The 56606-nt window shown below is 63.5% G+C and carries 58 protein-coding genes, 1 tRNA gene and 1 riboswitch (2 of these 60 cut by a window edge); of the genes, 29 read left to right on the forward strand and 30 right to left on the reverse strand.

What is annotated here, in order from left to right; translation table 11 throughout:
- Both GE253_RS15320 and GE253_RS15325 read right to left on the reverse strand, forming a co-directional pair.
- Positions 1–768, reverse strand: partial view of a PBP1A family penicillin-binding protein gene (locus GE253_RS15320; protein ID WP_247878684.1) — the start only. It extends 1350 nt beyond the left edge of the window; 768 of the gene's 2118 nt are visible here — the first part of the coding sequence; it begins with the start codon at positions 766–768; the stop codon falls past the left edge of the window.
- Positions 769–909: 141 nt separating this feature from the next.
- The gene (locus tag GE253_RS15325) at positions 910–1983 is read right to left on the reverse strand and encodes a hypothetical protein (protein WP_247878685.1); all 1074 of its coding nucleotides are present in this window, start codon (positions 1981–1983) and stop codon (positions 910–912) included.
- A 209-nt stretch (positions 1984–2192) separates the two neighbouring features.
- Between GE253_RS15325 and hemJ the strand changes: the two genes are divergently transcribed.
- Complete coding sequence (gene hemJ, locus GE253_RS15330) at positions 2193–2630, forward strand: protoporphyrinogen oxidase HemJ (RefSeq protein WP_153205037.1); 438 nt, start codon at positions 2193–2195, stop codon at positions 2628–2630.
- Between the two features lie 165 nt (positions 2631–2795).
- Here hemJ and GE253_RS15335 read toward each other — a convergent pair whose 3' ends face one another.
- Positions 2796–3890 carry a potassium channel family protein gene (locus GE253_RS15335; protein WP_153205038.1) on the reverse strand — a complete coding sequence of 365 codons (1095 nt, stop codon included), beginning with the start codon at positions 3888–3890 and terminating at the stop codon, positions 2796–2798.
- A gap of 254 nt (positions 3891–4144) precedes the next feature.
- Positions 4145–4450, reverse strand: coding sequence for an usg protein (locus GE253_RS15340; protein ID WP_153205039.1), 306 nt, complete (start codon positions 4448–4450; stop codon positions 4145–4147).
- Between the two features lie 270 nt (positions 4451–4720).
- On the opposite strand from GE253_RS15340, the gene groES reads away from it, so the two are divergent.
- The 3 genes from groES to GE253_RS15355 all read left to right on the forward strand — a co-directional run bounded on the left by groES (position 4721) and on the right by GE253_RS15355 (position 9073).
- Positions 4721–5011, forward strand: coding sequence for a co-chaperone GroES (groES, locus tag GE253_RS15345; RefSeq protein WP_153205040.1), 291 nt, complete (start codon positions 4721–4723; stop codon positions 5009–5011).
- A 51-nt stretch (positions 5012–5062) separates the two neighbouring features.
- Entirely contained in the window at positions 5063–6715 is a 1653-nt protein-coding gene (gene groL, locus GE253_RS15350) for a chaperonin GroEL (protein ID WP_153205041.1), read from the forward strand.
- A 345-nt stretch (positions 6716–7060) separates the two neighbouring features.
- The gene (locus tag GE253_RS15355) at positions 7061–9073 is read left to right on the forward strand and encodes a methyl-accepting chemotaxis protein (RefSeq protein ID WP_153205042.1); all 2013 of its coding nucleotides are present in this window, start codon (positions 7061–7063) and stop codon (positions 9071–9073) included.
- 175 nt (positions 9074–9248) lie between these two features.
- Here GE253_RS15355 and GE253_RS15360 read toward each other — a convergent pair whose 3' ends face one another.
- Complete coding sequence (locus GE253_RS15360) at positions 9249–9797, reverse strand: hypothetical protein (protein WP_153205043.1); 549 nt, start codon at positions 9795–9797, stop codon at positions 9249–9251.
- Between the two features lie 163 nt (positions 9798–9960).
- Between GE253_RS15360 and murI the strand changes: the two genes are divergently transcribed.
- Positions 9961–10797 (forward strand): glutamate racemase, encoded by an 837-nt coding sequence (gene murI / locus GE253_RS15365; RefSeq protein ID WP_153205044.1) that lies wholly within the window; start codon positions 9961–9963, stop codon positions 10795–10797.
- Between the two features lie 119 nt (positions 10798–10916).
- On the opposite strand, the gene GE253_RS15370 is transcribed toward murI, so the two are convergent.
- The 14 genes from GE253_RS15370 to GE253_RS15435 form a co-directional block, all read right to left on the reverse strand.
- A complete protein-coding gene (locus tag GE253_RS15370) occupies positions 10917–11975 on the reverse strand; it encodes a COX15/CtaA family protein (protein ID WP_153205045.1) in 1059 nt (352 codons plus the stop codon).
- A gap of 72 nt (positions 11976–12047) precedes the next feature.
- Positions 12048–12674 carry a thiamine phosphate synthase gene (locus GE253_RS15375; RefSeq protein ID WP_348770867.1) on the reverse strand — a complete coding sequence of 209 codons (627 nt, stop codon included), beginning with the start codon at positions 12672–12674 and terminating at the stop codon, positions 12048–12050.
- Entirely contained in the window at positions 12671–13462 is a 792-nt protein-coding gene (locus GE253_RS15380) for a thiazole synthase (RefSeq protein WP_153205046.1), read from the reverse strand. Before GE253_RS15380 ends, GE253_RS15375 begins: the two co-directional genes overlap by 4 nt.
- 1 nt (position 13463) lies before the next feature.
- A complete protein-coding gene (gene thiS / locus GE253_RS15385; RefSeq protein ID WP_153205047.1) occupies positions 13464–13664 on the reverse strand; it encodes a sulfur carrier protein ThiS in 201 nt (66 codons plus the stop codon).
- A gap of 15 nt (positions 13665–13679) precedes the next feature.
- Entirely contained in the window at positions 13680–14837 is a 1158-nt protein-coding gene (gene thiO / locus GE253_RS15390) for a glycine oxidase ThiO (protein ID WP_153205048.1), read from the reverse strand.
- A riboswitch (TPP riboswitch) is annotated at positions 14834–14942 on the reverse strand. Its footprint overlaps the gene before it by 4 nt.
- 158 nt (positions 14943–15100) lie before the next feature.
- Positions 15101–16657: a methyl-accepting chemotaxis protein gene (locus GE253_RS15395; RefSeq protein ID WP_173012664.1), complete on the reverse strand. Its 1557-nt coding sequence runs from the start codon at positions 16655–16657 to the stop codon at positions 15101–15103.
- Between the two features lie 323 nt (positions 16658–16980).
- Positions 16981–17694 (reverse strand): tRNA (guanine(46)-N(7))-methyltransferase TrmB, encoded by a 714-nt coding sequence (locus GE253_RS15400; RefSeq protein ID WP_153205050.1) that lies wholly within the window; start codon positions 17692–17694, stop codon positions 16981–16983.
- A gap of 96 nt (positions 17695–17790) precedes the next feature.
- Positions 17791–18960, reverse strand: a complete 1170-nt coding sequence (gene metK, locus GE253_RS15405; RefSeq protein WP_348770868.1) for a methionine adenosyltransferase — start codon at positions 18958–18960, stop codon at positions 17791–17793.
- 150 nt (positions 18961–19110) lie between these two features.
- Positions 19111–19563, reverse strand: coding sequence for a helix-turn-helix transcriptional regulator (locus tag GE253_RS15410; RefSeq protein WP_153205052.1), 453 nt, complete (start codon positions 19561–19563; stop codon positions 19111–19113).
- A gap of 574 nt (positions 19564–20137) precedes the next feature.
- Positions 20138–20833, reverse strand: a complete 696-nt coding sequence (locus GE253_RS15415; RefSeq protein ID WP_153205053.1) for a DJ-1/PfpI family protein — start codon at positions 20831–20833, stop codon at positions 20138–20140.
- A 27-nt stretch (positions 20834–20860) separates the two neighbouring features.
- Positions 20861–21892, reverse strand: a complete 1032-nt coding sequence (holA, locus tag GE253_RS15420) for a DNA polymerase III subunit delta (protein ID WP_348770869.1) — start codon at positions 21890–21892, stop codon at positions 20861–20863.
- A 12-nt stretch (positions 21893–21904) separates the two neighbouring features.
- A complete protein-coding gene (lptE, locus tag GE253_RS15425; RefSeq protein WP_153205054.1) occupies positions 21905–22411 on the reverse strand; it encodes an LPS assembly lipoprotein LptE in 507 nt (168 codons plus the stop codon).
- A 319-nt stretch (positions 22412–22730) separates the two neighbouring features.
- Positions 22731–25316 carry a leucine--tRNA ligase gene (leuS, locus tag GE253_RS15430; protein ID WP_153205055.1) on the reverse strand — a complete coding sequence of 862 codons (2586 nt, stop codon included), beginning with the start codon at positions 25314–25316 and terminating at the stop codon, positions 22731–22733.
- A gap of 234 nt (positions 25317–25550) precedes the next feature.
- Positions 25551–26078, reverse strand: a complete 528-nt coding sequence (locus tag GE253_RS15435; RefSeq protein ID WP_153205056.1) for a DUF3576 domain-containing protein — start codon at positions 26076–26078, stop codon at positions 25551–25553.
- A 303-nt stretch (positions 26079–26381) separates the two neighbouring features.
- Here GE253_RS15435 and GE253_RS15440 point away from each other — a divergent pair, with 303 nt between their 5' ends.
- Positions 26382–27299: a rhodanese-related sulfurtransferase gene (locus GE253_RS15440; RefSeq protein WP_153205057.1), complete on the forward strand. Its 918-nt coding sequence runs from the start codon at positions 26382–26384 to the stop codon at positions 27297–27299.
- Positions 27300–27357: 58 nt separating this feature from the next.
- Positions 27358–27981, forward strand: a complete 624-nt coding sequence (locus tag GE253_RS15445; RefSeq protein ID WP_153205058.1) for a carboxymuconolactone decarboxylase family protein — start codon at positions 27358–27360, stop codon at positions 27979–27981.
- A 129-nt stretch (positions 27982–28110) separates the two neighbouring features.
- Here GE253_RS15445 and GE253_RS15450 read toward each other — a convergent pair.
- Positions 28111–28184: transfer RNA gene (locus GE253_RS15450), tRNA-Gly, on the reverse strand.
- Positions 28185–28257: 73 nt separating this feature from the next.
- Entirely contained in the window at positions 28258–28905 is a 648-nt protein-coding gene (locus GE253_RS15455) for an N-acetyltransferase (protein WP_153205059.1), read from the reverse strand.
- A 437-nt stretch (positions 28906–29342) separates the two neighbouring features.
- Between GE253_RS15455 and apaG the strand changes: the two genes are divergently transcribed.
- From apaG to GE253_RS15470, 3 genes are all read left to right on the forward strand, one after another.
- Positions 29343–29735: a Co2+/Mg2+ efflux protein ApaG gene (gene apaG / locus GE253_RS15460; RefSeq protein ID WP_153205060.1), complete on the forward strand. Its 393-nt coding sequence runs from the start codon at positions 29343–29345 to the stop codon at positions 29733–29735.
- Positions 29736–29920: 185 nt separating this feature from the next.
- Positions 29921–30538: a GTP cyclohydrolase I FolE gene (gene folE / locus GE253_RS15465; protein WP_153205217.1), complete on the forward strand. Its 618-nt coding sequence runs from the start codon at positions 29921–29923 to the stop codon at positions 30536–30538.
- Positions 30539–30681: 143 nt separating this feature from the next.
- On the forward strand, positions 30682–30882 hold the full coding sequence (locus tag GE253_RS15470; RefSeq protein ID WP_153205061.1) for a hypothetical protein: 201 nt from the start codon (positions 30682–30684) through the stop codon (positions 30880–30882).
- Positions 30883–30953: 71 nt separating this feature from the next.
- On the opposite strand, the gene GE253_RS15475 is transcribed toward GE253_RS15470, so the two are convergent.
- The 4 genes from GE253_RS15475 to petA all read right to left on the reverse strand — a co-directional run bounded on the left by GE253_RS15475 (position 30954) and on the right by petA (position 34146).
- Positions 30954–31250, reverse strand: coding sequence for a DUF2798 domain-containing protein (locus GE253_RS15475; protein WP_153205062.1), 297 nt, complete (start codon positions 31248–31250; stop codon positions 30954–30956).
- A gap of 229 nt (positions 31251–31479) precedes the next feature.
- On the reverse strand, positions 31480–32265 hold the full coding sequence (locus tag GE253_RS15480) for a cytochrome c1 (RefSeq protein ID WP_153205063.1): 786 nt from the start codon (positions 32263–32265) through the stop codon (positions 31480–31482).
- Positions 32265–33572, reverse strand: coding sequence for a cytochrome b/b6 (locus GE253_RS15485; RefSeq protein WP_153205064.1), 1308 nt, complete (start codon positions 33570–33572; stop codon positions 32265–32267). Before GE253_RS15485 ends, GE253_RS15480 begins: the two co-directional genes overlap by 1 nt.
- A 28-nt stretch (positions 33573–33600) precedes the next feature.
- Positions 33601–34146: a ubiquinol-cytochrome c reductase iron-sulfur subunit gene (gene petA, locus GE253_RS15490; RefSeq protein ID WP_153205065.1), complete on the reverse strand. Its 546-nt coding sequence runs from the start codon at positions 34144–34146 to the stop codon at positions 33601–33603.
- A 534-nt stretch (positions 34147–34680) separates the two neighbouring features.
- Here petA and coaBC point away from each other — a divergent pair.
- The 17 genes from coaBC (at position 34681) to GE253_RS15575 (ending at position 49432) form a co-directional block, all read left to right on the forward strand.
- A complete protein-coding gene (gene coaBC, locus GE253_RS15495; RefSeq protein WP_348770870.1) occupies positions 34681–35940 on the forward strand; it encodes a bifunctional phosphopantothenoylcysteine decarboxylase/phosphopantothenate--cysteine ligase CoaBC in 1260 nt (419 codons plus the stop codon).
- Between the two features lies 1 nt (position 35941).
- Positions 35942–36397, forward strand: a complete 456-nt coding sequence (dut, locus tag GE253_RS15500) for a dUTP diphosphatase (RefSeq protein WP_153205067.1) — start codon at positions 35942–35944, stop codon at positions 36395–36397.
- A gap of 12 nt (positions 36398–36409) precedes the next feature.
- Complete coding sequence (locus GE253_RS15505; protein WP_153205068.1) at positions 36410–36865, forward strand: Rrf2 family transcriptional regulator; 456 nt, start codon at positions 36410–36412, stop codon at positions 36863–36865.
- Positions 36866–36924: 59 nt separating this feature from the next.
- Complete coding sequence (gene cysK / locus GE253_RS15510) at positions 36925–37887, forward strand: cysteine synthase A (RefSeq protein ID WP_153205069.1); 963 nt, start codon at positions 36925–36927, stop codon at positions 37885–37887.
- A 131-nt stretch (positions 37888–38018) separates the two neighbouring features.
- On the forward strand, positions 38019–38375 hold the full coding sequence (locus tag GE253_RS15515; protein WP_089288516.1) for a metalloregulator ArsR/SmtB family transcription factor: 357 nt from the start codon (positions 38019–38021) through the stop codon (positions 38373–38375).
- Complete coding sequence (locus GE253_RS15520; protein WP_173012665.1) at positions 38362–39297, forward strand: SRPBCC domain-containing protein; 936 nt, start codon at positions 38362–38364, stop codon at positions 39295–39297. Before GE253_RS15515 ends, GE253_RS15520 begins: the two co-directional genes overlap by 14 nt.
- 91 nt (positions 39298–39388) lie before the next feature.
- On the forward strand, positions 39389–40444 hold the full coding sequence (locus GE253_RS15525; RefSeq protein ID WP_173012666.1) for an energy transducer TonB: 1056 nt from the start codon (positions 39389–39391) through the stop codon (positions 40442–40444).
- Positions 40445–40467: 23 nt separating this feature from the next.
- A complete protein-coding gene (locus tag GE253_RS15530; RefSeq protein ID WP_153205072.1) occupies positions 40468–40884 on the forward strand; it encodes an energy transducer TonB in 417 nt (138 codons plus the stop codon).
- Entirely contained in the window at positions 40853–41533 is a 681-nt protein-coding gene (locus GE253_RS15535) for a hypothetical protein (protein ID WP_153205073.1), read from the forward strand. The genes GE253_RS15530 and GE253_RS15535 overlap by 32 nt, the downstream gene beginning before the upstream one ends.
- 14 nt (positions 41534–41547) lie before the next feature.
- Positions 41548–42141, forward strand: a complete 594-nt coding sequence (locus GE253_RS15540) for a nucleotidyltransferase family protein (protein ID WP_153205074.1) — start codon at positions 41548–41550, stop codon at positions 42139–42141.
- Positions 42142–42191: 50 nt separating this feature from the next.
- Entirely contained in the window at positions 42192–42347 is a 156-nt protein-coding gene (locus GE253_RS15545) for an entericidin A/B family lipoprotein (protein ID WP_153205075.1), read from the forward strand.
- A 53-nt stretch (positions 42348–42400) separates the two neighbouring features.
- Complete coding sequence (locus GE253_RS15550; RefSeq protein WP_153205076.1) at positions 42401–42721, forward strand: hypothetical protein; 321 nt, start codon at positions 42401–42403, stop codon at positions 42719–42721.
- Between the two features lie 69 nt (positions 42722–42790).
- Positions 42791–43801 (forward strand): alpha/beta hydrolase-fold protein, encoded by a 1011-nt coding sequence (locus GE253_RS15555; RefSeq protein WP_153205077.1) that lies wholly within the window; start codon positions 42791–42793, stop codon positions 43799–43801.
- Complete coding sequence (locus GE253_RS15560; RefSeq protein WP_153205078.1) at positions 43798–44145, forward strand: RNA-binding S4 domain-containing protein; 348 nt, start codon at positions 43798–43800, stop codon at positions 44143–44145. Before GE253_RS15555 ends, GE253_RS15560 begins: the two co-directional genes overlap by 4 nt.
- A gap of 381 nt (positions 44146–44526) precedes the next feature.
- Positions 44527–45945, forward strand: coding sequence for a 3-isopropylmalate dehydratase large subunit (leuC, locus tag GE253_RS15565; RefSeq protein WP_153205079.1), 1419 nt, complete (start codon positions 44527–44529; stop codon positions 45943–45945).
- A 284-nt stretch (positions 45946–46229) separates the two neighbouring features.
- Entirely contained in the window at positions 46230–48398 is a 2169-nt protein-coding gene (locus tag GE253_RS15570) for a TonB-dependent hemoglobin/transferrin/lactoferrin family receptor (protein ID WP_153205080.1), read from the forward strand.
- A 17-nt stretch (positions 48399–48415) separates the two neighbouring features.
- A complete protein-coding gene (locus GE253_RS15575) occupies positions 48416–49432 on the forward strand; it encodes a DUF6607 family protein (RefSeq protein WP_153205081.1) in 1017 nt (338 codons plus the stop codon).
- 390 nt (positions 49433–49822) lie between these two features.
- Here GE253_RS15575 and GE253_RS15580 read toward each other — a convergent pair whose 3' ends face one another.
- The 4 genes from GE253_RS15580 to rnr form a co-directional block, all read right to left on the reverse strand.
- Positions 49823–50179: a lysozyme inhibitor LprI family protein gene (locus GE253_RS15580; RefSeq protein ID WP_153205082.1), complete on the reverse strand. Its 357-nt coding sequence runs from the start codon at positions 50177–50179 to the stop codon at positions 49823–49825.
- A 241-nt stretch (positions 50180–50420) separates the two neighbouring features.
- Entirely contained in the window at positions 50421–50588 is a 168-nt protein-coding gene (gene rpmG, locus GE253_RS15585) for a 50S ribosomal protein L33 (protein WP_029012212.1), read from the reverse strand.
- Positions 50589–50729: 141 nt separating this feature from the next.
- A complete protein-coding gene (locus GE253_RS15590) occupies positions 50730–52289 on the reverse strand; it encodes a S41 family peptidase (RefSeq protein ID WP_173012667.1) in 1560 nt (519 codons plus the stop codon).
- Between the two features lie 125 nt (positions 52290–52414).
- Positions 52415–54697 carry a ribonuclease R gene (gene rnr, locus GE253_RS15595; protein WP_348770871.1) on the reverse strand — a complete coding sequence of 761 codons (2283 nt, stop codon included), beginning with the start codon at positions 54695–54697 and terminating at the stop codon, positions 52415–52417.
- A gap of 161 nt (positions 54698–54858) precedes the next feature.
- On the opposite strand from rnr, the gene GE253_RS15600 reads away from it, so the two are divergent.
- Together GE253_RS15600 and GE253_RS15605 are read left to right on the forward strand one after the other, a co-directional pair.
- Positions 54859–55224 carry an antitoxin Xre/MbcA/ParS toxin-binding domain-containing protein gene (locus tag GE253_RS15600; RefSeq protein ID WP_153205085.1) on the forward strand — a complete coding sequence of 122 codons (366 nt, stop codon included), beginning with the start codon at positions 54859–54861 and terminating at the stop codon, positions 55222–55224.
- Positions 55221–55745 carry an RES domain-containing protein gene (locus tag GE253_RS15605; RefSeq protein WP_348770872.1) on the forward strand — a complete coding sequence of 175 codons (525 nt, stop codon included), beginning with the start codon at positions 55221–55223 and terminating at the stop codon, positions 55743–55745. The genes GE253_RS15600 and GE253_RS15605 overlap by 4 nt, the downstream gene beginning before the upstream one ends.
- Here GE253_RS15605 and GE253_RS15610 read toward each other — a convergent pair.
- Positions 55742–56606, reverse strand: partial view of an ROK family protein gene (locus GE253_RS15610; protein ID WP_153205086.1) — the 3' portion only. It continues 14 nt past the right edge of the window; only the last 865 of its 879 coding nucleotides appear in the window; its start codon lies off the right edge, out of view; its stop codon occupies positions 55742–55744. The two genes, GE253_RS15605 and GE253_RS15610, sit on opposite strands and share 4 nt — an antisense overlap.

Consider the following 56606-nt stretch of genomic DNA (forward strand, 5'->3'; position numbering starts at 1 on the left):
ATAGCGTGAGGGCGCCTTCAGCAGCCCGACAATGATGGCCGATTCCCGCAGGTTCAGGTCACGCGCCGATTTGTTGAAATAGGTGCGGGCCGCCGCATCAATGCCAAAGGTACCGGCCCCCAGATAGACCCGGTTCAGATAGGCGGTGAGGATCTGTTCTTTGCTATATTCATGTTCCAGCCGGATGGCCAGCAACGCCTCCTGCGCCTTGCGGCGCAGGGTCTGGTCGGGGGTCAGGAACAGGTTCTTGGCCAGCTGCTGGGTCAGGGTGGACCCGCCCTGCACCGTGCGCCCGGCCTGGTGGTTGGCATAGAAGGCGCGGGCAATGCCCAGCGGATCGACGCCGAAATGGCTCCAGTAGCGCCGATCCTCCGTCGCCACCAGCGCATCAATCAGATGGCGCGGCAATTGGGAGACATCCAGCGTTTCGCCGCGCAGATCGCCAAACCGGTGGAACGGCGTACCATCGGCCGCCAGCAGCGTCACCGCCGGGCGGCGGTCGGCCTGCGCCACCTGGGAAATATCGGGCAGATCATAGGCGAAATAGGCGATCAGGCCGGCCCCGGCCATGCCCACCCAGATGGCCAGCACGGCCAGCACCGTCAGGATACGCCGGCCCCAGCCGCCTTTTCCCCCCTTGCCGCCTCCCGCCCGCTGCCGGGGCGGGCGCGGTGGGGGCGGCGGACGGCGTTCCGGCGGCGGTGGGCGCACCGGGCGCGGTGGCTCCCCACTGGGGCGGAAACGGGGCGGGGCGGTCAGCTCACTCAACGGGGGCATCCGGCGGGAAAGGGTAAGACGGGCATCACCATAAAGGCCCCTGCCATCGCCTGGAAAGCGATGCCACGGCAACCCTGTCTTCCGGGTTATGCTGTATTGAGGTTGTGCCGGCCGATTAGGGCGAAAAGGCGGTCACTTCACCCCGGAAGCCGCCGATTCGATGGCCTGGATATGGTCCAGGCCGGGCAGGATTTCGGAACGGACGAACTCCACCCGTTTCTGCGGCCCGCCCCCGCCCTGGGGGAAGCGGGCCTTCCACAGCGCCATCTTCACCGCCAGCCCGCACAGCACGCCGCCAATGGTGACATGGTGGCTTTCAATCTGGTGGCGCACGGCGCGGAAGCTCTCCGCGCTGATATCGTTCCAGAAATCCTTGCTGCGGCGGTCGAACGCCTCAAACCGGCCGGTGATCGAGGTGGTTATGGAGGTCAGTTTCGTCTGCACATCGGCCAGCATCTTCATCACCAGCCGGTCGCGCGAAATAAGCTCGCTGCTTTTCGGCTCATTGGCCCATTTCATGAATTTCTGCACTTCCGGCACAATGCCGTCCAGGCAGGACCGGAAATAGGCCAGCGACAGGAAGACGTCGCCATAATCTTCCAGAAAATCCGGGATTTCGTTCAGCTTGACCTTCAGCTTTTCTGACAACAGGCGCAGATTGGTCAGCGCCTCTTCCTTATCAGGATTGGCCAGCATGGCCAGAATGTCGGCCACATCGCTGATCTGCCGGTCGTCGCCGCCATAGACCTGCTGCAGCAGCGGTCGGGTGAAATCCTTCATATAGCCGGTCAGTTCCGCGCGCTTGCTGTCGGAAAGCTGCAAGGCCTTGGCGTCATTGACGGCGATGCCCACCCGGCGCAGCTCCTTGCGCAGGGTATAGACATCAAAACTGTTGATCCGCATCAGCTTGTTGATCTGCGCCATATCGGCGCGCAGGGCCTTGGCATGGCTGGGGAACAGGCTGCCCAGATGGTCGGGGTTGATCTGGCCGCTGCCGGTCTGGCGGTCGTGGAACACCTCCACCACCGTTTCCAGCCGGGCATTCTTGATCAGCTTGGCCCGGCGCAGGCCCGGCGTTTCCAGCGGCAACATGCCCATGGGCAGGATATGCAGCGCGTCGCGGGCACTGTCATCGAACAGTGCCTCTTCCGCCGCGACGGCGGCGACTTCCTCACTGGCGGCTTGTTCGCTGGTGTCGGCCATCATGCGTTCCCTTGCGCCGCGCCGGCGCCGAAGGCGGTAACTATAAAGGCACACACCGGCATGACAACCTTTTCACATGAGCCCTGTTGAGACAGTTTGGCCTTGTGGGGGCTTTGCCCCCATGCGGCGCGATGTTATGTAGCCCTGGCGGATCAAAAAGGGCAAAGGTCCATCGGGATACAGGACCGGCCGGAACGGGAGCGGACAACGCCATGACTGATTATTATTTATGGATCAAGGCCCTTCACGTCATCAGCGTCATTGCCTGGATGGCAGCACAGCTCTATCTGCCACGCCTGTTCGTCTATCATTGCGAAGCGCCCGCCGGGTCGCCGCAATCGGAAACCTTCAAGGTGATGGAACGCCGCCTGCTGAAGGCGATCATGAACCCGGCCATGATCGCCACCTGGATTTTCGGCATCGGCATGATCGCCCTTAACCCCGACCTGCTGAAGGGCCAGGGCTGGCTTCATGCCAAGCTGACCCTGGTGCTGGTGCTGTCGGGCGTGCATGGTGTGCTGTCGAAATATGTTCGGGTGTTTGCCAAGGATGCCAACACCAAGCCGCAGAAATTCTTCCGTATCCTGAATGAAGTGCCGACCCTGCTGATGATCGGCATCGTCATTCTGGTGATCGTGCGCCCCTTCTGAGTTGTTATACTAATCTCCCTTGATCGTAACCGATCCAGGGAGATTTTGCGTTCCCTCAGGTGCCGGGCGGGCGCTTCCGCGCCCTTGGCTCACGCCGCACGTGCGGCGGGCCGGCGGTCGCCGGCCTCCAACCCGCCTAATGGTCAACCTTTAGGCGGGTTGGTATTACCCTAACAGCAGCCGGGTCACATCGGTCGCCGCCCTGGCCTGCCGGTCGTCCCCGACGATCAGGAACAGGGCGTCGGTCTTGATCTGTCGGCCCAGCGGATTGGAGAGCACCGCCCCGGTATCGGCACAGCGATAGCCGATGGGGGTGCCGATGCCGGCCCCGGCGATCCGGGTCAGCAGGTCCAGCCAGGGGCCGGACCAGGGGCGGGGCAGGTCGATGCGGCGGCATTCATCGCCTTCCGCCGTGAAAAGCTGTTCGATCAACGCTTCCGAGCCGGGGCTGACAATGGCGCGGGCGGCGGCTTCCGGATAGCCATGCATCACCCGCATCGGCTGGGCGGCCCCCAGCCGGATCAGCCGGTCACGGTCGCCGGCATCCACGCATTCGGCGATGATGGGGGCGGTGGCATTCACCTCCCGCAGGCGCAGCACCGTATCCAGCACGCGGGCCGTTGCCTCCCGGTCGGTTTCGGAGGTGGAAAAGACCAGCATCGTACGGGCCTTGTCCGGTGTGGCGCGGGCCAGGGCCTGCGGGTCAGAGGCGCAGCCGGTGACATGCACAATGGCCCGATCCCCCAGGCTGGATGGCAGCCGGCTGTCAGCGAAGGCGCGGGTCAGCAGCAGCACGGGCACGTTGGCCCAATCCTCATGCGCGCGCACCTGATCGACCAGCCGGCCGATATGCTGGGCAATATCGCCGGACGGTTCCCCGATCAGCAGCAGATGGTTGGACAAGTTCCACCCCCAGGCCCCACCGGCCTTGCGTTCCAGTTGATCCGCCCGCCATTCCACCAGAGCCGACACCAGGCTGGCCACCACGAAGATGCCGCCAACATAGAGAAAACCGACCGTGGCCAGCCGCCCGGCATCGGTTTTGGCCGACAGGTCGCCATAGCCGACGGTGACGATGGTGGTGGCCGTCAGCCACAGCGCGTCGCCCAGCCCCATGCCCTCCAGCCAGACCATGGCGGCGACATGGCCGGCGCAGACGGCAATGACCCAGCCCGTCAGCCAGAACAGCCGCCGCGTCATCGACGCTTCTCCCACGCGGGGGCGGGGGCTGCGCAGCCAGCGAAACAGAAGGGCGAGCATGGGCGGGGCATCCCGGATGCGAAAATGGCCACATTGGGATGCAATGATCAGGCGTGTTTGTCCAGTCGCCTGTGCAACCGTTGCCCCGCCCCTTACACTAGCAGCACGAAATCATGACCGATGGTCACGCTTTCGTGCCCCTCAATCGCCGGCGCCGGCATCCGTTGGCTTGGCTACGCCGCTACCAAGCGGCGCGGCGGCAGTCGCAGCATTACCATCGGTCAAAAATTCTGACCGATGGTATGATCCGCCACCTATTGCAGCGTCAGCAGCGCATCAATATGGCGCATCTTGCCCGGTGAGACGATATCCAACTGGGCCACGCGCACGGAATGCAGCTTGCCGTCCAGCTCCCGGCCCCAGAAATCCAGGAATCGCCGCAGCACTGGAAAGCGCGGGGCCAGATCCAGCTCCTGCCAGATATAGGTCTGCAGCAGGCCCGGATGGTCGGGCATGTGGTAGAGGATTTCCGCCGTGGTCAGGCGATAATCCCGCAATTGCCGGGACAGGGACGTGACATTCTGTCCGTGCTGGGACAGGGATGAAGCTGAAATGCCCATGGAACCTCCTTCCCCTTGCAAACCGGTGCCGCAACGCACCATGGGAAGCGTGGCACCATTTTGCGTATTTGTGAATATATCCTTTTATATCAAATGATTAGCAGCATCATCGCCAGAGTGCTGCCAAACTGTCATCCATCTGACCCCGAATTATGACAAGCGCGCTCTTGACAGACAGGGGGGCGATGAATAGGTCTTTGGCACTCACTGGGCGTGAGTGCTAACACAAGGCTCGCGCCTTACACTTTTGCCTATCTCAGGGAGAGATCCATGAAGTTCCGTCCGCTGCACGACCGCGTCGTGGTCAAGCGCGTCGAATCCGAGCAGAAGACTGCCGGCGGCATCATCATCCCCGACACCGCCAAGGAAAAGCCCCAGGAGGGCGAGGTGGTTGCGGTTGGTTCCGGTGCCCGTGACGAATCCGGCAAGCTGATCGCCCTGGACGTGAAGGCTGGCGATCGCGTTCTGTTCGGCAAGTGGTCCGGTACGGAAGTGAAGATCGACGGTGTCGAATACCTGATCATGAAGGAAAGCGACATCATGGGCGTGCTGAACGCCTGAGTCGGTTCACTGAACCCTATCTGATCCCTATTCATTCGAAGGACGAAAACAATGGCTGCCAAGGAAGTTAAGTTCGGCTCCGACGCCCGCGCCAAGATGCTGCGCGGCGTGGACATTCTGGCCGACGCCGTGAAGGTGACCCTGGGTCCGAAGGGCCGCAACGTCGTGATCGAGAAGAGCTTCGGCGCTCCCCGCATCACCAAGGACGGTGTCTCGGTCGCCAAGGAAATCGAACTGTCTGACAAGTTCGAGAACATGGGCGCCCAGATGGTGAAGGAAGTGGCGCAGAAGACGGCCGATCTGGCCGGCGACGGCACCACCACCGCCACCGTGCTGGCCCAGGCCATCGTCCGTGAAGGCGCCAAGGCCATCGCCGCCGGCATGAACCCGATGGATGTGAAGCGCGGCGTTGATCTGGCTGTTGCCGCCGTCGTGGCTGACATCCAGGCCCGTAGCCGCAAGGTCACGACCAACGACGAGATCGCCCAGGTCGGCACCATCTCCGCCAATGGCGAAGCCTTCATCGGTGCGAAGATCGCCGAAGCCATGGCCCGCGTCGGCAACGAAGGCGTGATCACGGTCGAAGAATCCAAGAGCCTGGAGACCGAGCTGGATGTCGTCGAAGGCATGCAGTTCGACCGCGGCTACCTGTCGCCCTACTTCGTGACCAACGCCGACAAGATGGTTGCGGACCTGGAAAACCCCTACATCCTGCTGTTCGAAAAGAAGCTGTCGGGCCTGCAGGCCATGCTGCCGGTGCTGGAAGCCGTCGTGCAGTCCTCCCGTCCGCTGGTCATCGTGGCCGAGGATGTGGAAGGCGAGGCTCTGGCCACGCTGGTGGTCAACAAGCTGCGTGGCGGCCTGAAGATCGCCGCCGTGAAGGCCCCGGGCTTCGGTGATCGTCGTAAGGCGATGCTGGAAGACATGGCCATCCTGACCGGCGGCCAGGTCATCAGCGAAGATCTGGGCATCAAGCTGGAAAACGTGACCCTGGACATGCTGGGTCGCGCCAAGAAGGTCACGATCTCCAAGGACAACACCACCATCGTTGATGGTGAAGGCGCCAAGGCTGACATCGAGGCCCGCATCGCCCAGATCAAGGCCCAGATCGAAGAAACCACCAGCGACTATGACCGTGAGAAGCTGCAGGAACGTCTGGCCAAGCTGGCCGGCGGCGTTGCGGTTCTGCGCGTCGGTGGTGCGACCGAGGTTGAGGTGAAGGAGCGCAAGGATCGCGTTGATGACGCGATGCACGCCACCCGCGCCGCGGTTGAGGAAGGCATTGTCGCCGGCGGCGGCGTGGCCCTGCTGTACGCCACCAAGGCCCTGAGCGCGCTGACGGCCGCCGATGCGGACCAGAAGTTCGGCATCGACATCGTCCGCAAGGCCCTGCAGGCCCCGGTGCGTCAGATCGCCCAGAACGCCGGCTTCGACGGTTCCGTGATCGTTGGCAAGCTGCTGGAGCAGGCTGACACCAACCACGGCTTCAACGCCCAGACCGGCGAATATGGCGACATGTTCAAGTTCGGCGTCATCGACCCGACCAAGGTTGTGCGCGCTGCCCTGCAGGACGCCGCTTCCATTGCCGGCCTGCTGATCACCACCGAGGCGATGATCGGCGAGAAGCCGCAGCCGCCGGCCGCTGGTGGTGGTGCACCGGGCGGTATGGGTGGCATGGGCGGTATGGGCGGCATGGACTTCTAAGTCCAACGCCGTTCAGCCGAACAGGCTTGAGTGCGAAGACCCCCGGCGGAGAAATCCGCCGGGGGTTTTTGTTTGGCTACCCCGCTGGGGTGGGAACAGAGTGCTGATATTGTGGGATATTTCTCTTCGCTGAACGAAATGCTTTGTTGCTTTTTAAGAAACAAAATCGCCAGCAGGGGGTGCCACGAAAAGTTAATGCTTGTGCAATATTGCTACACCTATCCTCCTTCTTAAGGATAAGGTTGCCCGGAAAGGGAGAAATACATCACCAGTATGATCTAGGTCAAATTCAGGTGCCGCAACTTTACTTAAGTTCCCGCCGCATTTTATGCCGGGGGCTGGATCATGGCGGAACAGGAATGGCTGGTGGCGGCCGAGGATGTGCTGGTGTCGCGGACGGACCTGCAAGGGCGCATCCAGTTCGCCAATGAGGCCTTCGTCAAGGCATCCGGCTTCACGCAGGCGGAACTAATCGGTCGGCCGCATAATATTGTTCGCCATCCCGATATGCCCAAACCCGCCTTCGCCGACCTATGGGCCACCATCAAGGCTGGTCGGCCGTGGGAAGGGCTGGTGAAGAACCGGCGCAAGGATGGCCGCTTCTATTGGGTGCGGGCCAATGTGACCCCGGTGGTGGAGGGGGGAGCGGTCACCGGCTTCCTCTCCGTGCGCACCCGGCCGGAACGGGCCGATGTGGCGGCGGCTGAACAGCTTTATGCTGCCATGCGCCGGGGTGATGCCTTGCCGGTACGGCTGCAAAATGGCGAATTGCGGCCGACCCGGCTGGCCGGGCGGCTGGGGTTGCTCTGGCGCAGCATCGGCAGTCGGCTGCACGGCGCCTTTCTGGGCATGTTCCTGGCGATGGCGGGGTTGGGCGGGATTGGTCTGGCCGGCTTGTCCCAATTGCGGGGAGACCTGACCGGGCCCCAGCCCGATGTGATGGTCGCCCTGGCGCGGATTGAGGGGCTGGAGGGGGATTTCATTGCCCTGGGCGTGGTGGCTTTCCTCTTTTTCCTGCTGGCCGGCTGGCTGCTGCGCCTGTCCATCCGGGCACCGCTGGCGCGGCTTTGCCGGCATCTGGAAGCCATCACCCGTGATCCGCGTAGCCACACGATTGAGCCGGCGGCCATCCTGGAATTTGCCGCGGTCACCGATCGGCTGCGGGTGCTGCGCGCCCGGCTGGCCTGCACGGCGGAGGAGGCGGCGGAATGTGAGCGCCGTGTGGCCGCTGAACGCCAGCGTGCCGTGCAAATGATGGCGGCCACGGTGGAACAGGAAAGTGCACGGGCGGTGGCCGATGTGGTGGCCCGCACCCATGCCATGACCGATGATGCGGGCACCCTGGCCAGCCGGGCCGGCCGGGTGGGCCAAGCGTCCGGCGGGGTGGCGGCGGCGGCGGAACAGGCGCTGGCCAATGCCCAGGCCGTCGCCGCTGCGACCGAGGAATTGTCGGCCACCATCCATGACATTGCCGCCCAGATTGCCCATGCCAGCGACAGCACGGGTGCTGCTGTGGCCCAAGGCCATCATGCTGCCCAGGTGATTGAAGCCCTGCGCCAGCAGGTGGACGGCATCGGGGAGATGGCGGCCCTGATCGCCCAGATCGCCAACCAGACCAACCTGCTGGCGCTCAATGCCAGTATCGAGGCGGCGCGGGCCGGTGACGCCGGCAAGGGCTTTGCCGTGGTGGCGGGGGAGGTGAAGCATCTGGCCACCCTGACAGCGCAATCAACCGACGCTATCACCACCCGCATTCAGGATATCCGCAACGCCACTGGCGATGCCGTGCAGGCGGTGGAGGGGATCGGCGGCCGCGTCGCGGAAATCGACGCCATCGCCGGTGGTATTGCCGGCGCTATGCAGCAACAGGCCGCCGCCACGCGGGAAATCAGCCGCAATGTGCAGGAAACCACCGCCGCCGCGCGAGAGGTGGCGGAACTGATCGGTGGCGTGGCGCGGGAGGCGGCGGAAAGCGGCGATCAGGCCCAGATGGTCGCCGGCAATGCCGCTGCCGTGGCCGGTGCCATTGAGGAATTGCACAAAGTGCTGGTGCGGGTGGTGCGCACGGCCACGCCGGATGCCGACCGGCGCGGGGCTAGGCGCTACAATGTTGATATTCCGTGTGAAACAAAGCTGGAAGGGGCGGCGGCCCAGCCGGCCCGGCTGGTGGATCTGTCGGCCGGCGGGGCCAGCCTGTCGGGGCTGGTGCTGGAGCCGGAGGCGCGCGGGCAGGTGATCCTGCCCCGGATCGGCCAACCGCTGGGCTTCCGGGTGCGCGGCAAATCCGCCACCCGGGCCCATATCATCTTCGACCAGCCGCTGCCGGAACCGGTTTTGACGGCCCTGGCAGCGGAATAGGGGATTACTTAGTGTCTGTCCGGAAAGTTATCGCATCTTTCGAACCCTTGACCTCTCCCCACCGTCATTCCCGCGAAGGCGGGAATCCATACGACAGCACGGATTTTGGATTCCCGCCTTCGCGGGAATGACGGTTAAGCGATTGGAAAAGAAGTGAAAGCTCTTGGACGGACTCTTACGGCTTGGCCGCCGGTGCCGTGCCGTTATTGCGGGCCTTGAAGGCGCGCAGTTGCACATTGAACCGCTCGGCGAACAACTGCATGGCGGAGATGGTCAGGTCATGCTGGGCTGTCAGCGACAGATATTCATGCACGGTCAGACGGCTGTAATTGGCCTGCACCAGCGCGTCCAGGCAGCGGTTGAATTCCTCCGACTCGCTGACATAGGCCTTCACGCGCAATTGCGCCTGCCGGATTTCCTCCTCATTGGCCTTGGTGCCATCCGGCACATCGCCCGGCAGCTTGGGGCGGGTGCAGCCTTCCGGGGCCTTGTGCTGGGCGGCCTTGGCCTGGGCTTCCGTCTGCTTCACGATATCGCCCATGGTGGGCAGGTTCGTGGCGGCGGGCAGGGGGGCGGCGGCCTTGGGTGCCGGCTGGGATGCCTGCCGCACAATGTCCCCCATGGTGGGGCCGACCGGCTCACTCTTGTCGGGGGCGGCATAGGCGGTGCCGGCGCTGAACAACAGGGCGGCGGCGACAAGGGTACGGGACGACAGCACGGACATGGTGCGGAAATATCTCCAGCGCGGGGTATGCCTAACAAGCGCGCAGGGAATTACGCACAGGCAGGGGCCGCTTGGCAAGGGGCTGCCCTGTCGCAATGGCCCTTCCATCGCCATGATCCCATGTTACACCCAGGAAATTCGGTAGTCTGGGTGGACCTGTTTCATGATCGGTGTGTTTGATTCCGGCCATGGTGGGCTGACGGTGCTGCGTGCCTTGCATGATGCCATGCCGACGCATGATTTCCTGTATCTCGGCGATCATCATTTCGCCCCTTATGGCGACCGCACCCCGGAAGAGATTTATCAACTGACGCTGGACAGCGTGTCCCGGCTGTTCGACCAGGGGGCACGGCTGGTGGTGCTGGCCTGTAACACCGCCTCGGCCGTGGCCCTGCGCCGCCTGCAACAGACCTGGCTGGACGGGGCCTATCCCGGCCGGCGGGTGCTGGGCGTGCTGGTGCCGATGGTGGAGGCCATTACCGGCGTGCCCTGGATGGCCGATCTGGCTGCCGATCGCCCCGCCGGGCCGCCGCGCACCATCGGCATTTTCGCCACCAGCCGCACGGTGGACAGTGGCGCCTATCCGCGCGAAGTCAGCCACCGTGCTCCGGAAGTGCGCGTGGTGCAGCAGGCCTGCCCGGAACTGGTACGGCTGATCGAAGGCGATGCTCCGCCCGCCCAGGTACGCGACGCCATCCACCGCTATACCGATGGCTTGCTGGGCCAGTTGGGCGGCGGCGCCCCCCAGGCGGTGATGCTGGGCTGCACCCATTACCCGCTGGTGGCCGATGCCTTTATCACAGCATTGCCGCAGGGGGTGGAGGTGCTGTCACAACCGGACCTGACGGCGCGCAGTCTGGCCGCCTATCTGCAACGCCACCCGGAATTTGACCGGCCCGGCAGCGGGCAGGTGCAGTTCCTGACCACGGGGGAGGCCGGCCGCATAACCCTGCTGGCCACCCGTTTCTTCGGCAAACCGGCGCGGTTTGAGCGGGTGTAGGGAAACACACCAAGGGTCATGTCCTATGACCCTTGGTGGCCAGCGACCGCTGGCCCGCGGGCACGTGCCCGCGTAAGCCCAAGTTGCCGGAGGCAGCGCCCGGCACTTGAGGGAACGGATTAAATCCCCGGCCGGCGCAGCGTATGCAGTGACCAGACCAGCAGGCCGATCACCACCATGGCCCCGCCCTGGTGGGCGGACCCCAACGCCACCGGCACGGCCAGCAGCAGGGTGGTGATGCCCAGCCCCACCTGGGCCAGCACGCCTGCCGCCAGCCCCAGCGCCACCTGCTTGGCACGGGCGGCCAGGTCGCGGCGCTGGCCGATGCGCCAGACATAGCTCAGCACCGTCAGCGCCGTCACAATGGCCAGCCAGCGGTGGGTGAATTGCACAGCGGCGGTATTTTCCAGGAAATTCAGCCAGGCGGGGGAGAGGTTCCAGACCTCTGGCGGCATGAAATCGCCATTCATCGTTGGCCAGGTATTGTACGCGAAGCCGGCATCCAGCCCGGCGACAAAGGCCCCCCAGACCACGGTGATCCCCACCAGCGCCAGGGCCGCCCGCCCATGCCAGACCAGCGGGGACAGTTCCGGCCGCGGCCCCGCCCCCGGATGGCGCAGGTTGAGTGCGGTACGGATCAACAGGGCATAGAGGATCAGCGCCATGGAAAGATGCATGGCCAGCCGGTAATGCGACACATCGGTGCGTTCCGACAGGCCTGATTGCACCATGAACCAGCCGATGAAACCCTGCAGCCCGCCCAGCAGGAACAGCCCCACCAGCCGGGGCAGCATGGGGCGGGAGATCATGCCTTTCACGGCGAACCAGACCAGGGGCAGGGCGAACACCACGCCGATCAGCCGGCCCCACAGCCGGTGGAACCATTCCCAGAAGAAGATGTGCTTGAATTCCTCCAGGCTCATCCCCCGGTTCAGCACCTGATATTCGGGGATTTGCTTGTATTTCTCGAATTCTGCCAGCCATTGCGCCTCTGACAGAGGCGGGATGGCGCCGCTGATCGGCTTCCATTCGGTGATGGAAAGCCCGCTTTCGGTCAGCCTTGTGATGGCGCCGATAATGGCCATGGCGAAGACCATGGCCGCACAGAGCAACAGCCAGTTCGCCACCCGGTGGGCGGCGGCGGGGGAGGAGACGGCGGGAAAGCGGCTGGTCGTCAAGGTCAGGCCTGTCGCTGGGAAAACGGCTTTGTAGCAAGCCGATATGGACCCATCGCGCGCGATCGTCAAACCCTATGCCAGCGGCATTTTATCGTCGATACCCCGCCAGATGGTGGCCAACCCCGCCATCTGCGTCGGTTGGCGCATCGGCCCGCCCATCAGGGCGACCCCGGCGGCCCCGGCTTTCCGACAAACAGCCAGATTGTCCGGCCCCACCCCGCCCAGGGCCAGCACCGGCAAAGGCGCGTCCGCCAGCGCCGCCGGCCCCAGGGCGGGGCCATAGCCGGGCTTCGACGCGCTGGGGAAAATCGGGCTGAGCGTGGCGTAATCCGCCCCGGCCGCTGCCGCCGCTTTCAGTTCCGCCGGATGATGGCAGGAAATCCCGATCAAGGCTTGCGGCCCCAGGGCGGCGCGGGCGGTCGCCACATCGCCGGCCGCCGGCAGATGCAGGCCCCGGCATTGCCGGGCGAGATCGACATTGCCATGCACCATCAGCACGCCCCCCACGGCACAGAGCAGCGGGCGGAGCTGGTCCAGCAGCGCCTGCTGGTCGGCCAGCGGCAAATCCTTTTCCCGCAGCGATACCCAGCGGCAGCCGTTGGCCAACGCCGTTCGCACCGTCGCCACCAGATCGTCGGTCTGGTGGCGGTCGGTGATCAACAGCAGGGGTGGGCAGGGCAGGGGCCGGCGCTGGCTCACCCGCCGATCAACCCCAGTTCGGGGCTGGAGGCTTCGGCCCGGTGACGCTTGGGGATGCGACCGGCCAGCCGGGCCAGCCGCCCGCCGTCTACACCGGCCCGCATGGCGGCGGCCATGCGCACCGGATCGGTGCTTTTGGAGACGGCGGTGTTCAACAGCACGGCGTCACAGCCCAGTTCCATGGCCAGGGCGGCATCGCTGGCAGTGCCGATGCCGGCATCCAGCACCACCGGCACGGCACTGGTGCGGCAGATATGTTCGATATTATAGGGGTTCAGAATGCCCAGCCCCGTGCCGATGGGGGCCCCCAGCGGCATCACCGCCGCACAGCCCAGATCGGCCAAGCGTTGGCAGACCACCGGATCGTCGGTGCAATAGGGCAGCACGGTGAAACCGTCGCGCACCAGCTCATCGGCGGCGCGCAGCAACTGTTCCACGTCGGGGTAGAGCGTTTCGCGGTCGCCGATCAGTTCCAGCTTGATCCAGTTGGTATCCATGGCTTCACGCGCCAATTGCGCCGTCAGCACGGCATCCTTCACCGTGGCACAGCCGGCCGTGTTGGGCAGCAGCCAGACCTTGCCTGCCACCAGATCCAGCACCCCCTCGCCATAGCCGGTCAGATCGGCCCGGCGCACGGAAACGGTGAGGATTTCCGCCCCCGATGCCGCCAGGCTGTCCAGGAACACCTGCTGGTTGGGATAGCCGGCACTGCCCAAAAACAGGCGCGACGTGAAGCTTTTGCCGCCGATCTTCAGCGGATCGGCGGAAAGAAGGGGATTATGATTCATGTCAGCCGCCCTGCAGAACTTTGACGATTTCAACCTTGTCGCCGGGGGACAGTACCGTGTCGGCCCAGCGGGCGCGCGGCAGCACCGTACCGTTCAGCGCCACGGCGATGCCGCGCGCCTGCGGGTCGATCCCGTCCGCCGCCATGATGGATGTCAGCGCATAATCCCCCGGCTGGCGATCCTTGCCATTCACATTGATCATAATGGATCCCTTTGCTCAGGCGGCCACGACACCCAGGCGGGCAAAGCGCCCCGCACCGAAGCCGGCGATCTTTTCGTCCACCCGGCCGGTCAATACAAGATCGGCAATGGTATGGGCGGTGATGGGGGCCAGCAGAATGCCGTTGCGGTGATGGCCGGTGGCCAGCGCCAGCCCCTCCACCCCCTCGGCCCAGCCCAGGATGGGTGCATCATCGCGGCAACCGGGGCGCAGGCCGTTCCACATTTCCCGGATGGGCAGTTCCTCAATCCCCGGCAAGGTACGCCACGCGGCTTCCAGCAGGGCCAGCACGCCGCCCGCCGTCATCTGGTCGTCAAAGCCCTTTTCCTCCGTCGTGGCACCGACGATCAGCGTGCCATCGGCGCGCGGCACCAGATAGCATTTGGGGCCCCAGACGACATGGTTCAACAGCGGGGCGGCCGGGTCCATGGCGATGGACAGCATCTGCCCCTTCACCGGGCGCACCGGTGGCGGCACGGGCAGGCCGGGCAGCAGGCGCGACCAGGCCCCTGCCGCCAGCACCACCTTGTCCGCGGCCTGCACCCGGTCGCCCAGTTGCACGCCGGTGACGCGGCCGGCGCTGATCTCCAGCCCCGTCACCGGCGTGCCTTCATGCAGGCGGCCACCGGCCTTGGCCAGGGCCACGCGCAGGGCGGCGGTGGCCAGACGGTTATCCACCTGCCCATCGCGGGGGGAATAGACGGCGGCGGCCGTGCGCGGGTTCAGGAATGGCTCCCGCTCCTTGGCCTGGGCACCGGTCAGCCAGTGGATATCCAGCCCCAGCCCGCGCTGGAATTCGTAATTGCTGCGCAGCGTTTCCACATCATCGCGGGTCAGCGCCACCACCATGGTGCCTTCGCGGCGCAGGCCGACGGGCAGGCCGCTGGCCGCTTCCAGTTCGGCGGCGAAGTCGGGCCACATTTCCCGGCTGGCCAGGCAGAGCGGCAGCAGCGGCTGTTCACCCGGCTCTGCCTCCACGGCGGCGGCCAGCATCCCGGCGGCGGCGCGGCTGGCCCGTTGGCCGGCAGCGGCGTCGCGTTCAAAAATATCCACCGACGCGCCGGCCAGCGCCAGCCGCCAGCCAATGGCCAGCCCGATGATGCCGCCGCCGATGAGGACGACACGCGGTTGCGATGAAGACATGGCTATGGACATGGGTAAGGCATCCTCCCTTCGCCGGCATGACCCGGATCAGGTTCGATGGGTATGATCTCAGCCGCGCCGATGCATCCACCGGCCACGGCACCCCAGATTGACGATAAGAAGAGTCATGGGCCTGTCACAGACCGAAAGCAAGGCCCGGACATGGCCGTCACCCATGCTTGGCACAAATGGAAAACCCCGCCCGATGGCTCGGGCGGGGTTGCGAATGGCTGAAAGTCGGGGGGAGGGAGGATCTCCGCTTCCCCCCGGCGGCATTAAGCCGCGATCAGGGTTTTGACGAACTTGTCCACTTCCACATTCAGCACTTCGGACTGGCGTGTCACATCCGACGCCGTGCCATGCACCGAACTGGCGGCCCCACCGGTATTGGCGGCGGCCTCACTGACGCCCTGCACTGCGTTGCAGACGGCCTGGGTGCCATTGGCCACATCCTGCACCCGGCGGGCGATCTCGTTGGTGCTGGCCTGCTGTTCCTCAATCGCCGCGGCCAGGGCCGTGGTGATCTCCCCGATCTTGTCGATCGTGTAGGCGATGCGGTTGATGGCACCGACGGCGGCCCCGGTTTCCCGCTGGATGTTGGCGACCTGGGCGGCGATATCTTCCGTCGCCTTGCCAGTCTGGGTCGCCAGGGTCTTCACCTCGCTGGCGACCACGGCGAAGCCCTTGCCGGCCTCCCCGGCGCGCGCTGCTTCGATCGTGGCGTTCAGTGCCAGCAGGTTGGTCTGGGCGGCGATGCCCTGGATCAGCGTCACCACCTCCTCGATCCGGGTGGCGGCACCCTGCAGCCCATCCATGGTGCGGGTGGTTTCGGTGGCGTCCTCCACGGCGGCGCGGGTGACATTGTTCACCTCCACCACCTGCCGGGCAATCTCGGAGATGGACGCGTTGATCTCTTCCGTGGCGGCCGCCACGCTCTGCACGCTGCCAGCCGATTCGTTGGACGCCTGGGCGACTTCCGATGCCTGGCCGGCGGCGGCCTGGGCGGCGGCGGTCAGGCCCTGGGCGCTGTCACGCATATCCTGGGCGGAACTGGCGAGGGCGGCGGAAACCTGGCCCAGCTTGGCCGCGAAGTCGTTGGTCATACGTTCCAACTGCTGGCGGCGCTTTTCCTTGGCGATCTGTTCTGCCTGCTGTTCGGCGGCCATGCGGCGGCCATCCAGAAGACCAGCCTTGAACACGTCCAGTGCATTGGCAATACGACCAATTTCATCCTTACGACCGGTTTCGGGCACTAAGGCATCATAATCGCCACCCGCCAGCGTCTGCACCGTATCGGTGACGCGGGTCAGCGGCTTGGTCACTTGGCGAGAAACCATCCAGGTCGCAAAGCTGACAGAGGTGAAAATGCCGATGGCAGCGATGATCAGCATCAGATTGCGTTCGGTGGCGGCAAAGGCGTCCAACTCGTCAATGGTGCTGTCCACATAGGCCACCTGCTGCTGCGACAGCTTGATCATTACATCGTTGAAGGCCTTGCGGTTGGCGCGGTTGGCATCATTGTCACCAATGACGCGGGCGGCGTCGGCACCATCCTTGCGACCGGCTTCCATCATGTCAGTACGGAAGCGAATAAATTCCCGTCCCCGCGCGATGGCGTCCCGCATCTCCTTTTCCACCGCCGGGTCAATCACGGCTTCATAGCCGGTCAGGCGTTTATCCAGCGTCGTCAGGCTGGCGGTCATGGTCTTGGCAAATTTTTCGAACTCAGCGGTGTCACGGGCCATATAGATCCCGCGACTATCCATCACCACGGCATTGATCAGGCCATTGATCTGTTCAGAGAGAACGGCGCGCTTACTCGCCGCGCCCATCCGCTCCACCTCCTTTTGGTAAACAGACAGCGCTTGTAATCCCAACACAACCATGGTCACCGCAACCAGGGCCAGAAAGGCAACCGCCAAGTTGACCTTGAGCGCTATTCGCATATCGCGGAAATTCAACATGGCTTCTTCTCCTGACAACTTTTGGATAGGTCGAGGCGCTACATTTGCGCCCACTCCTTATGTTGTCAGAATGCCAAGATTCCCAATTTTGAACAGATATGCAGAGGGTTATGATTGCGGTCGCTGCAACCTTCTCCGCAATTGGTTGATTTTGTTACCGTATTATTGGCCTGTCATCTTGGAAACCGATGTCATTGCCTGGACCGGCGGCGGAAGCGCAGGAAAACCGGGCGACAACCGGTCAACATTTTCTGCTCGTATCGTGTGGCCGGCCAATCATCTGGGCGTGTGCGCCAATGGGTCGGGCCTTCCGCCATCCACTCGAAATCCGGATGGCGCCAAGTATGTTCCAGCATCCACCGGGCCAGTTGCATATCGTCAGACGCCATACGCAGTTCCGCCCCATCCTTCAGCACGCGGGCGAGGCGCGGCAGGTTGTCCGGCCCGATGAAACGGCGGAACGCGTGGCGCGCCTTGGGCCAGGGATCGGGGAACAGCACGAAGGCGCGACCAACCGACGCATCGGGCAGGGCATCCAGAATGGGGCGGGCATCATCGGGCACCACGCGGATATTCCGCTGCCCGCCCGTTTCGATATGTTTCAAAAGCGAGGAGACGCCGTTGATGAACGGCTCGCAGCCGATAAAGCCGATATCGGGGTTGCGCTCCGCGTGCCAGGCCAGATGTTCGCCGCCACCAAACCCGACCTCAAACCACAGGTCGCGCATCGGCTGATCGAACAAGGCGCAGACATCCAGCTTGGTGCCATCCTTGGGCGCTTCCAGCTTTAACGCAGGCAACAAAGTGTCCAGTACCTCAAGGCGACCCTTGCGCAGGGGCCGGCCATGGCGACGGCCGTAAAGAACCTTGCGGTGGGGGATGTCGTCGGGGTTCTGCGTGGACATGGTGCTGGATCAACCGGGCTTGGGAAAGGTCTTGTGAAAGGCAAACGGCCCGCCGGTAAGGGCGGGCCGGTCGCAGGTACTTTGGCAGGGCCTGGATCAGGCGCCGAACGCAGACTTCAGATCGGCAACCAGATCGGTGTTCTCCCAGCTGAAGCCGCCATCGGCTTCCGGCTCCCGGCCGAAATGGCCATAAGCAGCGGTGCGGGCATAGATGGCGCGGTTCAGCTTCAGATGCTCGCGGATGCCACGGGGGCTCAGGTTCATCAACTGGCGCAGCACGTCGGACAGCTTGTCCTCATCCACGCGGCCGGTGCCGGCCGTGTCGATATAGACCGACAGCGGGTGCGACACGCCGATGGCGTAGCTGAGCTGGATGGTGCACTTGTCGGCCAGACCGGCGGCGACGACGTTCTTGGCCAGATAGCGCGCGGCATAGGCGGCAGAACGGTCCACCTTGGTGGGATCCTTGCCGGAGAAGGCGCCGCCACCATGCGGGGCAGCCCCGCCATAGGTGTCCACAATGATCTTGCGGCCGGTCAGACCGGCATCACCATCCGGGCCGCCAATGACGAAACGACCGGTCGGGTTGACGTAGAACGCCTCTTCCGGGCACATCCAGCCTTCCGGCAGGATGCCCAGCACATGGCGGCGCGCGGTCTCCCGGATTTCTTCCTGGGACACGCTTTCGGAATGCTGGGTGGACAGCACAACGGAGGTGGCGCCGACCGGCTTGCCATCGCGGTATTGCAGGGAGAACTGGCTCTTCGCATCCGGGCCCAGCCAGGGGGTGGCACCGGAATGGCGCACTTCCGCCAAGTTCTTCAGCAGCTTGTGGCTGTAATAAATCGGTGCCGGCATCAGGGCCGGGGTTTCGGTGCAGGCATAACCGAACATGATGCCCTGGTCGCCTGCCCCTTCATCCTTGTTGCCGGCGGCATCGACGCCGACGGCGATGTCAGCGGACTGGGCGTGCAGATGGACCGCAACATCGGCGGTGGCCCAGTGGAAGCCCTTCTGCTCATAGCCGATATCGCGGACGGCCGCGCGGGCAACCTCTTCCACCTGCTTCAGCAGTTCACCTGGGCCGCGCACTTCACCGGCGATGACGATCCGGTTGGTGGTCGCCAGGGTCTCACAGGCGACGCGGGCATAGGGATCCTGGGCCAGATACAGGTCGACCACGGCATCGGAGATGCGGTCACACACCTTGTCGGGATGGCCCTCGGAGACTGACTCGCTGGTGAAAATATAATTCGTCTTTGCCACTTGCGATCGCCTCGGTCTGTGAAAGCGCTGGGTGTTGAAAAAACACGCCGCCCCTGGAACAACCAGGTGCAGCGTGTTTGTCGCAAGCTTTACGGATATGGTCAAGAGAGGGTGACAGCCATTTGCCGGCATTTCACCCTTTCAGGTTGCTCAAGCCGCGTCGGCGGCCGAAGCAACAGCCTTGGTCAGCTCGAAGATGCGCTTGCGCACACCGGGATCGGTGATGCGATAATAGGCGCGCACCAGTTCCAGCGTCTCGCGCTTGGCCATCGGGTCCGGCTCACCGGCTTCCGGCATGGCGGACGGCGCGCTGCTGGCCTCACCGCTCTCCGGGTCGGCAATGTCGTCGAAGAAGAAGGAGACCGGTACGTCCAGCACGCGGGACAGGTCGAACAGGCGGGAAGCCCCGATGCGGTTGGCACCCCGCTCGTATTTCTGCACCTGCTGGAACGTCAGGCCAATGGCCTCGCCCAGTTTCTCCTGGCTCATACCCAGCAGGGTGCGGCGCAGTCGGACGCGGGCGCCGACATGCACATCGATCGGATTGGGCTTACCCAGCTTGGGACGACCGCCACCACGACGGCCACGGGTTGCGGTTTGCATTTTAACAACCTCCAGATTGGCGGATGGGCTGATCCTGCGACATACGTTTGCATGGCGTCAAGTTCTTTGCCCTATGCTTCGGGATGTAAGGTCACCGGCTTCTGCGCCTTTTTCGATGGCTTTCCTAAAGCTGTATGAGTGGGGGGGCTTTTTTTACAGAAGCGACGTGTTATGAAGATGAACACGCCCTCTGGCTGTGCCAATAGTTCTTTCGGTCACATAGCCAAAGGATATCACGGGGCTGGAACTGGAAATCGTCGCCCAGTAATGTCTGATCAATGGCTTCAATTGTATGCCGAAAATGGTTAGGTCGGCGTATTGTGCATGGCTGCCAGTATGACGGTCTCCAGCCGGTCGATTTCATCCTCGGTCAGTTCAGAAGACTGGCTTAGAGCGGATCGCATAAAGCAGACAGCGATGCCTACGGGAATGACGTTGGCCGCGTCAAAAAATCTGATCTGAAGTGGCTTCCTGTCGCAAATTCGTGTCCCGGCCCTCGAATTTGTGTCTACAGCCCCTCGGTTCCCAAATTTGTATCGGCGATCCGTATAGTCGTGTCCAAATCGGCCTTGGCTTAAAAATCCGTGTCAGCATACAGGCCCAGCCGGGTGGCGGCGCGGCTGGCGGCCTCCCAGCGGCGGTCTTGAAAACCCGCAGCACGGTCGCGTAGTTGGGTCACCAGATCGGCGGGTGCCTGTTGCGGGTTGCCGGCGGCAAAGGGTGGGGCCGGGTCATATTCCATGGAAAGCTGGGTCGTCTCCGCCCGCTCCCGCCCTAACAGCAGTTCGGCCAGCACCAGGGCGAAATCAATGCCCGAGGTCACGCCGGCGCCGGTAACGCGGTTGCGGTCCACCACCACCCGTTCGGCCACCGGTGTGCAGTTGAACAGGGCCAGCTGTTCCAGCGACAGCCAGTGGCAGGTGGCCCGATAGCCGGTCAGCAGCCCCGCCGCCGCCAGCAGCAGCGATCCGGTGCAGACCGAGGTGACATAGCGGGCCTGTGCGGCCTGGGCGCAGAGAAATTCCAACACTGCCGCATCATCCATCAAGGCCAGCTGGCCGGGGCCGCCGGGCACGAACAGGATATCGGCGGGCGGGCAATGGGCGAAGTCCACTGTCGGCAGCAGGCGCAGGCCGCCCCCATCCGTGACGGGGGTGGTGTCCTTCCAGGCCAGATGGAGGGTCAGTTCCTTCAACCGGGCCAGCACCTCGAACGGGCCGGTCAGGTCCAACTGGGTCAGGCCGGGATAAAGCAGCATCACCACATTCATCACCCTACCTCCCCTTGCTTAGGCACCCTACCCGCCGCGCCTGGCCCATTGTGCCAGTTGGAAGAAGGTGCGGGCACAGATCGTTTCATCCGGCATATGGGTGCGTTTGGCATCGGCCTCCGCCTCCACCAGCCGGGTCAGGGCCTGGGCCAGCAGCGGCAGGGTCCAGCGGCGCACCTGGGCTACCATCGGCGTTTCCAGCTTGAAGAAGACGGGCGGGCGCAGGGACTTCACCGCCTGCTGCGGTGTCTGGCCATGGGCCATATGGGCCACCGCCTGGTGCAGCCGCTGGAAATGCCGCTGGGCGGCGCGCAGGATGGCCACGGTGCTGGTGCCATCGGCGAACAGGCGGCGCAGGCTGCGATCCACTTCCGCCAGATCGCCGGACGCGGCGGCCATGGCCGGTTCATCCAGATCCAGGGCGGCGCTATCGCCGATCACGGCGCGCACATCGGCCAGCGTCACCCGCTTCTCGCCCAGCATATAAATCGCCAGCTTGTCGATCTCGCTGCGGGCCATGGCGCGGTCGCCCACCAGATTGCCGGCCAGCCAGTCGCGCGCCTCCGGATCGATCTGCATCCCATGGTCCACCATCATGCGGCCGATGGTGGCGGCCAGCTCGTCCTCCCCCTCCACATAGCAGGCGATGGCGGCTGCCTCTTCGCCGGCATCCTCCACCGCCTTGCGCAGTTTGGAACGGGCGTCCAACTCGCCGGCCTCCACCACCAGCAGCGTATCGCCGGGGGGCATGGCCTTCAGCAGGCCGGTGATGGCCGGCGCCAGTTTTTCATCCGCATCGCGCAGCCGTACCACGCGGCGCCCGCCGGTCAGGGCGATGGCGGCCATTTCATCAGCCAGCCGGGCCGGATCGCCCGTCACCTGATCGGCCTTCATCTCCGTCACCCGGAACGGGTCGGAAAGGTCGGCACAGGCGGATTGCGCGGCGAGCTTGCCGCGTTCGCGCACCAGCCCCGGATCGGGGCCATAGAGCAGCACCAGCCGGGTGGCCGCACCGGGGCGCTTGGCAAAGGCATCGGCGTTGCGGGGCTGGACCTTCACGGGTGCCTCCCCTCAGCTGGCATCGCGGACGAAATAGAGTGACAGCCGGGTGCGGATATCGTCGGCCAGTTCCGTCAGGCCACGATCATAGGCGCCCTGGCGGCTGGCCAGCACGGCGAACTGGCTGTCCAGCAGGTTGAAGCTGATCACGGAGCGGGAGAAGGTGCGATAGACCACCTGACCGCTGTGATTATCGATCAGTTCATAATTGGCCTGCAGGCGCAGGCGGGCGCGGGTGGCCGTGGCATCCTTCTGGATGCCTAGTTGCTCTTCGGCCGCCGACAGGGCAACGGCCAGCCGGTAACGCGCATCCGCCGGGCGGCCGTCGGTATAGAAGCGGTCGATCAGATTATTGCGCAGCACCTGACCATTGCGGTCGGGGATCGGGTCGATCTGCACATTGGCCAGGGCCATGCCGGCCGTCACGCCGCCGGCCCGTGTGCCATAAACCGGCTGGAACCCGCAGCCGGCGAGCGGCAGCAGGGCGATAAGGGCGGCGGCAATCAGGCGCTTGGACATGGACAAATCGTTCCCTGGCAGGGGCGGCGGCGCAGTTTAACGCGGATGGGGGGGCGGCGGCCATCCCCTCCACGGTCTATTCCTTGACCACTACTCTCTTCGTCTACTCTTCCCGTCATTCCCGCGAAGGCGGGAATCCATACAACGCTTCTACAGGATGCCATTTCCGGTTCGGCGATGGTGCTTGGATTCCCGCCTTCGCGGGAATGACGGTTTAAGGCAGGGCCAAGAGGAGAGAATAGAAGGGGCTTCAAAGGTAGTTGGGAAATACCCTACCACCAAACATCGATGGGGGCCGGTCGCCCGGCCCCCGTTTCCATCACGCCACGATATTGACGATGCGGTTGGGCACCACGATGACCTTGCGCGGTTCCTTGCCGTCGAGCGCACGCTGCACATTGGCATCGGCGAGCGCTGCGGCCTGGGCCACATCCTGGGCGCAGTCGCGCGGCAGGGTCAGCGTGGCGCGCAGCTTGCCATTCACCTGCACGCCCATGGTGACACTGTCATCCACCACCAGGGCCGGATCGGCCACCGGCCAGGCACGCTCCACCAGCAGGTCGCCATGGCCCAGTTCGGCCCACATTTCCTGGGCCAAATGCGGCATCACCGGCTGCACGATCTGCGCCATATATTCCAGCGCCTCGCGGGCGGCCCAACCCTCATCCGCGCCGACCGTGCCCTTGGCTGCCAGCTTGGACAGGGCATCACCCAGCGCATTGGTGAAGGTGCGCAGCTTGGCCACGGCGCTGTTGAAGCGATAGCCCTCGATATCCTCCCCCACGCTGGCGGCTGCCTTGTGGGCGGCGCGGCGGATGGCGGTGGCGTCCGCGCTGAAGCTGTCCGGCTGGGCGCTGTTGGCGGCGGGCAGGTCAAAGCCCGGTTCCGTCACCAGACGCCACAGCCGGTTGATATAGCGCCAGGCGCCATCAATGCCGGCCTCGGTCCATTCCAGATCGCGGTCGGGCGGGCTGTCGGACATCATGAACAGGCGGGCGGCATCGGCACCATAGGAACCGATGATGCCTTCCGGATCGACGACGTTCTTCTTCGACTTCGACATCTTGATGACGGGGCCGACCGTCACCGGTGACCCGTCAGCAATCTTCTTTGCCGTCGTGCCCTGAATTTCCACGTCGGTGGGGAACATCCATTTGCCGTCAGTATCCTGGAAGGTGGCGTGGGTCACCATGCCCTGGGTGAACAGGCCGCCAAACGGCTCGGCCAAGTCCAGATAACCGACATGGGAGAGGGCGCGGGTCCAGAAGCGGGAATAGAGCAGGTGCAGCACGGCATGTTCGATGCCGCCGATATAATTATCGACCGGCAGCCAGTACTTCACCAGTTCCTTGTCAAAGGCCACCTGTTCGTTGCGCGGGTCGGCGAAACGCAGGAAATACCAGCTCGACTCGATAAAGGTGTCGAACGTGTCCGTCTCCCGCTCCGCATCCTTGCCGCAGGACGGGCACTTCACATGCTTCCAGGTGGCATGGCGGGCCAGCGGGTTGCCCGGCTGGTCGAAGGTTACGTCCGGCGGCAGGGTCACCGGCAACTGGTCTTCCGGCACATGCACCACGCCGCAATCCGGGCAATGGATGATGGGGATCGGGCAGCCCCAGTAACGCTGGCGCGATACGCCCCAGTCCCGCAGGCGGAACATGGTCGTGCCCTGGCCCCGGCCCAGGGATTCGATCTTGGCGATGGCCGCCTTCTTGCCCGCTTCCACTTCCATGCCATCCAGGAAGTCGGAATTGCGCAGCAGGCCGGGGCCGGCATAGGCCTCAGTCCCCACCTGGAAGCTGGCGGGATCGGCATCGGCCGGCACCACCACCGGCTTCACCGGCAGATCGTACTTGCGGGCGAAATCCAGGTCGCGCTGGTCATGCGCCGGGCAGCCGAAAATGGCCCCCGTGCCATATTCCATCAGCACGAAATTGGCGACATAGACCGGCAGGTGCCAGCCCTTCACAAAGGGATGCTCGGCCGTCACCGGCGTGCGATAGCCCTTCTTTTCCGCCTGTTCCAGCGTGGCTTCGCTGGTGCCCATGCGGTTGCATTCGGCGATGAATTCGGCCAGATCGGCATCACCCTCCGCCAGCGTGGCGGCCAGCGGGTGGTTCGGGCTGATCGCCACGAAGCTGGCACCGAACAGCGTGTCGGGCCGCGTGGTGAACACCTCCAGATCGGCATGGCCGCCCGACAGCTCGAAGAAGAAGCGGCAGCCCTGCGACTTGCCGATCCAGTTCTCCTGCATGATGCGGACCTTCTCCGGCCAGCGGTCCAGCGTGCCGATGGCGGAGAGCAGTTCGTCAGCGAAATGGGTGATCTTCAGGAACCACTGGGACAGCTTGCGCTTTTCCACCAGGGCACCCGTGCGCCAGCCGCGCCCGTCAATCACCTGTTCATTGGCCAGAACGGTGTTATCCACCGGATCCCAGTTGACCCAGCTTTCCTTGCGATAGGCTAGCCCCGCCTTCAGGAAATCCAGGAACATCTTCTGTTCGAACCGGTAATATTCCGGCCGGCAGGTGGCGATCTCCCGCTCCCAGTCGATGGCAAGGCCCATCGTCTTCAACTGGGCGCGCATCGCCTTGATGTTCTCGTAGGTCCAGGTGCCCGGATGCGTGTTCCGCTCCAGTGCGGCGTTTTCCGCCGGCAGGCCGAAGGCGTCCCAGCCCATCGGGTGCAGTACGTTGAAACCCTTGGCCCGCTTGTAGCGGGCGATCACGTCGCCGATGGTGTAATTGCGCACATGGCCCATATGGATGCGCCCCGACGGATAGGGGAACATTTCCAACACATAGGTCTTGGGCTTTGATGGATCGGCGGTGACGGCAAAGCTGCGGCGCTCGTCCCAGACGGACTGCCACTTGGCTTCGGTTTCACGGACATTGTAGCGGGACATCGGGGGCAGCCTTGGAAGGGGTAACGGGTGTCGCTTCGCCGGGCGTCACCCGTTACAGGGGCTGCCGCCCGGCGCGATCTTTAACTTATGCCAGCGCCATGAATTATGACCTCTGGTCAGAATTCATGGCCCTCAGGCGCCGGCGCCAACTCCGTTGGCTTGGCTTCACGCGGCACGGGCCGCTAAGGCGGCGGTTGCCGCCGTACCAACCTTCATGAGTGATGAAGGTTGGTGTTACTTCGCCTCAGCGGCGACAGCCTGCTGACGTAGCTGGCGGGCGCGCGTCAGCACGCTGTCTTCCAACTGGGTACGGGTTTCGGTGGTGACCGGGGCATCCAGCCAGACACCGTTCTGCTGTACCTGCCGGAACACGCTGGCGCGCACGCCATCGGCACGCAGGGCGGCATCGACGATGTAGAGATTGACCTTGAAACGTTCCGTCGGGGTGGCCGGCGGGGCGTACCAGTCAGTCAGGATGATGCCACCATAGGGGTCGGCCTGGGTGATGGGCATGAATTCCACCGTATCCAGGGCGGCACGCCACAGGAAGGCATTGACGGCCACCGTACCAGCGGGGCGGGCGGCGACATTCATGCCGGCGCTGCCATCGCTGTTCTGGCGGAAGGTCTGGTTGGGCTGCGGGGCATCCGGCTCGGACGAACCGAGGCCGACGCTTTCCAGCACACCGCAGGCAGACAACCCGAGGGCCAGGGAGCCCAAAAGGGCGGTTCGACCGATCATGGACAGGGCACGCAAGGACATGGGCAAGCCACCTGGGAACAGCCAGCGGGAAAGACAGAGCCACCCTTAGAGCAAAAAAGCCGGCTCTAGGCAAGGCCGGGCGCTTGAGGCCAGGGTGGCGGCGTATGCTTTACACGCAATCAAGGCGGGATTCAGGCGCTAAATCCGTAAAAAGCTGAAAGCCGGGCGGGGATGGCCTGGATGATGCGGCAGCCACATCATTGCCGGGGCCATTCCCGCCCCCCGCTTTTTGCCCTTGCATCCAGGTCAGCGGCCACCCAAAAGCCCACGAGTCCCTTCACCTGTAGAGTCAGCCCTGCCGCCATGACCTATGCCATCGCCGCCTTCTACCGTTTTGCCCCCATCGCCGACCCGGCGGGCCTGCGTGACCGGCTTCATGCGCTGTGTGAGGCGGAAGGGGTGAAGGGCACGCTGCTGGTGGCGCCGGAAGGCATCAATGGCACGCTGGCCGCCGCGCCGGCGGCCATGCGTCGTGCGATTGCGGCGATTGCCGAAACCGCCGGGCTGGCAGAGCCGCTGGAACCGCGCTGGTCGGTGGATGAAACCATGCCCTTCCTGCGCCTGCGCGTGCGGTTGAAGCGGGAGATTGTCACTATCAAGGAACCTTCCGCCGATCCGACCCGGCAGGTCGGCACCTATGTGGAGCCGGAGGATTGGAACGCCCTGATCAGCGATCCGGAAACCCTGGTCATCGATACCCGCAACGGGTTCGAGGTGGCGCTGGGCACCTTTCAGCGCGCGGTGGACCCCGGCACGGCCAGCTTCGGGGAATTTCCCGCCTATGTCCGCCGTGAACTGGACCCGCAGCGGCACCGCCGCGTCGCCATGTTCTGTACCGGCGGCATCCGCTGTGAGAAGGCCACCGCCTTCATGCTGGCTGAAGGGTTCGGGGAGGTTTACCACCTGAAGGGCGGCATCCTGAATTATCTGGAACGCATCGGGCCAGAGGACAGCCTGTGGTCCGGTGGCTGTTTCGTCTTTGATGAACGGGTGGCGCTGGGCCATGGGCTGGTGCCGGTGGAAGGCGTCAGCGCCTGCCTGGGCTGTGGTGCGCCTTTGACCGAATCCGACCGCGCCGACCCGCGTTTTGAGGAAGGGGTGGCCTGCCCCGCCTGTGCCGACCGGGATGAACCGGCCCGACGCGCGGCCCTGCGCGAACGCCAACGCCAGATCACGCTGGCTCGCCAGCGCGGTGCCCGCCATCTGGGGCCGCGCGATTGAGTTTTGGCGTTCTCTGTTGAATGATATATCTTAATGTCATTTAACAGAGGAGCTGCCGATGCCGAACACCGTGATGCCCCGCGTGCCGCTGGCGGCGATGAGCCGGTCCATCGCGGCGGCCTTTCATCGCTGCGTGGAAAAGACCGGCGATGGCACCATCATTGAGGTGATGGCCCACCAGCCCGATATCATGCGCTGGTATTTCGAGGAATTTTACGGCGGCATTTTCTATAATCGCCTGCCCGGAATGCGGGTGGATGTGCGCAGCAAGGAATTGCTGCGCCTCAAGCTGTCCAAGCAGCATGGTTGCCAGCTCTGCAACCGCTCCAACACGCTGGACGCCTTGGCGGCCGGTATCACCCAGGAGATGATTGACGCCATCCACACGCCCGACGCCCCGGTGTGGGATGATAAGGACCGGGCGGTGATTGCGCTGGCCGATGAAATGACGCTGCAACACATGGACGGGCATTTGTCTGCCGACCTGTACGCCCGTCTGCGCACCCACTATGATGATGGCCAGATCGTGGAACTTGGCTTCGTCGCCGCCATCCTGACTGGCATCGCCAAATGGATTTTCACTTTTGATATTGTGGACCGGGAAGAGGTGTGCCCGATCGGCAAGCCGGGTGGGGTGAGGGGGCTTTTGCTGACGGCCGGGGATTACTCCCCAGAGTCATGATCCACGGCTTTGGGTATCAGACCTTCATCGCCGCATCCATGTATGGATGACAGCAACGGGAAGGCGCAAAAAAACTCATCCCGCCGTCATGTGCGTGGACTGAGCTTACAAATTTTGTGCGGAGGGCGTTGGAGCGGGTGAAGGGAATCGAACCCTCGTCGTAAGCTTGGGAAGCTTCTGCTCTACCATTGAGCTACACCCGCGCCGGGAGCCCCCTTATAGGGGCTTCCAAATGCATAATCAAGGCCCTAATCGCTGTCGCCGCCCGGTGTTTTTTCAGCGCGCCGCGCGCCGCGTGCGACGTCGAGACACCATGCTGTTGGCGGCAATATCGCTGTCGCCAGCCATTGCTGGCGTGGTCGGCAGCAGCATGGTAACCGCCGCCGCCGGACGGGCGGGTTTGGCCGAGCGGACCTTTGCCGGCACCGCACGGCCAACCGTTCCGGTCACCCCGGACAGCGCGCCTTCCACCAGTTCCAGGCCCAGGAACCGGGCCGGATCAACCGGACCGGGCAGGGACAGACCCAGCACGCCGTCACGCGCAAAACCAAACCGCACGTAATAGGGCGCATCGCCAACCAGGATGACGATCTTGTGCCCCTGTTCGGCCGCCTTGGCCAGGCTGTGCCGGATCATCTTGCCACCCACCCCTTCGCTGCGATGGGCCTCATCAATGGCAATGGGCCCCAGCAACAGGGCCGGCGTGCTGCCGCCCAGCATGATCGGCCAATACCGGATGGTGCCGATCAGCTTTTCGTTGCCGTCACTATCGGTGTCGGTGGCGACAAAGCAGAGATCGGGCACCGGTGCAACGCCCTTGCGCAGCCGATAAACCGTTTTAGTGTGCCGCTTCGGACCGAAGCTGCCGTCGAGAAGCTGTTCAATGGCGCCGGCGTGGGACGGCAGCTCAAGCGTAATATTCATGCGATTGGGGTGTCCCGGCATAAGCAATAAAGGGGGCGATACAATGAAGCATCGGGCCGGGACCCCCTGACGCGAAAAGCGCCATCAGGTCCCGTGCAGGAAGACCGGCCGGCCCAGGGGCTGGCACGTGTTCTTTCGTCGTCGCAGGATGATGGGGCGCAACATTGCGCAGCTCTTCAGCAGTTGCATACTGATCGCTATATGAGGCCATTGCCGCCGGCACGCAAGTGGCTATTTCATGACCGAAGGGGCAGGGTACGATGGTGGCTATTGCCTGCGGGCTTGGTTCGGCCGCCGCACCGTCCTATAGTTGGCGGAAATGGTCGGCATCGGCCGGGCCGAGCCCGGCCAAGCCATGATAAAATTCAAGGGCTGGCCGGTGTTCCGTTCCGGTTCCGGCCCGCGGGAAGCCGCTGCCGCCGGGTTGGGAGAGTGATTTGTACGTTGAAACAACGCGCCATATCCGCGTGACGGTGGAGCCGGAATTCCTGGCCGACCAGTCGCAACCAGCGGCCGACCGCTATGTCTGGGCCTATCATATCCAGATTGAGAATACCGGGCTGGAGACGGTGCAGCTGCGCACCCGCCATTGGATCATCACCGATGCGCTGGGGCGTACGCAGGAGGTCCGGGGGCCGGGTGTGGTGGGGGAATTCCCCCAGCTGCCGCCGGGCGGCCGCTTCCGCTATTCCTCCGGCACGCCGCTGGCCACGCCGTCGGGTATCATGCGCGGCTTTTATCAGATGGAGACGGCGACGGGCGAACTGTTCGATGTGACGGTCCCCGCCTTCTCCCTGGACAGCCCGCATCAGGAACGACGGTTGAATTAATTTATTGCGGTGGGTGGCAATTCCACGGTTCCGTGCAATTGGCCGCTTGAAACCCCGTGATTCCCATCCAATTGGATAATCAGCCTGGCGGGTTATCCCCTGCCGATCGCCAAAAACAGGAAAGGGAGCGTTGTCCCGTGGCTGCACCTAAGAATAAAACCGCCGACAATGTCGTTCCCGGCCCGCTGCATGGCCGCCGTGCCGGCAACAGCCTGCCCAAGCCGACCCGTGCCGAGGCGGAAGAGGCGGTGCGCACCCTGATCCGCTGGGCTGGTGATGATCCGGAGCGGGAGGGGCTGCTGGGCACGCCCGACCGCGTTGTCCGTTCCTATGACGAGTTTTTCGCCGGCTATCAAGTGGACCCGGTCGACCTGCTGGCCCGTACCTTTGAGGAGACGGACGGCTATGATGAGATGGTGGTGCTGAAGGGCATCCGCATCGAAAGCTATTGCGAACATCATATGGTGCCAATCATCGGCAAGGCCCATATCGCCTATCTGCCGCGCAACCGCGTCGTCGGCATTTCCAAGCTGGCCCGCGTGGCGGAGGTCTATGCCAAGCGCCTGCAGATCCAGGAAAAGATGACCTCCCAGATCGCCAATACAATTGAGGAGGTGCTGGAACCGCTGGGTGTCGCCGTGGTGATTGAGGCCACGCACCAGTGCATGACGACCCGTGGCATCCACAAGCCCGGTGTCACCATGGTGACCAGCCGGATGCTGGGCGCCTTCCGCGAGGATGAGAAGACCCGGCGGGAGTTCCTGGCCATGATCGGCAACCCCAGCTCTTCCATGGAAGGGTGAAACGTCGCCTTCTGGCCCCTTGCCGTCACCGTCCGACCTTGACGACGCTCTAACAGTTCGCCACCATAAAGAAATACAACTTTCTAAATCAGGAGGGTGGAATGGTGGCCATTTCGGCAAGCGGGGCTGGGAAAGATCCGGGCATGATCAGCCTGCTTGGCTTCTGCTTTCTGCTCGGCCCGATCTGCCTCTTGGGCGGGGGCATCGGTCTGGGGCTGGCTGCCGGGCTGGGGCTCGCACCCTCTTTATGGACGGTATCCGCCAGTTTTATGGTGCTGTTCGTGGCCTTGCCCTTCTGGTTCTACCTGCTGCACCTTTACATGCGGCCCCAGGCGATGGGCTGAGCCTGACAGAAAAGCATGTAAAAAGGGGCGCTTCCCGGCGGGGAAGCGCCCCTTTGCTTTACGGGTGAGACTCACTGGGCCGGGCTTTGCACCAGCAGCCCGACAATGCGCCGCACCAGTGGCAGCACCAGCAGCAGGGTGGGAAAGGCGATCAGCCAGGACAGGCCCCAGGCCTGCAGCCAGTGGCCGGCCACCCCCTCGGTCAGGCCGATATTGCGCAGGGTGGCGACGGCCGAGACCACACAGGTCATCAGGATCGACAGGATCAACGGCATGACAAACGCGGCGGCCGATGGCGGCAGCTTGCGAAAACCGGCCCGCCGGGCCTGACGGGCGGATGACGCGAAACGGGCATTGAGATCAGACATGGAAGGCACCTTGAAAAAGGGCCCCAGAAGCGGGTCCAACGGCATAACACACCGTCAGCTACCCTTCCGGGGCTGTTGGTGCGTTGATTGACGTTGAACGCTTACGGCGATCATCCTGTGACGCGCCTGTTTTTATAGGCACAGACGTGCCAATGCGGCAAGCGCAAAGAAAAAGGGCGCTTCCCCTGCCGGGAAGCGCCCTTTCTCCACTTACCGTTCCCAGACGGGATCAGTGTGCATCCGCCCAGACGCGGCGCTTGGCGGCATACATGATGCCGGCAAACACCACCAGGAAGGTGATGGCCATGATGCCGACGCGGCGGCGTTCTTCCAGCTTGGGCTCAGCGGCCCAGGCCAGGAAGGTCACCACGTCATGCGCCATCTGCGGCACGGTGGCCTTGGTGCCATCGGTAAAGGTCACGCCGTTTTCGAACAGCGGCATGGGCATGGCGATGGCATGGCCGGGGAAGTACTTGTTGTAATTGCCGCCCGGCGGAATATGAGCGTCGGCCGGAGCCTCCTCATAACCGGTCAGGATGGCGTAGACATAATCCTCGAAATGCGAGCGTGCCTTGACGATCAGCGACAGATCGGGCGGGGCCTTGCCGCCATTGGCGGCAGCGGCGGCCTGCTTGTTCGCAAACGGGCTCTTGAACTTGTCGGCGGGCAGGCCCGGACGGGTAAACATCTCGCCCTGGTCGTTCGGGCCGTCGGTCACTTCCACCGAGGCCGCGATCGCCTTCACCTCTTCCTCATTGAACCCGACATCATGCAGGTTCCGGTAATGAAGCAGGTGCATGGAATGGCAGGCGGCGCAGACTTCCTTATAGACCTGGAAGCCGCGCTGCACGGCCGCATAGTCATAGCCCTTGAAGAAGGACAGGAAGCTGTTGACGCCACCATGGGCCCATTCCTGGGCCGGCGGAACAGCAACATCGCCAGCAGCCTGGGCACCAGCCGTGAGGCCGGCAACAGAGAGGACACCTGCGGCGATCAGATTACGAAGACGACGCATCAGGCCTTCTCCATCACTTGGGCGGTAGCGCCGGTGGCGACCGAACCGCCGCCCAGAACGGGCTTGGCGATGGAGGCCGGCAGCGGCAGCGGCTTCTCGATCCGGCCGATGATCGGCAGGGCCAGGAAGAACACGAAATACATCACGGTGGCGATCTGGCCCAGCAGCACATAGGGCTGCTCCGCCGGCTTGCCGCCGACATAGCCCAGCACCAGGAAGGCCGGCACCAGCCACAGCAGCACCCACCACTTGAAGATCGGGCGGAAGCGCGAGGAACGGACCGGGGAAGTATCCAGCCAGGGCAGCACGAACAGGATAGCGATGGAGCCGAACATGCCGATCACACCACCCAGCTTCGCCGGGATCAGCACCACATCCGTAAAGGGCAGGGTGATGGAGAAGGTGATGGAACGCAGGATGGCATAGAAGGGCAGGAAATACCATTCAGGCACGATATGCGCCGGGGTCACCAGCGGATCGGCCGGAATGTAATTGTCCGGGTGGCCCAGATAGTTGGGCGCAAAGAACACGAAGGCCGCGAAGATGATCAGGAACAGCACGGCGCCGAACAGATCCTTCGTGGTGTAGTAGGGGTGGAACGGCAGCGTATCCTGCGGGCCCTTCGGTTCCACACCCAGCGGATTGTTGGAACCGGTGATGTGCAAGGCGGCAACGTGCAGGAACACGACCGCGATCAGCACGAAGGGCAGCAGGAAGTGCAGCGCGAAGAAGCGGTTCAGGGTCGGGTTATCGACCGAGAAGCCACCCCACAGCAGGGTCACGATATGCTCACCCACCACCGGGATGGCGGAGAACAGGTTGGTGATCACCGTGGCACCCCAGAAGGACATCTGGCCCCAGGGCAGCACATAGCCCATGAAGGCGGTGCCCATCATCAGCAGCAGGATGATGACGCCGAAGATCCAGATCAGTTCGCGCGGGGCCTTGTAGGAACCGTAATAAACGCCGCGGAAGATATGGATATAGACGGCGATGAAGAACATCGACGCGCCGTTGGCATGGATGTAGCGGATCATCCAGCCCCAGTTCACATCACGCATGATGCGTTCCACGCTGTCAAAGGCCAGCGCAGTATTGTTGGTGTAGTGCATTGCCAGCACCACACCCGACAGGATCATCGTTGCCAGCACCACCATGGCGATGGCGCCGAAATTCCACAGGGAATTGAAATTACGCGGAGTCGGGAACGACCCGTACTCCTTGTTCATCATCGTAATAATCGGCAGGCGCTGGTCGATCCAGTTCACCACCGGGTTATTAAAATTGGACTGTGGGGCGTGGGCCATTTGGCACTCCCTCTGCCTGGATCTGTTCTTAGCCAACCTTGACGCGGGTATCGCTGATGAAAGCGTATTCCGGTACGTGCAGGTTCAGCGGCGCGGGGCCCTTACGGATACGGCCAGCCGTATCATAGTGGGAACCATGGCAGGGGCAGAACCACCCGCCATAATCGCCCCGCGGTTCACCCGAGGAGGTGCCGAGCGGAATGCAGCCCAGATGGGTGCAGACACCCACCAGGATCAGCCAGTTTTCCTTGCCCGCCTTCACGCGGTCCTGGTCGGTCTGCGGGTCGATCAGCTCGCTCATCGGCACCTTGCGGGCCGATTCGATCTCTTCCGGGGTGCGGTTGCGGATGAAAACCGGCTTGCCGCGCCACATGGCCTTGATGGCCTGACCGGTGGCGATCGGGGCCAGATCAACCTCAATCGAGGCCAGCGCCAGCGTATCGGCGGCCGGGTTCAGGCTGTGGATGAAGGGCCACAAGGCAGAAGCGGCACCAACGCCACCCATGGCGGCGGCAGCCAGATAAATAAAATCACGGCGGGTCTGGCCGTCGCCCGCTTGCATGGTGTCCGCCATACCTCTCGTCTCCTCGGCGATATGGATGCGCGCCCCGCCGGGCGCTTTGCGTCCTGAAAACTAAAAACTGGTGTCCCGTTCCGGGAACCGGAACGGCACCGGGTATTGTCCAACGACCACCCCATCCCCACCTGTTGCCCCGTTTCCACCAGAGCCGCCCTCGGGGGAGGGCGCGGGAGGGGACGGGTATTCACGACAGGCAAAGCGAACGGAGCGGCCGGAGTACCCCCCGGTCGCGGATGATCGATATACATGGCGTTGGGCGGGTTGGGAAGCGCGCGCTGCCGGACAATCTGTCGCGCGTGAACGGAATGACCGGCAGAAACGTTCATTGACCGGGCCAACGCCCCCTTGCCATGCGCCCACCGCATAATATCAAGTCGATATGGGAAATAGCGTAGCTTGCATCCGCCCTGGATTGCGAATATCTAAATTTCACAGTTGATGCGGCGTTCTTTTGCACCTCAGCAGCCGCGTCATTCACAGGGATGGCGAACAATCGTCCTCCCCCACCCATCCGGCGGGCAGGCCCTTGTGACTGAACAGAATTCTATCCAGACGGACAGTGCGGCCCTTGCGGCCAAGCGTATCCTGCTGATCGTGGCGGGTGGCATCGCCGCCTTCAAGACGCCCGATCTGGTGCGCCGACTGCGCGAACGGGGGGCTGCGGTGCGCGTGGTGCTGACCGATGGCGGCGCGCAGTTCGTCACCCCGCTGACTTTGCAGGCGGTGTCAGAGGATAAGGTTTACCGCGATCTCTGGTCGCTGACCGACGAATCGGAGATGGGCCATATCCAGCTCTCCCGTTCCGCAGACGTGATTCTGGTGGCACCGGCCACCGCCAATATCCTGGCCCGCATGGCCCATGGGTTGGCCGATGATCTGGCCACCACCGTGCTGCTGGCCACCGACAAGCCGGTGCTGGTGGCCCCGGCCATGAATGTGCGCATGTATGAACACCCCGCCACCCAGGCCAATCTGGCCCTGTTGGCCGGGCGCGGCGTGGGGATCATCGGCCCGGATGACGGCGCCATGGCCTGTGGGGAGTTCGGACCGGGCCGGATGAGCGAGCCGCTGGCCATCGTGGCGCATCTGGCCCAATGGTTCCGCGACCAGCTGGGGCCGAAGCCACTGGCCGGTCGCCATGCCATCGTCACCAGCGGGCCGACCCATGAACCGATCGATCCCGTGCGCTATATCGCCAACCGGTCCAGCGGCAAGCAGGGCCATGCCGTGGCCGCCGCCCTGGCCGCCCTTGGCGCGCGGGTCACACTGGTCAGCGGGCCGGTCCGCCTGCTCCACCCACCGGGGGTAAATGTGGTGGCGGTGGAGACCGCACGGCAGATGCTGGATGCCTGCCAGGCCGCCTTGCCTGCGGATATTCTTGTCGCCGCCGCCGCCGTGGCCGATTGGCATGTCGCCGGGGCCGGGGAGAAGAAGCTGAAGAAGCAGGAAGGCGGGGCCCCGCCCGCCCTGGTTCTGGCCGAAAACCCGGACATTCTGGCCACCCTGTCGGCGGCTGGGCCACAGCGCCCGGAACTGGTGGTTGGTTTCGCTGCCGAAACAAATGACGTGCTGACCTATGCCCAGGCCAAGCTGGCCCGGAAGGGCTGTGACTGGATTGTCGCCAACGATGTCTCCCCCGGCACCGGCACCTTTGGCGGGGACCGCAACAGCGTCCATCTGATCCGCCGGGAACAGCCGGTGGAGGATTGGCCCGACCTGCCGAAAACCGATGTAGCGGCCCGGTTGGCTACCCGCATCGCTGATCATTTCGAAAACGGAAAGAAATAATATGTCCAGCATCTCCATCGCCGTCCGCCGTCTGCCCCATGGCGCTGATCTGGCCCTTCCCGCCTATGCCACCGAACATTCCGCCGGCATGGACCTGTTGGCTGCCGTAGCGGAACCGGTGGTGCTGGGGCCGGGCGAACGCAAGCTGATCCCCACCGGCATCGCCATCGCCCTGCCGGAAGGGTACGAGGCGCAGGTGCGCCCCCGCTCCGGTCTGGCACTGAAGAACGGCGTCACCCTGCTGAACAGCCCCGGCACCATTGATGCCGATTATCGGGGCGAGGTGGGGGTGATCCTGGCCAACCTGTCCAACCAGCCCTTCACCGTGGAGCGCGGGATGCGCATCGCCCAGATGGTGATCGCCCGCTATGCCCGCGCCGCCTGGAACGAGGTGGAGAACCTGGACGAAACCGCGCGCGGGGCCGGCGGCTTCGGTTCCACCGGCACCAAGGGATAAGGACAAAGGCTGATGCTGCGCATTTCCAAGAAGCTGATGTTCGCCATCGAGACGGTGCTGGACATCGCCTACAATGCCGGGTCGGCACCCGTGCAATCGGCGGAGATCACCCAGCGCCAGGGTATCCCCAAGCGTTACCTGGAGCAGGTGCTGCAGGCGCTGGTGCGGGCCGGCGTGCTGGCAGGGGTGCGCGGCCCCAAGGGCGGCTATCGGCTGGCCAAGGAGCGCCGCCGCATCAGCGTGGCGGAAATCGTCCGCGTTGTCCGCGCCCTGGAACAGGGCACCGACCCGATTGAAGAGGAAGTGGGCGCTGATCTGGGCCGGCTGGTCGTCCGCCCGCTGTGGGCCGAGCTGCAGGACGAGGTGATGGCGCGACTGGAACAGACCAGCATCGAGGATCTGTGCGTGCGGGCGCATCAGGCCGACATTCCGTCCGAAGCCGCTTCCAAGCTGGATTTCAGCATCTGAAGCGCTTATATACAGAAACGAACCGGTATTTCAGGTAAATACCACACGGGAGATGTGAAATGTCCACCAGTGGCGAATTCCGCGGCCGCATCTATGACAGCATCCTGGACACCGTCGGCGCGACGCCGCTGGTGCGCCTGAACCGCCTGGGCGCCAAGCATGGCGTGGTGGCCGATGTTGTCGCCAAGTGCGAGTTCTTCAACCCGCTTTCCAGCGTGAAGGACCGCATCGGCAAGGCGATGATTGAGGCGGCGGAGGCCGAAGGCAAGATTTCGCCCGACCGCACCGTGCTGGTGGAACCGACCTCGGGCAATACCGGCATCGCGCTGGCCTTCGTGGCCGCCGCCAAGGGCTATCGCCTGATTCTGACCATGCCGGAAAGCATGTCGATCGAACGGCGCAAGATGCTGAAGCTGCTGGGTGCCGAACTGGTGCTGACCCCCGCCCCGCAGGGCATGAAGGGCGCCATCGCCAAGGCCGAGGAACTGGTGGCCAGCACGCCCGGTGCCTATATCCTGCAGCAGTTCAAGAACCCGGCCAATCCGGCTGTCCATCGCGCCACCACGGCGGAGGAAATCTGGAACGACACGGCCGGCAAGGCTGATGTTCTGGTGGCCGGCGTGGGTACCGGCGGCACCCTGACTGGTGTGGCCGAGGTATTGAAGGCCCGCAAGCCCGGCTTCCAGGTCGTGGCGGTGGAGCCGGAGGATAGCCCGGTTCTGTCCGGCGGCCTGCCCGGCCCGCACAAGATCCAGGGCATCGGTGCCGGCTTCGTGCCGGACATCCTGGACAAAAACCTGATCGACGAGGTGCTGCGCATCTCCAACGTCCGCGCGTTCGAACTGGCGCGTGACGCCGCCCGCACTGAGGGCATCACCGTCGGCATCTCCTCCGGCGCCGCCCTGGCGGCGGCGTTCGAGGTGGGTGCGCGGGCCGAGATGAAGGGCAAGCTGATCGTCGTTGTGCTGCCCAGCTTCGCCGAGCGCTACCTCTCCACCGCCCTGTTCGAGGGGCTGGAATAAGCTCTCCCGCCCAATCGGCGGAATGAGACACCCCCGGCGTCGCCCGACGCCGGGGTTTTTCATGCGATAACAGTTAGGCATATTACTAACTGTTTATTGTCACCACCCCGGATCGCATGATAGTTAGGCAAATGACTAACCAACAGACGAACCCAACTGCCCTGGACCGTATGTTCCACGCCTTGGCCGATCCGTCGCGCCGGGCGGTGGTGGAACGGCTGGTGCAGGGGCCGGCAACGGTGGGGGAACTGGCCAAGCCGCTGGACATGGCTATGCCCACCGTTTTGCAGCATCTGCGCGTGCTGGAAAGCAGCGGCCTGATCCGCACGGAAAAGGCTGGCCGCGTGCGCACCTGCCGGCTGGAACCCCAGGCCCTGGCCAGCGCCCAGGGCTGGATCGACCGGCTACGGGCGGAATGGGAGGCGCGGCTGGATCGTCTGGATGCCTATCTTCAAACCTTGCAGGAGAGCGACCATGGCCCCCAGTGATACAACTGAAAGCGAAGCAGAACGGACGCTGGAGGTCAGCCGCCTGCTATCGGCCCCGCGCGCCCTGGTCTGGCGGGTGCTGACCGATCGGCGACATGTTTCTTTCTTCTGGGGGCCGGACGGGTTCAGCACCACGACCACGGAAATGGATGTGCGGCCCGGCGGCGACTGGCGCTTCACCATGCATGGACCGGATGGCACCGACTATATCAACCATGTCCGTTACGAGACGGTGCAGGAACCGGCATTCCTGGCCTGGGACCATTATGGCGCCGATCCGGACGTGCTGCATCACCAGGGCCGGATCGAACTGACGGAGGAAGCACCGGACAAGACCCGCGTCATCCTGCGTATCATCTGCGAGAGCAAGGCGCGGCTGGAGGAGGTGAAGAAGTTCGGGGCCGAAGCCGGCGGCCACCAGACGCTGGCGCGGCTGGACCAGCGGATCAGCGATGCCGCCACCGATATGGGGTTGAGCCGGATCGTCAAGGCACCGCGCGCCCTGGTCTGGCGCGCCTGGACCGACCCCGCCCTGTTGCGGCAATGGTGGTGCCCCCGGCCCTGGATGGTGGCGGATTGCCGGCTGGACCCGCAGGCCGGTGGGGAGCTTTACACATTGATGCGCGGGCCGGCGGGGGAGGAAGCCGCCGTCCATGGCTGTTTCCTGGAAGTGTGCCCGCAGGAAAAGCTGGTCTGGACAGACTTGATGACCGCCGGCTTCCGCCCAGTGCCCACCCCACCCTTTGGCTTTGTCGCCGTGGTGACGTTGGAAGATTGGGGCAGCCGCACCCGTTACAGCGTGCGCGCCATGCATACCAGCCCGCAAAGCCGGCAGCAGCACGCGGAAATGGGCTTCTATGATGGCTGGGCCACGGTGTTGGAACAGTTGGCCGATCTGGTGGAGACAGGACAAGACGGCTGATTTTCCACCTCGGATAAGTGATTGCATTTCCCAATGGAGAAGCCAGTATGGGGTGTTTCTCAGTTTAATTTCTCCATTGGGATTCCCATCCATGCGGTATTATCTGGCCCTGCCCCTGCTGTTCCTCGCCAGCCTTACGGCGATCCATCCCGCCCGGGCGGCGGAAGAGGAGGCGGAAAAGCCACAAAAACGGATCATCTGCGACCGCAAAGGCAATTACCCCGTCGCCTTGGCCGAAGATTCCCGCGAAGGCTGGGTTGATCTCCGTTTCACCATGAAGGCGGATGGCGGTTTTACCGATGTCGAGGTCATCTCCGCTTTCGGTGAACCCTACTTCGCTGAAACCGCCCAGAAGGCGATGAGCACGTGCCGTTATGAACACCCGGAACTGATTGCCCCGGCAGGGCAAGAGGCACGCAACCTGCGCACCCGCTATTATTTCCGCCTGGAACCGCCGAGCAAAGGCAGTACGGAAACCGTTTACGTCCGCTTGAAGGAGGCGCAGAGGCTGTTGAAAGAGGGGCAGGTCGATGCCGCCGAGGCCGCCCTGCTGAGGGTGGAGAAGAATAGCCGTAACCTGTATGAATTCAGCCATTTGATGATCATGCGGGCAGCCGTGGCGGTGGCCCGCGGCAACAGCAGTCTGGCCTTGTCCTATCTTGACGGGATCAGCGAGAATAAACGTTTTATTGAAAAAAGGGAGTTCAGCCAGTTGTTGCGGATGCGCCTGTCCCTGGAACTGCGGGAGGGCCATTATGTCGATGCCCAGCGAACAGCGGATGAGATGGCAGAAAAATCACCCCGTGATGGGGATGAGAAGCTGCTGGCGGGACTGGCTGACCTGAAAAAGCTGGTGACATCCGGGCGCCCATTTAGAGTCATCGGACAGATACCGGTCAATTGCCATCCCGCCTTCTGCGAACCCGATAAGCCGGAATGGTCCTATGCACCCTATAATCGCACGGTTTCCCTGGCTGATATTCAGGGGCAACTGGACGAGGTCAATCTCCGTTGTGACAAGAAGACAATGACGGCCAAGGCCGAAGCCGGCATTACCTGGACCATCCCCAAAAGCTGGGGGCAATGCGAAGTGCATGTGTTGGGAAAGCCGGGGACGAAATTCACGCTGATCGATGAGACGCTTTGAACCTGCGCAATCAAGGAACTGCGATGCGTACGCTCCTTCTGTTCAATACGATATTGACGATATTTCTGCTGTCGCCCCCAACCGTAATGGCACAGACAGCCCCTACTGCTAGCCACGAATATATCGATATCGGCAAAAATGTCTGCAAAGACATCCAATTTCCAAAAAATGAACGTGAAAATATCGGTGAAGGCTGGGTCATTTTCCGCGCAACATTACAGAAAGATGGAAAATTAACTGACTTACAAGTCATAGCAAAAACAGGAAATGAAGATTTTGTAAAAACTGCATTAAGAAATTTTTCGAAATGTAGATACCCTCCACCAATTTCAGAAAATGGTGAACCATTTTTGATAAACAATATATATTTTCACAATTTATTTGTACGGCCAGATTTACAAAAGAATCATGAATCTAATAAAAATAAATTATATTATTAAATTAATAGAACAGGGAAAAACAGATGAGGCGGAGTCCAATTTAAATACATTAGAACATGAGGCCAATCGCGTCCTCGATCTGGTAAATATTATGGTGCTGCACGCAACCCTGATGAGTGGAAGGGGACGAGATGATATCGCACTTCGATATCTCCAGCTGGTTCCAATTTTACAAGAGTCAATTGAAAGCGATCCGAATGCAGCCCGGATATTGTCCCGGCGGCTGGGCCTGGAACTGAAAATGGGGTTGCTGGCCAGCGCAGAAGTCACAAGCCACAGACTGGCCAAGGCAAGGCCCCAGCCGGACGATGCCACATTACAGGCAGAGCTGGAAAAACTGCGCCAGCTTGGCGCGTCTGGCAAGCCACTGGCCATTGCGGGCCGGGTGCCGGCGGAATGCCGCCCCATGATCTGTGACCCTGCAAAACCATCCTGGGAATATGTGCCGGTTCACCGCACCGTTTCCCTGGCCGATGCCAAGGGGCGGCTGGATCAGGTGATTCTGCGCTGCACGCGCAGAACCGTCACCATACCCGCCACGACCGACACTACCTGGACCCTTCCGGCCAAGCTGGGCCAATGCGCGGTGGAGGTGACGGGCGAATCAGGCGCAACATTCACCCTGATCGACGAAACGCTGCCCGGCTGAGGCAAGGCTGCCCCATGAGCCCCGATGCTTTCCGCCAGTTGGCCCTGTCTAACCCCATCAACGCCGTCCTGCTGCAACGGCTGCCGGCGCTGGGGTTGGCGGATGTCTGGCTGGTGGCGGGCTGCCTTTATCAGGCGGTGTGGAACCAGCGGGCGGGCCGGGCGCCGGATTGGGGCGTGAAGGATTACGACATCTTTTATTTCGATCCTGATACCAGTTGGGAGGCGGAGGATCAGGCCATCCGCCGGGCCGAATCACTGTTCGCTGATCTGGGGGTGATGGTGGAACTGCGCAATCAGGCGCGCGTGCATCTTTGGTATCCGCAGCGGTTCGGCCGCACCATCGCCCCCATTCCCAGCGGACGGGCGGGGATTGACGGGTTTCTGGTGGAATGCACCTGTGTCGGCCTGTCACCCGATGGCGGGTTCTATGCGCCCTATGGGCTGGATGATCTGGCTGCCGGTATCCTGCGCCCCAACCCACGCACCCCCGATCCGGTACAATATGGGCTGAAGGTCGCCAGCTACCGCAGCCGCTGGCCCTTCCTGCGCGAAGGGGGTAACACATCAGAGGTATTGGAACCGCCGCCACTGGCGCCCCGTTCCTAGTCACGTCCAGCCGGCCAGTGGGCCGGTCACAACGATGACAGGAAAAGATCATGGTTCACCGTTCCAAGAAGGCCGTTCTGGCTGCCGGCGCCCTGCTGCTGGCCATGTCCGCGCTGACCGCCTGCAACACGGTGGAAGGGGCCGGCAAGGATATCAAATCCGGTGGCAAGGCGATTGAAAACACGGCGCAGGACGCCAAGAACTAAACCATCCTGGTTTCCACTGACTGAACAAGGCGGCACCTTGCAGTGCCGCCTTGTTGGCGTCATGGTCGGGGCATGAACGACGCTGCACCCGTCCCACCGCCGGCCCCCGCATCGCCATTGATGCGCTGCTGGCCGTCTACAACATCCCGCGCATTTCCCAGGTGCAGTTGATCTATCGCGCCACCCTGGCCGACCCCGCCATTGCGGCCGGGCCGGAAAGCCTGGAAGTGGCGATGTTCAACTGGGATGATATCCCCTGGCACGATCTGGCCTTTCCCTCCGTACGCTGGGCGCTGGAACAGTATCGCGCCCGTACCGGCCAGGCGGCCTTTCCACCCGCCAGCAACCCGCCACCCCCGGTGGAAGGCTTGTAATCGCCCACCCGTCCGGCGCAGAATTGGGCAAACGCCCTTTCACCCGCCAGACAGGACCAAGGCCCCATCATGCGCAAATCCCCCGCCGCCCCGCGTGGAACCCTGCACCGGCTGATGCTGGACAGCCGTATCCTGCGTGGTAACCGCCAGGGCGACCCGACAGAGCGGGAGGTGCATGTCTATGTGCCGGCTGGCCATGATGGGCGTGATCTGCCGCTGCTGTTCGATATTGTTGGCTATACGGCGGGCGGCCCCGCCCATACCAACTGGAAGAATTTCGGGGAGAATCTGCCCGAACGGCTGGACCGGTTGATCGACAGTGGGGCCCTGCCCCCGGTGGTGGTGGCCTTCCCCGACTGTTTCACCCGGCTGGGCGGCAACCAATATATCAATTCCAGCGCCCTTGGCCCCTGGATGGATTTCCTGTGTGATGAGGCCGTGCCCTTTGTGGAGGAACGGTTTGGCTGTGGCGGCAGCGGCCGGCGCGGCATTTTCGGTAAAAGCAGCGGCGGCTATGGCGCGCTGGCCCATGCGCTGCTGCGGCCCGATATCTGGGCGGCGGCGGCCAGCCATTCCGGCGATGTCGGGTTTGAACTCTGCTATCTGCCGGATATGCCGGGCGTGCTGCGCGCCCTGTCCCGGCATGGCGGCAGCATCGAACGCTTCATGAATGCGTTTGAAACCGCCCGCAAGACCGACGGCAAGGATACCCATGTGCTGATGATCCTGTGCATGGCGGCAACCTATGACCCTGACCCCAGCCAATATCTGGGCATCCGCCTGCCGGTGACCGATGAAACGTGCGAAGTGATCCCGGAACGCTGGGCCAACTGGCTGGCCTGGGATCCGGTGCAGATGCTGGAACGCCATGGCGACGCCCTGCGCGGGCTGAAGGCGCTCTATATCGATTGCGGCGACCGCGACCAGTATAATCTGGTCTATGGTGCCCGCCGCCTGCACCGCCGGCTGGACCAGCTGGGCATCACCCACCGGTACGAGGAATTTCCCGACGACCATTCCTCGGTCGATTACCGCATGGATGACAGCCTGCCCTATCTGGTGCGGGCCCTGCTGGCATGAGCGGGGGAGACGATATCACCCTGGCCGATCCCGGCGATGCCGCCGATATGGCCAAGGGGCGGCTGCGGCTGGATAAATGGCTGTGGTATGCCCGTTTCCTGAAAACCCGCAGCCAGGCGGCCAAGCTGGCGGCATCCGGTTCCGTGCGTCTGGGCGGGGCACCGGTGGCCAAGGCCAGCCATATGGTGAAGGTGGGCGATGTGCTGACCTTCCCGCTGGGGCCTTATGTGCGGGTGATCAAGATAAAGGCCCTGGCCGCCCGCCGTGGGCCAGCACCAGAGGCGCAGGCACTGTACGACGATCTGGACCCGCCCAGCCCGGAAGGCAAGATGGCGAGGGGGTGATGGGGCGGGGCAAAAAGCCTTCAGCAACAGTTTCACCCTCTATACCGTCACCCCGGCGCAGGCCGGGGTCCAGAGGCCATAAGCATCTTGCTCTACGAAACTGGACCCCGGCCTGCGCCGGGGTGACGGGGGTGTGGGAGGGTAGACGATACCCAGCTTCTCAAATCAGCCCCCACCCCCGCCTTAACCGGGTAGCGCCACTACCCCTTATGCAGCGCCCATGAATCTGTGTTGCATACAATCCGGCCTGTCTGGCGGTGCGGGGTGCTTGTTTGGGGCGCGTCCTGTCGCTATGCTCCGGCCCAACGTAACAAAGTGACTGGAATGGGCGCATTGCCTTTCCGGTTCGATCTTCCCCCGAGATCCCCCCAGGTGAGTGATATGGCCCGCACGCTTTATGACAAGATCTTCGAAAGCCACACCGTCCATCGTCAGGAAGACGGGACCAGCGTGCTGTATATTGACCTGCATCTGGTGCATGAAGTGACCAGCCCGCAGGCCTTCGAAGGTCTGCGTCTGTCCGGCCGCAAGGTGCGCCAGCCGGGCAAGACCCTGGCCGTGGCCGACCATAATGTGCCGACCAGCAAGGACCGCCTGGCCGGCGTGAAGAACGAACAGAGCCGTATCCAGCTTGAGCAGTTGGGCATCAACACCAAGGAATTCGGCGTCGAATATTTCGACATGGCCGATATCCGCCAGGGCATCGTGCACGTGGTCGGCCCGGAGCAGGGCGTGACCCAGCCGGGCATGACCATCGTTTGCGGTGACAGCCACACCGCCACCCATGGCGCCTTCGGCGCGCTGGCCTTCGGTATCGGCACGTCGGATGTGGAGCATGTGCTGGCCACCCAGACGCTGCTGATCAAGAAGTCCAAGAACATGCTGGTGAAGGTGGAAGGTGCCCTGCCGCTGGGTGTCACCGCCAAGGATCTGACCCTGGCCATCATCGGCAAGCTGGGTACCGCCGGCGGCACCGGCTATGTGATTGAATATGCCGGTCAGGCGTTCCGCGACCTGTCGGTTGAAGGCCGCATGACCGTCTGCAACATGGCCATCGAGGCGGGTGCCCGCGCCGGCCTGATCGCCCCGGACGAAAAGACGTTCGACTATCTGCGCGGTCGCCCCCGCGCGCCGCAGGGTGCCGATTTCGACCGCGCCGTGGCGTATTGGAAGACGCTGCCCAGCGATGAAGGGGCCGTGTACGACAAGGTGGTGGAACTGAACGCCGCCGACATCGTGCCGCAGGTGACCTGGGGCACCAGCCCGGAAGACGTGTCGGCCATCACCGCATCGGTGCCGAACCCGGCTGACTTCAAAGACCCGAACAAGCAGAAGGCGGTGGAACGCGCCCTGGCCTATATGGGCCTGACCGCCGGCACGCCGCTGACCGACGTGCCGGTGCAGAAGGTGTTCATCGGTTCTTGCACCAACAGCCGCATCGAAGACCTGCGCGCTGCCGCCGAGGTGGCCCAGGTTGGCCTGTCCAAGGGCATGAAGGTGGCCGATGGCGTCTATGCCATGGTGGTGCCGGGTTCTGGTCTGGTGAAGGAACAGGCGGAAAAGGAAGGGCTGGACAAGGTGTTCGTGGCCGCTGGTTTCGACTGGCGTGAACCCGGCTGTTCCATGTGCCTGGCCATGAATGACGACAAGCTGAAGCCGGGTGAGCGTTGCGCCAGCACGTCCAACCGCAATTTCGAAAGCCGCCAGGGCCCCGGTGGCCGCACCCATCTGGTCAGCCCCTCCATGGCCGTCGCCGCGGCCCTGACCGGCAAGCTGACCGACGTGCGCACGCTGGCGTGACGCTGGCGGTAGCGTGACTGGTAACGGAACGGGCGTCCCGCCAAGGGGCGCCCGTTTTCGTTTCCACTCAATGCCAGTTGGTATCAGGGGTATTGTCCCGTGATCTTGGCATCACCCCCTGGTCGCATGGGGGAGGGGAGGGGTGAAACGATCATTTTTCGGCAGCTGCCAACAAAATCACCCCACTTCTAAAATTGATATTGATTCTCACCCACACTCGCATTATCCAATTGAGAACGATTTGCAATTGAGATGTCGAGAAGGTGGCCCTGATGCGGCGGAGTATGACGGCGCTTCCCCTGGTGATGCTGGCCATGGCTGGAACGGCTATGGCCCAGGGTGTGCCGGTGGCGGAACAGCAGGTGGCGGAAACGCAGGTCAGCGAGTTGACAGTGATCGCCACCCGCACGCCGAAGACCACGGTGGAAGCCCCTGCCACGGTCAGCGTGATCGACTCTAAGCGTATCGATGACCAGATGGTCAATGATATCAAGGATCTGATCCGCTATGAGCCCGGCGTCTCGGTCCGGACTGCCCCCGCCCGTTTCACCGCCGCCGGTGCCAATACCGGGCGCGACGGCAATAGCGGCTTCAACATTCGTGGCCTGGAAGGCAACCGGGTGCTGATCCAGGTGGATGGCATCCGCCTGCCCGACGCCTTTGCCTTTGGTGGCCAGTCGGTGGGCCGCGGTGATTATGTCGATCTGGATTTGCTGAAATCGGTGGAAATCCTGCGCGGCCCCGCCTCTGCGCTTTATGGCAGCGACGGTGTGGCCGGTGCGGTCAGCTTCGTCACCAAAGACCCGTCCGATTTCATCAAGCCGGGCAACTGGTTCGGCGGCCAGATCAAGGCCGGCTATGCCAGCGCCGATGAAAGCTGGGCCAAGGGTATGGTGGTGGCTGCCAGCAGCGGCGCCTGGTCGGTGATGGCGGCCTATAACCGCCGCGACGCCCAGGAGACGGAGAACCAGGGCCGCAATGCCAGCGCCACGGCCGACCGTACCAAACCCAACCCGCAGGACATTGGCAGCAATGCTGTGCTGGGCAAGATCGTCTTTCAGCCCAATGACGCGCATAAGCTGCGCCTGACCTATGAATATGATGATCGGGAGATGAATGCCGATGTGCTGACCGCCCGGTCCAGCACGGTCAGTGGCCTGCTGGTCAAGGACACGTCCAAGCGCAACCGCATCAGCCTCGACCATCAGTATCAGGCCGATCTGGCGTTGCTGGAGGCGTTGCACTGGACCGCCTATCACCAGAACAGCAAAACCCGCCAGTTCTCGGGCGAAGATCGCACCGTGCTGGTCGACCGTATCCGCGACAATTATTTCGACAATAAGGTCAGCGGCGTGAATATCGATGCCCGCACCCGCCTGAAGGGCGATGGGATTGAGCATCTGCTGGTCTATGGCGGCGATTATTCCTTCACCAAGCAGGTGGGTACACGCAGCGGCACCGTGCCACCGGTCGGTGAAAGCTTCCCCACCCGCGCCTTCCCCACCACCGACTACCAATTGGCTGGTCTGTTTGTGCAGGATGAGGTCACCCTGCTGAATGGCGCGCTCTCTCTGTTCCCGGCGCTGCGCTATGATTATTACAAGCTGGACCCCAAGCAGGACCGGCTGTTCCCCAGCACGGCATCAGGGCAGAGCGATGACCGGCTGTCGCCGAAGATCAGCGCGCTCTACTGGTTCGCGCCCGCCGTCGGCCTCTATGCCAATTATGCCGAGGGCTTCAAGGCCCCGGCCCCGTCGCAGGTGAATAACGGCTTTTCCAACCCGGTGCAGAATTACCGTTCCATCTCCAACCCCGACCTGAAGCCGGAAACCAGCCGTACCGTGGAAGCGGGATTCCGCTTCCGGGGCGAGGGCTGGAGCGGCAATGTCACCGGCTTCTCCGGCTGGTACAAGAATTTCATCGAACAGGCGATGGTGTCCGGCAATTTCACCGCCGCCAACCCGGCGACCTATCAATATGTCAATCTGGCGCGGGTAGAGATCAAGGGGCTGGAAGCCAAGGGCCAGATGACCCTGACCGATGAATTCGGCATGATCGCCGCCGCCTCCTTCACCAAGGGGGACCAGAAAGAGGACGGCGTGAAGACCCCGCTGGACAGCGTGGACCCGTTCAAGCTGGTGGCCGGGCTGACCTGGCAGGATAGTGACGACCGGTTCGGCGGGGAGCTGTCCGCCACCTACAGCGCCAAAAAATCCCGGGGCCGGATGAGCGATGCCAGCCTCTACGCGCCGGACAGTTTCGTCATTCTGGATCTGATGGCCCATTGGAATGTCAGCGAAGACGTCACGCTCCGGGCTGGCATCTTCAACCTGTTCGACAAGAAATACTGGTGGTGGAGCGATGTGCGCGGCGTGGCCGCCACGTCCAAGGTGCTGGACAGCTTCACCCAGCCCGGCCGCAATGCCAGCGTCTCGCTGACCGTGAAACTGTGAGCGGGGGAGGAAAGATCATGCTGAACCGCCGTACCCTGTTCGCCGCCACGCTCGCCACCGGCACCATGCTGGCTCTGGCGTCCGGCAGTGCCCTGGCGCAGGACAGTGCCGCCTGTGGCAAGCCGGATTGCACCGCCTTCAACCGCGACCGCGCTGCCATTCTGGCCATGGCCGGCACCTATCGCGTCACCTTCAATTTCCACGAAACCGCCGCCTTCGTCCCCGGCTATGAACCGCTGGAAGCCAAGCGTTCCGGCGGGTTTGAGGTGGTGCGGGTGATTGAGGATACCGGCCGCATCATCCGCCTGCAGCACCTGTTGGTGGTCAAGGATGAGGAAGACAAGCCCTATATCGTCAAGCATTGGCGGCAGGACTGGACCTATGAGCCGGAAACGCTGCTGGTCTATGGCGGGCCCGACCAATGGGTGGTGAAGCCCGTTGAAACCGCCAGCCGCGTCGATGCCTGGTCACAGACGGTCTGGCAGACCGACGATTCGCCGCGCTATGGCGGGGTGGGCCGCTGGGCCTATGATCGGGGGGAAACCCGCTGGGTCAGCGATGAGACGGCCCGCCCGCTGGCTCGCCGCGATGCCGTGCGCAAGCCGCCCTATGATCATTATATTGGCATCAACCGCCATGCCCTGACGCCCGCCGGCTGGGTGCATGAACAGGACAATGCCAAGGTCGGCAGCCGCGACAGCAAACCGGCCACCTTCGTGCATGAGGTGGTGCTGAACAGCTACCGCCCCTCCACCGATTTCGATATCGCCGCCGCCGACAGCTATATGGCCAAAACCGCCACCTATTGGGCGGCCGTGCGTAAGAGCTGGGAAGAGGTGATGGCGGCCCAGGGCGGCATTCATCTGGTGCAGGAGGCCGAGAATGGCTCTGCCACTGGAAAGGCTTTGATGGAATTGGCCGACGCCGTGAAGGACGGCAAGACGGCCAGCAGTGACGCCGTGGCACAGGCACGCGCCCTGATCGCCAATGCCACGGCAAAGGGACCGGCCAAGGCCGGCGCGTCGCGGGGGTGACGCGGGACCGGGTGGGGGTGGAACCTGAAGCCCCCAGCCCCACCCGGTCCGTCTATGATCCAAAGCCCAATCCCGGGCCTTGGACGATCTCTTGCCTCTCTCAACCTGGAAAATCTTCACCCCGGTGGCCGCCGCTGCCGGGGTGTTTTTTCGTTGGGGGGGGGATAAATAAGGCACTTATATACCCAATCGTCGGCGCTGCATCCGCAGCTTAGGCTCGCCGCCGACGCTGTTTCGGGTCAGCCGAAAACAAATCTAAGAGTCCGTTCAAGAACTTTCACTTCTTTTCCAATCGCGTAACCGTCATTCCCGCGAAGGCGGGAATGACGGTGGAGAAAGGGAAAGGTTTCGAAAGGCAGGATAATTTTCCGGACAGACTCTAATGAAATTTCATTCACGCATTGAATTTAACTGTTCTGTTCTCTTTTCTGTCTCGGTGGTCATGCATGAATATTGCAACGTCGGATACATGCTTCCGCCTTCAACCACCGATGCTTCTGATTCACAATGGCTGTCACGATATTTAATCCAAGCCCGCTGCGCTTTTTTCAAGGCCGCCTGTCTGCTCGGCTCCAGCTTAGCCATGACCTGTTTATATGTCTGGTTCAGCAGTAGATCGGCTTCATCATACATGTCGAATGCACATTGGTTAATTTGTGCCTGGGTGACGAGATCACCGCAATCAACGGCGTAGGCCGGGCTGCTGACCCACACCAAAGCAAGCAGGGTAAGGGGAAACAGGCGCATCGGTTGGTCCCATCTTTCCCGCGTAACGAGGTGACGTAACTTAACAGGCGATGCCACAGAATGGCAAATCTCTATTAATTTCAACCATTGGAATGTTTGATCTTTACCCGATTGGCGACCAGCACGACCGGGCGCGGTCGCCCGCCCCGCAAACCCCAAAACAAAAACCCCGCCGTGAGGCGGGGTTTTGTTTTAACCGGCCTGACGAACAGGCCGAGAAGATGGGATTGCCAAGCGGCAATCACTTCATCTTGGATTCCTTGAAAGCCACGTGCTTGCGGGCCACCGGATCGTACTTGTTGAATTCCAGCTTCTCGGTGGTCTTGCGGGGATTCTTCTTCTTCACATAGAAGTAACCCGTGTCAGCGGTGCTCACCAGCTTGATCAGCACGGTATTCTGCTTAGCCATGATAAATCCTACCTGCGTCAGACTTGCGGCCACCGCAAGGACGCGCGGCCGATCCAATATCTTCCCATCCGCGTCAGGCGAACCAGCGCGGTACGGCTGCGGAATCTACGCATCCGTTACCGTCTGTCAAGCGCAAAGACCCTATCGTTCCGCAACGTTGGTCTGACGCGAGGCCAGGGCTTGGCGATAAAAGGCCCCATCGCGCAGAAGATTGCGCGCCACGGCCATGCCAAGGGCCGATTCCGGCCCGGTGGCGCTTGCCGCCGGGCATTCCTGGCGCAGGCCGGGGCGCAGCTTTTCATCCTCCGTGGCCGCCATGCGCAGGCGCACCAGTTGGGTTTGGGCGCCACGATCCACCCGCCCCGCCTCACCCAGCAGCGACTCCATCGTCACGCCGGCACGGGTCAGGCAGAGATTCGGCTGAAGGCCCTGTCCGTCGAAGCTGTAGCCGCTGGGGGCATAGATGCGTGACCAGGTGATGAACAGTTCCCCGCCATTGGGCAACTGGGTCACATGCTGCACACTGCCCTTGCCAAAGCTGGAACTGCCCACCAACAGGGCGCGGCCGGCATCCTGCAGGGCGGCGGCGACGATTTCGGCCGAAGAGGCCGTATTGCCATCGATCAGCACCACCAGCGGCAGGTCGGGGAAGGCCGTCATCGGCCTTTGCGCCTCGAACCATTGCACCGAATTGGGGTGGCGGCCGCGCGTGGTGATGATACGACCCTGCGGCACGAACAGGTTCACCACCCCCACCGCCTGCACCATCACCCCGCCGGGATTGCCGCGCAGATCCATCACCACGCCCTTCAGCGGGCCGGATTTCTCCTGCGCGCGCAGGATGGCCTGGCGGACATGTTCCTGGGTGGCGTTGTTGAACCGGTCGATCTTCAGCTGGATAATGCCATCCTGCAGGCTGGCCCTGACCATATTGGGCACCAGGTGCCGCCGCCGCACGGTGACGGTGCGGGCCTGGGCGTCATCCGGCCCGACGCGCAATTCCACATTGGTGCCCTCGGGCCCCTGGATCATGGATGACAGCGTCTCATACCCCATGGAAACGGTGCGCAAGCCGGCCACGGCGAGAATCCGGTCCCCCACCTTGATGCCGGCCAGATCGGCAGGGCCGTCGGGCACCAGGTCCGACACCGCGAATCCACCGCCTTCGGCATCCCGTATGGAAACGCCGATCCCGTCATAGCCTTCGCGCTGGGATCGCTCCTTCTGCGCCTTGTTGGGTTCGGCATAGCGGGAATAGGGGTCCAGATCGGCCATCATGCCGTCGAACATGTCGCGGTACACCGCCTCCGCCGGGCGGGCCGCCAGGGTGGGGGAGGCGGTGCGCATGGCGCGCAGCATTTCGGCCGTCAGGGCGGCCCAGCGTTCCGGAATGGTGTCACCGGGCTGGGGCAGGCGGGCCTGTTCCTTGCCATCGCGCAGCAGCAGGAACAGGCCCTCGTGCTGCACCACCCACAGTGCCCCATCGGCCGTGGCCACCCGGCGCAGCCCATCCGTCACCAGTTGCGGCATGGATACGGGCTTCAGCCAATTATCAGCGATGGGACGGAAGGCGACGGTGAATAATTGTTCGGCGGTGACACTGCCGGTCTGGGCGGGTTGCTGCAGCTCGGCATGGTTGGCGGCACAGCCGCCGATCAGGCTGAACAGAAGCAGGACAGGCGCCAGCCGTCGTCTCACCATGCACATTTCCCCCGCGCGGGTGCCGGCTTCATTGGCGGCACCTCTGTAATAACAGAGAGTGCCGCAGCCGTGCGGGGGCGTAAAGCCGCCTATTACGCGCAAAGGGTCAGGCGCACAGGCTTTTTTTAGCGCCGCCGACGCGGCGGGCGGGGGGCGTCGATGGAAGGTGCCGGTGCCTCCTCCCCCCGCTTGCCGCGGCCGCGATGGCTGGCCCCGGTGCCGCTGCCACGCCCGGCCGGCATCTCTGACCCATCATCATGCAGCAGGCGGAACACCATGGAACCGGTGATGGCGTCGGCCTCCAGCAACCGCACCTTCACCCGTTCGCCCAGCTTGAACACCCGGCGGTGCCGCCGCCCGATCAGGGCGTGATGGATTTCATCATGGTCATAGAAATCATCGGGCAGGGTGGAAATGGGCACAATGCCTTCCGCCCCGGTTTCATCCAGCGTGACGAACAGGCCGAAATGGGTGACGCCGCTGGTCTTGCCGCTGAAGGTGGCCCCCACGCGGTCAGCCAGATAGGCGGCAATATAGCGATCCAGCGCATCACGCTCGGCCTCGGCGGCGCGGCGTTCGGTGCCGGAAATCTGTTCGCCCATCTTGTCAAACCGGCCCATTTCCTCATCTGTCAGGCCGCCATCGCCCAGCCCATAGGCGCGCACCAGGGCGCGATGGACAACCAAGTCGGCATAACGGCGGATGGGGCTGGTGAAATGGGCGTAACGGGCCAGGGCCAGCCCGAAATGGCCGATATTGTCGGGCTGATAAACCGCCTGGGCTTGGGAGCGCAGGATGACGGTGGAGATCAACTCCGACTCTGGCGTGTCGCGCGCCTTGTCCAGGATATTGGTGAAGGTGGCCGGGCGCAGCACCTGACCCTTGGCCAGATTATAGCCCATGCTTTTCAGGAATTCGCGCAGTGACTCCAGCTTGTCCAGCGCCGGCTCGGCATGGGCGCGGTACATGCAGGGGCTGGATTTCGCCTCCAAAGCCTCCGCCGCCGCCACATTGGCGGCGATCATGAATTCTTCCACCAGCCGGTGGCTGTCCAGCCGGGCGCGCACGCCGATGCTGGATATCTTGCCATCCTCCCCGATCACCACCTTGCGTTCGGGCAGGTCCAGTTCCAGCGTACCACGCCGGCCCCGCGCATGGGCCAGCACCGCATAGGCTTGATAGAGCGGGCGGATCACCGGGTCCAGCAGCGGGCCGGTCAGCTCATCCGGCGCCCCATCCTGGGCCGCCTGCACCTGTTCATAGATCAGCCGCGCGGCCGACCGCATCAACCCGCGCACAAACTTGTGCCGCTTGATCTGGCCCGACGCGTCGATCCAGATATGCACGGCCAGACAGGCGCGGTTGACGCCCGGCTTCAGGCTGCACAGCTCATTCGACAGCGCCTCCGGCAGCATCGGCACGACCCGGTCGGGGAAGTAACAGCTATTCCCCCGCTCATAGGCGGATCGGTCCAGCGCACTGCCGGGGCGGACATAGAAGCTGACATCGGCGATGGCGACCAGCAGATGGAAGCCGCCCTTATTGTTGGGGTCGGTATCCGGTTCGGCGAAGACGGCATCGTCGAAATCGCGCGCATCCGCCCCGTCGATGGTCACCAGCGGGTAATCACGCAGGTCGGTGCGCCCGGCCAGCGTCGGCTCCTCCGCCGCGGACGCCTCTTCCAGGGCGGCGGTGGGGAAAATAGTCGGGATGCCATGCTGGTGGATGGCGATCAGGCTGATGGCGCGGGGTTCATCCACCCCGCCCAGCACCTCCACCACGCGGGCCTGTTTCAGGCCCAGGCGGGAGGAGGGCAGCAGTTCGGCGACCACCAAATCGCCGGGTTTCGCCTCGCCGGCATTTTGCGGCAGGATGACGAATTCCGACTTGGCGCGGCGGTCGGCCGGGCGCAGCCGCCCACCCTCCCGCCCCAACTCATAGACGCCGACCATCTGCGCCTGTTGGTTGCCATCCAGCTTGCGGATCGTTTTGCCTTCGTAATAATCATCCCGCAGCCGGTTCAGCCGTGCCAGCACCCGGTCGCCGATGGCGAAGCCGGCCTGGCCCCGTCGTTCTGGCATCATAACGATGCGCGGCGGATCATTTTCCGGGTCGGCCCAGTTCATCGGGCGGGCGATCACCTCCCCATCGGCATCAATATCGCTGATGATCAGCACGCCCACGGGCGGCAGGCTGGCCGGCGGGGCCAGCCGTCGGCGACCGCCCTTTTCAATGGCACCATCGCCTTCCAGATCGCGCAGCAGGTCTTTCAGCAGGATGCGGTTATCGCCCGTGATATGAAAGGCCCGCGCGATTTCCCGCTTCCCCACCGGCACCGGGCTTTCCCGGATGAATTCCAGTACCTGTTCCTTGGTGGGGAAGGGGGCTTCTTTCTTCGGGTTCTTCACGGGCGCGCAAATCCAGCAGGGGGAGATAAGGGGTTCATGTGGCGCGCACCATGCCACAATTCCACCCGCCCGGCCCCGCCTTTCCCGCATAGGGCTTGCGCTGGCGAGCGGGTTGCCTCATCATATGCCTATAAAGTGGGGCATATTTAGAGGTGTCGCCGATGGCTGTTGCATCGATCCTGGCCGACATGATCCAGCCTGATGGCATTGTCGCCACCGACAGGCTGGCGGATCATCTGCATCTTACCAAGACGGAACTGGCCCAGGCGGCGGGCCTGTCGCGCGATGCCGTCTCCAAATCCGCGCGTCTGCACAGCCGCAATACCCAGGCCCGCCTGCGCGATCTGGTGGAGATTATCAACCGGGTGCAGCCCTGGGCGGGGTCGGTACAGCAGGCCTTCGCTTGGTACCGGTCGCAGCCGCTGCCCTCCTTCGGGGATCAGACGGCGGAAGATCTGGTGCGTGAAGGACGAGCCGACGCGGTGAAGCGTCACCTGTCCCGGCTGGCGCTGGGCGGCTTCGCGTGAAGCAGCCCTGGCGGGGCGTGGTGTATCGCGCCCATCATCCCCGTTGGGCCTTCGCGCCCGATAGCGGGGAGGGGGCGGCCCGGTTCGGTGGCCGCTTCAACCCGGTGGGCACACCCGCGCTTTACACGGCCCTACGCCTGCAAGGGGCCTGGACGGAAGCGCAGCAGGCTTTCCCCTTCAAGGCCCAGCCCATGACCATGGTGGCCTATCAGGTGGATTGCGCGGATATGGTGGATCTGACCGATCCGGCGATTCTGACCGCTTGGGGGATCGCCGGGGCCGATCTGGCCTGCGCCTGGGAGGATATGGCTGACCGGGGCATTGAACCGCCGAGCTGGGCGCTGGCAAAGCGGCTGGTCGCGGCGGGCTGTGCCGGCATCCTGGCGCCCAGCTTTGCCGCCGGGGCGCAAGCGGGCGACATCAATGCCATCTTCTGGCACTGGTCGCCCGATCCGCCGTATCAGGTGCGGGTGGTGGATGATCTGGGGCGACTGCCGCGCGACGATACGTCCTGGCGTTAACCCGCCAGCGCCCCCGCCCCCAGCACAATCGCCCCCAGCACGCCGGACAGGCTGTCCAGCCCCGGCGGTACGATCATTTGCGCATCGCCTTCCAGGGCCGGGCTGCGCACGTAGCCAGCCAGATGGCGGCGCATCGCCGCTTCGGCACTGGCGCGCACCTGCGGGCGCTGGCCCACGCCACCGCCCAGGATGATCCGGCGCGGCGAGGTGACCAGCAGCAGGGAGGCGCAGAGCTGGCCGATATAGTCCCCCACCAGTTCCCAGACCGGGTGATCCTCGCCCAAGGTTTCCGCTGGCTGGCCGACGCGGGCGGCGATGGCCGGGCCGCTGGCCAGCCCTTCCAGGCAATCGCCATGGAAGGGGCAATGGCCTTTGAACGGGTCGCGCTGGGCATCCCGGCGGACCAGCAGATGCCCCGCCTCCGGATGCAGCAGCCCATGCACCGGCGCGCCATTCACCACCAGCCCGACGCCGATGCCGGTGCCGACGGTGATATAGGCGTAGTCGCGCAAGCCCTTGGCTGCCCCCCAGCGCCCTTCACCCAAGGCGGCACCGTTCACATCGGTATCCAGCACCACCGGCACGCCGAACCGCTCGGCCAGCGGGGTCACCAGGGGCGTGTCGGTCCAGCCGGGTTTGGGTGTGTTGGTGATGCGCAAGCCGCCCGGATCGGTGGGGTCAAGGCAGAGCGGGCCGAAGCTGGCCACGCCGATGGCATCGAACGGCCCCAGCCCGGCCAGCGCGTCGATCACCGCCGCCATGGTGCTGGCCGGGTCGCGGGTGGGGATGCGGATGCCTGGGGTCAGGTCATCCGGCCCGCTGCCCGCCGCCACCACGATCTTGGTGCCGCCCAATTCAATA

The organism is Niveispirillum sp. SYP-B3756, from assembly GCF_009495745.1.
Lineage (GTDB): Bacteria > Pseudomonadota > Alphaproteobacteria > Azospirillales > Azospirillaceae > Niveispirillum.

Bases quoted from the DNA above. Each gene is read 5' to 3' on its own strand.
- GE253_RS15580 (WP_153205082.1), bottom strand. From the start codon at position 50,179: ATGCGCCTGTTTCCCCTTACCCTGCTTGCTTTGGTGTGGGTCAGCAGC.
- dut (WP_153205067.1), top strand. From the start codon at position 35,942: ATGTCCAGCATCTCCATCGCCGTCCGCCGTCTGCCCCATGGCGCTGAT.
- GE253_RS15410 (WP_153205052.1), bottom strand. From the start codon at position 19,563: ATGCAAACCGCAACCCGTGGCCGTCGTGGTGGCGGTCGTCCCAAGCTG.
- GE253_RS15395 (WP_173012664.1), bottom strand. From the start codon at position 16,657: ATGGGCGCGGCGAGTAAGCGCGCCGTTCTCTCTGAACAGATCAATGGC.
- GE253_RS15485 (WP_153205064.1), bottom strand. From the start codon at position 33,572: ATGGCCCACGCCCCACAGTCCAATTTTAATAACCCGGTGGTGAACTGG.
- leuC (WP_153205079.1), top strand. From the start codon at position 44,527: ATGGCCCGCACGCTTTATGACAAGATCTTCGAAAGCCACACCGTCCAT.
- GE253_RS15475 (WP_153205062.1), bottom strand. From the start codon at position 31,250: ATGTCTGATCTCAATGCCCGTTTCGCGTCATCCGCCCGTCAGGCCCGG.
- thiS (WP_153205047.1), bottom strand. From the start codon at position 13,664: ATGATCAATGTGAATGGCAAGGATCGCCAGCCGGGGGATTATGCGCTG.
- GE253_RS15435 (WP_153205056.1), bottom strand. From the start codon at position 26,078: ATGTCCTTGCGTGCCCTGTCCATGATCGGTCGAACCGCCCTTTTGGGC.
- GE253_RS15575 (WP_153205081.1), top strand. From the start codon at position 48,416: ATGCTGAACCGCCGTACCCTGTTCGCCGCCACGCTCGCCACCGGCACC.
- leuS (WP_153205055.1), bottom strand. From the start codon at position 25,316: ATGTCCCGCTACAATGTCCGTGAAACCGAAGCCAAGTGGCAGTCCGTC.
- groES (WP_153205040.1), top strand. From the start codon at position 4,721: ATGAAGTTCCGTCCGCTGCACGACCGCGTCGTGGTCAAGCGCGTCGAA.
- murI (WP_153205044.1), top strand. From the start codon at position 9,961: ATGATCGGTGTGTTTGATTCCGGCCATGGTGGGCTGACGGTGCTGCGT.
- GE253_RS15440 (WP_153205057.1), top strand. From the start codon at position 26,382: ATGACCTATGCCATCGCCGCCTTCTACCGTTTTGCCCCCATCGCCGAC.
- GE253_RS15540 (WP_153205074.1), top strand. From the start codon at position 41,548: ATGAGCCCCGATGCTTTCCGCCAGTTGGCCCTGTCTAACCCCATCAAC.
- petA (WP_153205065.1), bottom strand. From the start codon at position 34,146: ATGGCGGACACCATGCAAGCGGGCGACGGCCAGACCCGCCGTGATTTT.
- cysK (WP_153205069.1), top strand. From the start codon at position 36,925: ATGTCCACCAGTGGCGAATTCCGCGGCCGCATCTATGACAGCATCCTG.
- GE253_RS15555 (WP_153205077.1), top strand. From the start codon at position 42,791: ATGCGCAAATCCCCCGCCGCCCCGCGTGGAACCCTGCACCGGCTGATG.
- GE253_RS15400 (WP_153205050.1), bottom strand. From the start codon at position 17,694: ATGTCCACGCAGAACCCCGACGACATCCCCCACCGCAAGGTTCTTTAC.
- GE253_RS15335 (WP_153205038.1), bottom strand. From the start codon at position 3,890: ATGCTCGCCCTTCTGTTTCGCTGGCTGCGCAGCCCCCGCCCCCGCGTG.
- GE253_RS15560 (WP_153205078.1), top strand. From the start codon at position 43,798: ATGAGCGGGGGAGACGATATCACCCTGGCCGATCCCGGCGATGCCGCC.
- GE253_RS15455 (WP_153205059.1), bottom strand. From the start codon at position 28,905: ATGAATATTACGCTTGAGCTGCCGTCCCACGCCGGCGCCATTGAACAG.
- GE253_RS15445 (WP_153205058.1), top strand. From the start codon at position 27,358: ATGCCGAACACCGTGATGCCCCGCGTGCCGCTGGCGGCGATGAGCCGG.
- GE253_RS15520 (WP_173012665.1), top strand. From the start codon at position 38,362: ATGGCCCCCAGTGATACAACTGAAAGCGAAGCAGAACGGACGCTGGAG.
- GE253_RS15525 (WP_173012666.1), top strand. From the start codon at position 39,389: ATGCGGTATTATCTGGCCCTGCCCCTGCTGTTCCTCGCCAGCCTTACG.
- GE253_RS15505 (WP_153205068.1), top strand. From the start codon at position 36,410: ATGCTGCGCATTTCCAAGAAGCTGATGTTCGCCATCGAGACGGTGCTG.
- GE253_RS15360 (WP_153205043.1), bottom strand. From the start codon at position 9,797: ATGTCCGTGCTGTCGTCCCGTACCCTTGTCGCCGCCGCCCTGTTGTTC.
- GE253_RS15380 (WP_153205046.1), bottom strand. From the start codon at position 13,462: ATGAATCATAATCCCCTTCTTTCCGCCGATCCGCTGAAGATCGGCGGC.
- thiO (WP_153205048.1), bottom strand. From the start codon at position 14,837: ATGTCCATAGCCATGTCTTCATCGCAACCGCGTGTCGTCCTCATCGGC.
- GE253_RS15415 (WP_153205053.1), bottom strand. From the start codon at position 20,833: ATGAATGTGGTGATGCTGCTTTATCCCGGCCTGACCCAGTTGGACCTG.
- GE253_RS15325 (WP_247878685.1), bottom strand. From the start codon at position 1,983: ATGATGGCCGACACCAGCGAACAAGCCGCCAGTGAGGAAGTCGCCGCC.
- GE253_RS15570 (WP_153205080.1), top strand. From the start codon at position 46,230: ATGACGGCGCTTCCCCTGGTGATGCTGGCCATGGCTGGAACGGCTATG.
- GE253_RS15590 (WP_173012667.1), bottom strand. From the start codon at position 52,289: ATGGTGAGACGACGGCTGGCGCCTGTCCTGCTTCTGTTCAGCCTGATC.
- GE253_RS15535 (WP_153205073.1), top strand. From the start codon at position 40,853: ATGAATCTAATAAAAATAAATTATATTATTAAATTAATAGAACAGGGA.
- rpmG (WP_029012212.1), bottom strand. From the start codon at position 50,588: ATGGCTAAGCAGAATACCGTGCTGATCAAGCTGGTGAGCACCGCTGAC.
- GE253_RS15600 (WP_153205085.1), top strand. From the start codon at position 54,859: ATGGCTGTTGCATCGATCCTGGCCGACATGATCCAGCCTGATGGCATT.
- hemJ (WP_153205037.1), top strand. From the start codon at position 2,193: ATGACTGATTATTATTTATGGATCAAGGCCCTTCACGTCATCAGCGTC.
- lptE (WP_153205054.1), bottom strand. From the start codon at position 22,411: ATGTCCAAGCGCCTGATTGCCGCCGCCCTTATCGCCCTGCTGCCGCTC.
- GE253_RS15545 (WP_153205075.1), top strand. From the start codon at position 42,192: ATGGTTCACCGTTCCAAGAAGGCCGTTCTGGCTGCCGGCGCCCTGCTG.
- GE253_RS15515 (WP_089288516.1), top strand. From the start codon at position 38,019: ATGACTAACCAACAGACGAACCCAACTGCCCTGGACCGTATGTTCCAC.
- GE253_RS15530 (WP_153205072.1), top strand. From the start codon at position 40,468: ATGCGTACGCTCCTTCTGTTCAATACGATATTGACGATATTTCTGCTG.
- GE253_RS15340 (WP_153205039.1), bottom strand. From the start codon at position 4,450: ATGGGCATTTCAGCTTCATCCCTGTCCCAGCACGGACAGAATGTCACG.
- GE253_RS15470 (WP_153205061.1), top strand. From the start codon at position 30,682: ATGATCAGCCTGCTTGGCTTCTGCTTTCTGCTCGGCCCGATCTGCCTC.
- GE253_RS15480 (WP_153205063.1), bottom strand. From the start codon at position 32,265: ATGCGTCGTCTTCGTAATCTGATCGCCGCAGGTGTCCTCTCTGTTGCC.
- groL (WP_153205041.1), top strand. From the start codon at position 5,063: ATGGCTGCCAAGGAAGTTAAGTTCGGCTCCGACGCCCGCGCCAAGATG.
- GE253_RS15355 (WP_153205042.1), top strand. From the start codon at position 7,061: ATGGCGGAACAGGAATGGCTGGTGGCGGCCGAGGATGTGCTGGTGTCG.